The 56,577-nt window shown below is 71.0% G+C and carries 53 protein-coding genes and 1 tRNA gene (2 of these 54 only partly in view); 20 read left to right on the top strand and 34 right to left on the bottom strand.

Translation table 11 applies throughout. From position 1 onward, the window contains the following. Positions 1–1,519: the 5' portion of an ATP-dependent Clp protease ATP-binding subunit gene (locus ACIP4Z_RS32045; protein ID WP_355342267.1), read on the bottom strand. Its footprint begins 1,001 nt before the window's first position; only the first 1,519 of its 2,520 coding nucleotides appear in the window; the start codon lies at positions 1,517–1,519; its stop codon lies beyond the left edge, outside the window. Between the two features lie 434 nt (positions 1,520–1,953). Between ACIP4Z_RS32045 and ACIP4Z_RS32040 the strand changes: the two genes are divergently transcribed. Further along, entirely contained in the window at positions 1,954–2,538 is a 585-nt protein-coding gene (locus ACIP4Z_RS32040; protein ID WP_355342264.1) for an SCO3374 family protein, read from the top strand. Here ACIP4Z_RS32040 and ACIP4Z_RS32035 read toward each other — a convergent pair. From ACIP4Z_RS32035 to ACIP4Z_RS31990, 10 genes are all read right to left on the bottom strand, one after another. Then, a complete protein-coding gene (locus tag ACIP4Z_RS32035; RefSeq protein ID WP_355342261.1) occupies positions 2,469–2,807 on the bottom strand; it encodes an Lsr2 family protein in 339 nt (112 codons plus the stop codon). The two genes, ACIP4Z_RS32040 and ACIP4Z_RS32035, sit on opposite strands and share 70 nt — an antisense overlap. A gap of 121 nt (positions 2,808–2,928) precedes the next feature. Continuing rightward, entirely contained in the window at positions 2,929–3,447 is a 519-nt protein-coding gene (locus ACIP4Z_RS32030; protein ID WP_355342258.1) for an amino-acid N-acetyltransferase, read from the bottom strand. 9 nt (positions 3,448–3,456) lie between these two features. Continuing rightward, positions 3,457–3,852 carry a BlaI/MecI/CopY family transcriptional regulator gene (locus tag ACIP4Z_RS32025; protein ID WP_355342255.1) on the bottom strand — a complete coding sequence of 132 codons (396 nt, stop codon included), beginning with the start codon at positions 3,850–3,852 and terminating at the stop codon, positions 3,457–3,459. 166 nt (positions 3,853–4,018) lie between these two features. Then, complete coding sequence (locus ACIP4Z_RS32020; protein ID WP_355342252.1) at positions 4,019–4,195, bottom strand: hypothetical protein; 177 nt, start codon at positions 4,193–4,195, stop codon at positions 4,019–4,021. A 60-nt stretch (positions 4,196–4,255) separates the two neighbouring features. Further along, positions 4,256–5,035: a hypothetical protein gene (locus ACIP4Z_RS32015; RefSeq protein ID WP_401313823.1), complete on the bottom strand. Its 780-nt coding sequence runs from the start codon at positions 5,033–5,035 to the stop codon at positions 4,256–4,258. Positions 5,036–5,199: 164 nt separating this feature from the next. Then, the gene (locus ACIP4Z_RS32010) at positions 5,200–5,994 is read right to left on the bottom strand and encodes a type III pantothenate kinase (RefSeq protein ID WP_355342247.1); all 795 of its coding nucleotides are present in this window, start codon (positions 5,992–5,994) and stop codon (positions 5,200–5,202) included. A 6-nt stretch (positions 5,995–6,000) separates the two neighbouring features. Beyond that, on the bottom strand, positions 6,001–7,059 hold the full coding sequence (gene nadC / locus ACIP4Z_RS32005; protein ID WP_355342244.1) for a carboxylating nicotinate-nucleotide diphosphorylase: 1,059 nt from the start codon (positions 7,057–7,059) through the stop codon (positions 6,001–6,003). Next, positions 7,056–8,903 (bottom strand): L-aspartate oxidase, encoded by a 1,848-nt coding sequence (locus ACIP4Z_RS32000; protein WP_355342241.1) that lies wholly within the window; start codon positions 8,901–8,903, stop codon positions 7,056–7,058. Before ACIP4Z_RS32000 ends, nadC begins: the two co-directional genes overlap by 4 nt. After that, positions 8,900–9,679 carry a pantoate--beta-alanine ligase gene (gene panC / locus ACIP4Z_RS31995; RefSeq protein WP_391049788.1) on the bottom strand — a complete coding sequence of 260 codons (780 nt, stop codon included), beginning with the start codon at positions 9,677–9,679 and terminating at the stop codon, positions 8,900–8,902. The genes ACIP4Z_RS32000 and panC overlap by 4 nt, the downstream gene beginning before the upstream one ends. A 50-nt stretch (positions 9,680–9,729) precedes the next feature. Continuing rightward, positions 9,730–10,626 carry a DUF2520 domain-containing protein gene (locus ACIP4Z_RS31990; protein ID WP_355342364.1) on the bottom strand — a complete coding sequence of 299 codons (897 nt, stop codon included), beginning with the start codon at positions 10,624–10,626 and terminating at the stop codon, positions 9,730–9,732. 773 nt (positions 10,627–11,399) lie between these two features. Between ACIP4Z_RS31990 and ACIP4Z_RS31985 the strand changes: the two genes are divergently transcribed. Beyond that, positions 11,400–12,545, top strand: coding sequence for a threonine aldolase family protein (locus ACIP4Z_RS31985; protein WP_401313821.1), 1,146 nt, complete (start codon positions 11,400–11,402; stop codon positions 12,543–12,545). Positions 12,546–12,561: 16 nt separating this feature from the next. Here the strand turns inward: ACIP4Z_RS31985 and ACIP4Z_RS31980 are convergent, their stop codons facing one another. From ACIP4Z_RS31980 to cdgB, 4 genes are all read right to left on the bottom strand, one after another. Continuing rightward, positions 12,562–13,539, bottom strand: coding sequence for a zinc-binding alcohol dehydrogenase family protein (locus ACIP4Z_RS31980; protein ID WP_401313819.1), 978 nt, complete (start codon positions 13,537–13,539; stop codon positions 12,562–12,564). A 113-nt stretch (positions 13,540–13,652) separates the two neighbouring features. After that, positions 13,653–14,342: a response regulator transcription factor gene (locus ACIP4Z_RS31975; RefSeq protein WP_355342358.1), complete on the bottom strand. Its 690-nt coding sequence runs from the start codon at positions 14,340–14,342 to the stop codon at positions 13,653–13,655. A gap of 74 nt (positions 14,343–14,416) precedes the next feature. Continuing rightward, positions 14,417–15,616, bottom strand: coding sequence for a histidine kinase (locus tag ACIP4Z_RS31970; RefSeq protein ID WP_391049646.1), 1,200 nt, complete (start codon positions 15,614–15,616; stop codon positions 14,417–14,419). 337 nt (positions 15,617–15,953) lie between these two features. After that, positions 15,954–17,618, bottom strand: coding sequence for a diguanylate cyclase CdgB (gene cdgB / locus ACIP4Z_RS31965; protein ID WP_355342229.1), 1,665 nt, complete (start codon positions 17,616–17,618; stop codon positions 15,954–15,956). A 288-nt stretch (positions 17,619–17,906) separates the two neighbouring features. Between cdgB and ACIP4Z_RS31960 the strand changes: the two genes are divergently transcribed. Continuing rightward, positions 17,907–18,425 (top strand): flavin reductase family protein, encoded by a 519-nt coding sequence (locus ACIP4Z_RS31960; RefSeq protein WP_355342226.1) that lies wholly within the window; start codon positions 17,907–17,909, stop codon positions 18,423–18,425. Between the two features lie 70 nt (positions 18,426–18,495). Here ACIP4Z_RS31960 and arfB read toward each other — a convergent pair whose 3' ends face one another. Continuing rightward, positions 18,496–18,933, bottom strand: a complete 438-nt coding sequence (gene arfB / locus ACIP4Z_RS31955) for an alternative ribosome rescue aminoacyl-tRNA hydrolase ArfB (protein ID WP_355342223.1) — start codon at positions 18,931–18,933, stop codon at positions 18,496–18,498. A 177-nt stretch (positions 18,934–19,110) separates the two neighbouring features. Between arfB and ACIP4Z_RS31950 the strand changes: the two genes are divergently transcribed. From ACIP4Z_RS31950 to ACIP4Z_RS31925, 6 genes are all read left to right on the top strand, one after another. Continuing rightward, positions 19,111–19,686: a TerD family protein gene (locus ACIP4Z_RS31950; RefSeq protein WP_355342220.1), complete on the top strand. Its 576-nt coding sequence runs from the start codon at positions 19,111–19,113 to the stop codon at positions 19,684–19,686. Between the two features lie 194 nt (positions 19,687–19,880). Then, positions 19,881–20,369: a hypothetical protein gene (locus ACIP4Z_RS31945; protein WP_391049648.1), complete on the top strand. Its 489-nt coding sequence runs from the start codon at positions 19,881–19,883 to the stop codon at positions 20,367–20,369. Between the two features lie 148 nt (positions 20,370–20,517). Continuing rightward, positions 20,518–21,510 (top strand): zinc-binding dehydrogenase, encoded by a 993-nt coding sequence (locus ACIP4Z_RS31940; RefSeq protein ID WP_401313815.1) that lies wholly within the window; start codon positions 20,518–20,520, stop codon positions 21,508–21,510. A 148-nt stretch (positions 21,511–21,658) separates the two neighbouring features. Then, the gene (locus ACIP4Z_RS31935) at positions 21,659–22,114 is read left to right on the top strand and encodes a TerB family tellurite resistance protein (protein ID WP_355342211.1); all 456 of its coding nucleotides are present in this window, start codon (positions 21,659–21,661) and stop codon (positions 22,112–22,114) included. A 279-nt stretch (positions 22,115–22,393) separates the two neighbouring features. Next, positions 22,394–23,170, top strand: a complete 777-nt coding sequence (locus ACIP4Z_RS31930; RefSeq protein WP_401313813.1) for a hypothetical protein — start codon at positions 22,394–22,396, stop codon at positions 23,168–23,170. Positions 23,171–23,370: 200 nt separating this feature from the next. Continuing rightward, positions 23,371–24,129 carry a hypothetical protein gene (locus ACIP4Z_RS31925; RefSeq protein WP_355342205.1) on the top strand — a complete coding sequence of 253 codons (759 nt, stop codon included), beginning with the start codon at positions 23,371–23,373 and terminating at the stop codon, positions 24,127–24,129. 101 nt (positions 24,130–24,230) lie between these two features. Here ACIP4Z_RS31925 and ACIP4Z_RS31920 read toward each other — a convergent pair whose 3' ends face one another. Further along, a complete protein-coding gene (locus ACIP4Z_RS31920) occupies positions 24,231–25,181 on the bottom strand; it encodes an endonuclease/exonuclease/phosphatase family protein (RefSeq protein ID WP_401313811.1) in 951 nt (316 codons plus the stop codon). Between the two features lie 560 nt (positions 25,182–25,741). On the opposite strand from ACIP4Z_RS31920, the gene ACIP4Z_RS31915 reads away from it, so the two are divergent. Next, complete coding sequence (locus ACIP4Z_RS31915; RefSeq protein ID WP_401313809.1) at positions 25,742–27,160, top strand: ricin-type beta-trefoil lectin domain protein; 1,419 nt, start codon at positions 25,742–25,744, stop codon at positions 27,158–27,160. 152 nt (positions 27,161–27,312) lie between these two features. After that, positions 27,313–28,989 carry a beta-1,3-glucanase family protein gene (locus tag ACIP4Z_RS31910; protein WP_355342196.1) on the top strand — a complete coding sequence of 559 codons (1,677 nt, stop codon included), beginning with the start codon at positions 27,313–27,315 and terminating at the stop codon, positions 28,987–28,989. A gap of 74 nt (positions 28,990–29,063) precedes the next feature. Here ACIP4Z_RS31910 and ACIP4Z_RS31905 read toward each other — a convergent pair whose 3' ends face one another. From ACIP4Z_RS31905 to ACIP4Z_RS31890, 4 genes are all read right to left on the bottom strand, one after another. Further along, positions 29,064–29,990, bottom strand: a complete 927-nt coding sequence (locus ACIP4Z_RS31905; protein ID WP_391049661.1) for a teichoic acid biosynthesis protein C — start codon at positions 29,988–29,990, stop codon at positions 29,064–29,066. Between the two features lie 145 nt (positions 29,991–30,135). Further along, a complete protein-coding gene (locus tag ACIP4Z_RS31900) occupies positions 30,136–30,999 on the bottom strand; it encodes a sugar phosphate nucleotidyltransferase (protein WP_391049663.1) in 864 nt (287 codons plus the stop codon). Between the two features lie 120 nt (positions 31,000–31,119). Further along, positions 31,120–31,548 (bottom strand): hypothetical protein, encoded by a 429-nt coding sequence (locus tag ACIP4Z_RS31895; RefSeq protein WP_188280613.1) that lies wholly within the window; start codon positions 31,546–31,548, stop codon positions 31,120–31,122. Between the two features lie 336 nt (positions 31,549–31,884). After that, entirely contained in the window at positions 31,885–33,015 is a 1,131-nt protein-coding gene (locus ACIP4Z_RS31890) for a sn-glycerol-3-phosphate ABC transporter ATP-binding protein UgpC (protein ID WP_355342187.1), read from the bottom strand. A gap of 184 nt (positions 33,016–33,199) precedes the next feature. On the opposite strand from ACIP4Z_RS31890, the gene ACIP4Z_RS31885 reads away from it, so the two are divergent. Then, positions 33,200–33,273, top strand: a tRNA-Thr gene (locus tag ACIP4Z_RS31885). Between the two features lie 113 nt (positions 33,274–33,386). Then, entirely contained in the window at positions 33,387–33,647 is a 261-nt protein-coding gene (locus ACIP4Z_RS31880; RefSeq protein ID WP_401313806.1) for a hypothetical protein, read from the top strand. Here the strand turns inward: ACIP4Z_RS31880 and ACIP4Z_RS31875 are convergent. The 8 genes from ACIP4Z_RS31875 to ACIP4Z_RS31840 form a co-directional block, all read right to left on the bottom strand. After that, entirely contained in the window at positions 33,635–34,858 is a 1,224-nt protein-coding gene (locus ACIP4Z_RS31875) for a hypothetical protein (RefSeq protein WP_401313804.1), read from the bottom strand. The genes ACIP4Z_RS31880 and ACIP4Z_RS31875 overlap by 13 nt on opposite strands. Positions 34,859–35,239: 381 nt before the next feature. Continuing rightward, a complete protein-coding gene (locus ACIP4Z_RS31870) occupies positions 35,240–36,811 on the bottom strand; it encodes a DoxX family membrane protein (RefSeq protein ID WP_391049790.1) in 1,572 nt (523 codons plus the stop codon). A gap of 354 nt (positions 36,812–37,165) precedes the next feature. Further along, positions 37,166–38,125: a 23S rRNA (guanosine(2251)-2'-O)-methyltransferase RlmB gene (gene rlmB / locus ACIP4Z_RS31865; protein WP_355342096.1), complete on the bottom strand. Its 960-nt coding sequence runs from the start codon at positions 38,123–38,125 to the stop codon at positions 37,166–37,168. A 181-nt stretch (positions 38,126–38,306) separates the two neighbouring features. Further along, positions 38,307–39,698: a cysteine--tRNA ligase gene (gene cysS / locus ACIP4Z_RS31860; protein WP_355342093.1), complete on the bottom strand. Its 1,392-nt coding sequence runs from the start codon at positions 39,696–39,698 to the stop codon at positions 38,307–38,309. Between the two features lie 150 nt (positions 39,699–39,848). Next, a complete protein-coding gene (locus ACIP4Z_RS31855; RefSeq protein ID WP_355342090.1) occupies positions 39,849–40,238 on the bottom strand; it encodes a PPOX class F420-dependent oxidoreductase in 390 nt (129 codons plus the stop codon). Positions 40,239–40,335: 97 nt separating this feature from the next. Further along, positions 40,336–40,938, bottom strand: coding sequence for a 2-C-methyl-D-erythritol 2,4-cyclodiphosphate synthase (ispF, locus tag ACIP4Z_RS31850; protein ID WP_401313802.1), 603 nt, complete (start codon positions 40,936–40,938; stop codon positions 40,336–40,338). Beyond that, positions 40,928–41,659 carry a 2-C-methyl-D-erythritol 4-phosphate cytidylyltransferase gene (gene ispD / locus ACIP4Z_RS31845; RefSeq protein WP_391164090.1) on the bottom strand — a complete coding sequence of 244 codons (732 nt, stop codon included), beginning with the start codon at positions 41,657–41,659 and terminating at the stop codon, positions 40,928–40,930. The genes ispF and ispD overlap by 11 nt, the downstream gene beginning before the upstream one ends. Positions 41,660–41,981: 322 nt before the next feature. Then, positions 41,982–42,464: a CarD family transcriptional regulator gene (locus ACIP4Z_RS31840; protein ID WP_033174074.1), complete on the bottom strand. Its 483-nt coding sequence runs from the start codon at positions 42,462–42,464 to the stop codon at positions 41,982–41,984. Positions 42,465–43,008: 544 nt separating this feature from the next. Here ACIP4Z_RS31840 and ACIP4Z_RS31835 point away from each other — a divergent pair. Then, positions 43,009–43,626 (top strand): DUF461 domain-containing protein, encoded by a 618-nt coding sequence (locus tag ACIP4Z_RS31835; RefSeq protein ID WP_355342083.1) that lies wholly within the window; start codon positions 43,009–43,011, stop codon positions 43,624–43,626. A gap of 132 nt (positions 43,627–43,758) precedes the next feature. Here ACIP4Z_RS31835 and ACIP4Z_RS31830 read toward each other — a convergent pair whose 3' ends face one another. Continuing rightward, a complete protein-coding gene (locus ACIP4Z_RS31830; RefSeq protein WP_093716893.1) occupies positions 43,759–44,439 on the bottom strand; it encodes a response regulator transcription factor in 681 nt (226 codons plus the stop codon). Then, positions 44,436–45,770 carry a sensor histidine kinase gene (locus ACIP4Z_RS31825; RefSeq protein WP_401313799.1) on the bottom strand — a complete coding sequence of 445 codons (1,335 nt, stop codon included), beginning with the start codon at positions 45,768–45,770 and terminating at the stop codon, positions 44,436–44,438. The genes ACIP4Z_RS31830 and ACIP4Z_RS31825 overlap by 4 nt, the downstream gene beginning before the upstream one ends. 182 nt (positions 45,771–45,952) lie before the next feature. On the opposite strand from ACIP4Z_RS31825, the gene phoU reads away from it, so the two are divergent. Then, positions 45,953–46,636 (top strand): phosphate signaling complex protein PhoU, encoded by a 684-nt coding sequence (phoU, locus tag ACIP4Z_RS31820; RefSeq protein ID WP_355342077.1) that lies wholly within the window; start codon positions 45,953–45,955, stop codon positions 46,634–46,636. 1,751 nt (positions 46,637–48,387) lie between these two features. On the opposite strand, the gene ACIP4Z_RS31815 is transcribed toward phoU, so the two are convergent. Both ACIP4Z_RS31815 and ACIP4Z_RS31810 read right to left on the bottom strand, forming a co-directional pair. Beyond that, positions 48,388–48,948, bottom strand: a complete 561-nt coding sequence (locus ACIP4Z_RS31815) for an AAA family ATPase (protein ID WP_401313798.1) — start codon at positions 48,946–48,948, stop codon at positions 48,388–48,390. Then, positions 48,945–49,703 (bottom strand): GntR family transcriptional regulator, encoded by a 759-nt coding sequence (locus ACIP4Z_RS31810; RefSeq protein WP_401313796.1) that lies wholly within the window; start codon positions 49,701–49,703, stop codon positions 48,945–48,947. The genes ACIP4Z_RS31815 and ACIP4Z_RS31810 overlap by 4 nt, the downstream gene beginning before the upstream one ends. Before the next feature lie 227 nt (positions 49,704–49,930). Here ACIP4Z_RS31810 and ACIP4Z_RS31805 point away from each other — a divergent pair, with 227 nt between their 5' ends. The 5 genes from ACIP4Z_RS31805 to ACIP4Z_RS31785 all read left to right on the top strand — a co-directional run bounded on the left by ACIP4Z_RS31805 (position 49,931) and on the right by ACIP4Z_RS31785 (position 55,098). Then, positions 49,931–50,395 carry a hypothetical protein gene (locus ACIP4Z_RS31805; protein WP_401313794.1) on the top strand — a complete coding sequence of 155 codons (465 nt, stop codon included), beginning with the start codon at positions 49,931–49,933 and terminating at the stop codon, positions 50,393–50,395. Positions 50,396–50,418: 23 nt separating this feature from the next. Further along, positions 50,419–50,937, top strand: coding sequence for an HNH endonuclease (locus ACIP4Z_RS31800; protein ID WP_401313792.1), 519 nt, complete (start codon positions 50,419–50,421; stop codon positions 50,935–50,937). After that, entirely contained in the window at positions 50,934–52,598 is a 1,665-nt protein-coding gene (locus ACIP4Z_RS31795; protein WP_401313790.1) for an ATP-binding protein, read from the top strand. The genes ACIP4Z_RS31800 and ACIP4Z_RS31795 overlap by 4 nt, the downstream gene beginning before the upstream one ends. A 241-nt stretch (positions 52,599–52,839) precedes the next feature. Further along, the gene (locus ACIP4Z_RS31790; RefSeq protein ID WP_401313788.1) at positions 52,840–53,073 is read left to right on the top strand and encodes a helix-turn-helix domain-containing protein; all 234 of its coding nucleotides are present in this window, start codon (positions 52,840–52,842) and stop codon (positions 53,071–53,073) included. A gap of 759 nt (positions 53,074–53,832) precedes the next feature. Continuing rightward, entirely contained in the window at positions 53,833–55,098 is a 1,266-nt protein-coding gene (locus ACIP4Z_RS31785) for a tyrosine-type recombinase/integrase (protein WP_401313786.1), read from the top strand. Positions 55,099–55,922: 824 nt separating this feature from the next. Here ACIP4Z_RS31785 and ACIP4Z_RS31780 read toward each other — a convergent pair. Next, on the bottom strand, positions 55,923–56,577 hold the 3' portion of the coding sequence (locus tag ACIP4Z_RS31780) for a phosphoglyceromutase (RefSeq protein ID WP_401313784.1). Its footprint extends 104 nt past the window's final position; only the last 655 of its 759 coding nucleotides appear in the window; its start codon lies beyond the right edge, outside the window; the stop codon is at positions 55,923–55,925.

The following is a 56,577-nucleotide window of genomic DNA, read 5'->3' as shown; positions in this document are numbered from 1 at the left end:
TGCGCAGCAGGCGGGAGGACTCCTCCTCGGTCAGCTTGAAGACCGGGATGCCGGTGGCGGTCGCCAGGACCTCGGCGATCAGGTCGTCGTCGACCTCGGCGACGACGTCCATGTCGCCGGCCTTCCACTCCTTCTCGCGCTTGGTCTTCGCGGCGAGGAGCTGCTTCTCGTTGTCCCGGAGCGAGGCCGCCTTCTCGAAGTCCTGCGAGTCGATCGCGGACTCCTTCTCGCGGCGCACGTCGGCGATCTTCTCGTCGAACTCGCGCAGGTCCGGCGGCGCGGTCATCCGGCGGATACGCATCCGGGAACCGGCCTCGTCGATCAGGTCGATCGCCTTGTCCGGCAGGAAGCGGTCCGAGATGTACCGGTCGGCCAGGGTCGCGGCGGCCACCAGGGCGGAGTCCGTGATGGACACCCGGTGGTGCGCCTCGTACCGGTCGCGCAGGCCCTTGAGGATCTCGATGGTGTGCTGGAGCGACGGCTCCGCGACCTGGATGGGCTGGAAGCGGCGCTCGAGGGCCGCGTCCTTCTCCAGGTACTTGCGGTACTCGTCCAGCGTGGTGGCGCCGATGGTCTGGAGCTCACCGCGGGCCAGCATGGGCTTGAGGATGGAGGCGGCATCGATCGCGCCCTCGGCGGCACCGGCGCCGACCAGGGTGTGCAGCTCGTCGATGAACAGGATGATGTCGCCGCGGGTGCGGATCTCCTTGAGGACCTTCTTCAGGCGCTCCTCGAAGTCACCGCGGTAGCGGGAGCCGGCGACCAGGGCGCCGAGGTCAAGCGTGTAGAGCTGCTTGTCCTTCAGCGTCTCGGGCACCTCGCCCTTGACGATCGCCTGGGCCAGGCCCTCGACGACGGCGGTCTTGCCGACGCCGGGCTCGCCGATGAGCACGGGGTTGTTCTTGGTGCGGCGGGACAGCACCTGCATGACCCGCTCGATCTCCTTCTCGCGCCCGATCACCGGGTCGAGCTTGGTCTCACGAGCGGCCTGGGTCAGATTGCGGCCGAACTGGTCGAGGACGAGCGAGGTCGAGGGGGTGCCCTCGGCCGGGCCGCCTGCCGTGGCCGACTCCTTCCCGCCGGAGTAGCCGGACAGGAGCTGGATGACCTGCTGCCTGACCCGGTTGAGATCGGCGCCCAGCTTCACCAGGACCTGGGCTGCGACGCCCTCGCCCTCGCGGATCAGGCCGAGCAGGATGTGCTCGGTGCCGATGTAGTTGTGGCCGAGCTGGAGGGCCTCGCGGAGCGACAGCTCCAGGACCTTCTTCGCCCGGGGGGTGAAGGGGATGTGGCCGGACGGGGCCTGCTGGCCCTGGCCGATGATCTCCTCCACCTGCTGGCGGACCGCCTCGAGCGAAATCCCGAGGCTCTCCAGGGCCTTAGCGGCGACACCCTCACCCTCGTGGATCAGGCCCAGGAGGATGTGCTCGGTGCCGATGTAGTTGTGGTTGAGCATCCGGGCTTCTTCCTGAGCCAGGACGACAACCCGCCGCGCGCGGTCGGTGAACCTCTCGAACATCGTTAATCGCTCCTCAGAGCGGTCGGGCAGTGAGGGGTCGGTCCCCTCCCTGTCCTTCCGCATGCTAGTCCCGCACAGCGGCGCCGCTCACGTATCCACCCCCGCTCGCGCGAGGAAAGCTGCGCTACCGGCTGACGTCACTCACACAACCTCGATGGTGCGAGACGATGTTCCCGCAGGCCAGGCGAATACCCCTTTATCAAGTACGCCCGTGGCGAACGCACGCCCTCGCCTGCTCGAACACCAGCCCTTCCCACTAGGTACTTCTTACCCTCTGCCCAGGACACTCCATGCCGAAAGCGGCTGGGGAGTGCGCTAAGGGCGAACAACCTTGCGCCGTTACGGACACTTCCGGCCGACACCGAACGTGTTCACCCATCGACGGTACGTGGTCGCCGCCGTAACCCCTGCCCCGGCGGGCAGTTGCACACGGCATGGGCTGGTACGAGCACGAACTGGGGTGGCCGACCACCGGGGCGCTGCCGCCGGGTCTGGTCACCGGGGTGCGGTTCGACGCGGTGGACGTGCCCGCGGAGGCGGGTCTGGCGATGCTGAACCGTTTCCCGCGGCCGGGCCAGCTCGGCCCGGTGGCGCTGGACGGCCACCGGATCCGGCTGCTGGTGGCCGCCGGATCCGCCGAGGAGCTGCCGGGGCTGCTGGAGTGGCTGGAGTGGGGCGGTATCCGGCTGGATCTGACGGCACTGGGGTCCGGCGCTCCGATGCGAGCGCCCGCGCACCCCGAGTGGGGCCGCCGGGAGGCCGCGTACGACCGGTCCGCGCCGGTGTGGCTGCGGCCTCCCCGACCGGGGTGCGAAGTCGAGTCCACGGTGCCCGCGCTGCGTGTCACGGATGGAGCCGATGGAACGGGGGTACCCATCGGGCTCACGGCACTGGTGGCCGCCCTTGCGACGGCCTGCCACCGGATCACGCTGCGGACGCGTAGCCAGGATCAGCCGTGGGCCTTCTCGTACGCCTCACGAATGGTGGCCGGAACACGACCGCGGTCGTTGACCTCGTAACCCTTCTCCTTGGCCCACGCACGGATCTTCGCGGTGTCGGGACCGGAAGCGCCGCCTCCGCGGACCGCCTTGGTGCGGCCACGACCGGCCCGTCCGCCGGTACGACGGCCACTGTCCGTGTACGGGTTGAGCAGCCCGCGGAGCTTGTCAGCATTCGCGGTGGTGAGGTCGATCTCGTAGGTCACACCGTCGAGAGCGAACGTGACGGTCTCGTCCGCCTCGCCGCCGTCGAGGTCGTCAACAAGAAGAACCTGGACCTTCTGAGCCACCGGCTTCCCTTTCATCGAAAACGGATTAACGGTAAAAGCAAAGCGCCTTTGCGGGAAAAACACAAACCCCTTGCACGAACGGGCGCCCGCGAGGTAGCGCGATCCGGACAAACCGGAACGGTCAGAGTTGCAGCAGCATGCGGCTGTTGCCCAAGGTGTTCGGTTTCACTCGCTCCAGGTCCAGGAACTCCGCGACACCCTCGTCATTGGAACGGAGGAGCTCGCCGAAGACATCGCCGTCGACCGGCGTCTCCCCGATCTCCACGAAGCCGTGCTTCGCGAAGAAGTCCACTTCGAAGGTGAGGCAGAAAATTCGGCGGACTCCCAGCCAGCGTGCGGTGTGCAGCAACTTTGCCAGCAACTGGTGGCCGACACCCTTGCCGCGCTGCGTCGGGTCCACCGCCAGCGTCCTGACCTCGGCCAGGTCCTCCCACATCACGTGCAGGGCGCCGCACGCGACCACGTTCGCGTCCTCGTCCCGTTCCGCGACCCAGAACTCCTGGATGTCCTCATAAAGGGTCACTGTCGGCTTGTCGAGCAGGATGCCGTCACGCACATAGGAGTCGAGCAGCGTCCGTACCGCGGCGACATCGCCGGTGCGCGCCCGGCGGATGGTGACGTCATTCGACATGAGGGGCATGTGCGGACGCTATCGCCCTTCGGGATCCGCAGGACCGGAGGGGTCGACGGACTGGATGATGCGCAATGCGTCACGGACCGCTTCACGCTGTTCCGGAGACATCATGCCGAAGAAGTGGACGAGCGCGGCGGCCGGGTTGTCGCTCGCGGACCACGCTTCGTTCATCAGTGCGGCAGAGTATGCGGCACGCGTCGAAACGGCCTCATAACGATAAGCGCGGCCTTCCTCCTCGCGGCGGAGCCAGCCCTTCTGGCGCAGGTTGTCCATTACGGTCATGACAGTTGTGTACGCGATGGATCGATCCCGTGAGAGATCCTCCAGGACCTCACGAACCGTGACCGGTCGGTTCCACTCCCACACTCGCGTCATGACGGCGTCTTCGAGGTCTCCCAATGGCCGGGGCACATTCCGGATACTAGCCGCAGACGTTCCGCTTATCGGGACCAAACGGGTCGGACCGGCGCACGGCGCCTTGTCGGGCGCCGCGCACCGGTCCGTGGATCGGGCATGGATCTTCGGCCAAGTATCAGATGATATTGATTTCCTTGGCCGTCAAATGCCGCGGCGGGCGTCAGCGGTCCTCGGCGGAGGGCTGGCGCGCGGCCTCGGCGCGGGCGAAGGCGGCGTCCACCGCCGCGTCCTCCTTGGCCTTGTTGGCCCCGCCCTGGTTCTTGATGATCGTCACGATGACGGCGATGAAGAGGATCGCCATCACCAGCGGCGGCACGATCGCGGATACGTAGTCCATACCGACCAGCGTAGCCACGCCTCCCGCGCCGCCGACGGCGGGTGGGTGCGGCGGGGCCCGTCAGGCCGAGCGGGCCTCGTCGTCCCGCTTGGGCGCGGCGGGCTTGCGGCCGGGCGGCCAGATCTCGGCGGGCGTCGGCGGGCGCTTGGGCGCGCCCTCGCCGGGCCCCGGCGAGGGGGACGGCGCCGGGGACTTCGGGCGGGGCGAAGGAGCCGGGGACGGCTTCTTCTCCGCCGGGTCCGCGGCGGTGGCGGAACGGGCGCCCGGAAGGGCGAGCAGGCGGCGCGACGTGGTCATATGGGCCTCCAGACGGAGTCGTACGTCGTTCTCTGCGAGGGTTTCGCAGCGGCGCAGCAGTGCGGTGCGCCGCCGGTACTCCGGGGTTCCGCTCGGTGCGGCACGCAGGCGGCGCAGTGCGGCGAGGTCGTCCGCGCCGGGTACGTAGCCGCTGGCGAGCGCGGCGGTGAGCCGTTCCAGATACCCGCCCGCGCTTCCGGGCAGCGCCTGCCGGTACCGGCTCAGCTCGTCCAGCAGGAACGACCGCAGCCGTCCCGCCTCGGCCACCGCGTCGTCCACGGCGTGCACGAGCCGGAGGTATTCCTGTACGTGCTCGGCGGGCCGCGCCGGTACGCGCGCCTGTGCGGCGGGGCGTACGGGTCCGCGGAGCTGTTCCGCCGGGCGTACGTGCTCGGCCGGGCGCGGCGCGAGCACGGCGTCGGCGGCGGCGGTGTCGGTCCGGCCCGCGTAAGGGGACAGGACTTCCGCCAGGGCTCGGCGCAGCACGCGCAGTTCGTCCGCGCTGAACGCCATCCCGCCTCGGTTTCCGTGTGGCGTGGGCATAGCGAAAGATTAGTCTTTAACCGGACAAATCACACGCATCCTCGCGCACTCGGGTGCGTCGCCCGCCCCGTACCGCCGCAAGCCCCCCGTACGGCCCGGAGCCGCCCCGTACCGCCGGGCGACACGGCGAGACACGCCGGGCGACACGGCGTACACCCCGGGCGCTACGACGTCTGGACGTTCCGCTCGTACACCAGCCGCAGTCCGATCAGCGTCAGCCAGGGCTCGTGCTCGTCGATGATCGACGCCTCGCCCAGGACCAGCGGCGCCAGGCCGCCCGTCGCGATCACGGTCACGTCGTCCGGGTCGTCGGCCAGCTCGCGCGCCATCCGCTCGGCGATGCCGTCGGCCTGCCCGGCGAAACCGTAGAGGATGCCGGACTGCATGGCCTCGATCGTGTTCTTGCCGATGACGCTGCGCGGCCTGGCCAGCTCGATCTTGCGCAGCTGCGCGCCGCGCATGCCGAGCGCGTCCACCGAGATCTCGATGCCGGGCGCGATGGCGCCGCCCACGTACTCCCCGCGCGCCGACACCGCGTCGAAGGTGGTCGCCGTGCCGAAGTCCACGACGATGCACGGGCCGCCGTAGAGGTGCACGGCGGCCAGCGAGTTGATGATCCGGTCGGAGCCGACCTCCTTGGGGTGGTCGACCAGGATCGGCACACCGGTCTTGACGCCCGGCTCGACCAGGATCGACGGGACGTCGCCGTAGTAGCGGCGGGTCACCTCGCGCAGCTCGTGCAGCACCGACGGCACCGTCGAGCAGATCGCGATGCCGTCGATGCCGTCGCCGAGGTCGCCGAGCAGCGGGTGCATCCCCATCAGGCCCTGGAGCAGTACGGCCAGTTCGTCGGCGGTACGGCGCGGGTCGGTGGAGATCCGCCAGTGCTCGACGATCTCCTCCCCGTCGAACAGCCCGAGGACGGTGTGGGTGTTGCCGACGTCGATGGTGAGCAGCATGCGCCCCTACGCTTCCGCTCGTCGGCCCGCGGCGTCCGCGCGCAGGTCGAGGCCGATGTCCAGGATCGGGGAGGAGTGGGTGAGGCCGCCGACCGCCAGGTAGTCCACGCCGGTCTCGGCGTAGGCGCGGGCGGTGTCCAGGGTGAGGCGGCCCGAGGACTCCAGCACCGCGCGGCCCGCGACCAGCGCGACGGCCTCCGCGGTCTCGGCCGGGGTGAAGTTGTCCAGCAGGATCAGGTCGGCGCCCGCGTCCAGCACCTCGCGCACCTGGTGCATCGTGTCGACCTCGACCTCGACCGCCAGATCGGGGAACTCCTCGCGGACCAGCTTGAACGCCTGCGCCACGCCGCCCGCCGCGACCACGTGGTTGTCCTTGACCAGCGCCGCGTCCGACAGCGACATCCGGTGGTTGACGCCGCCGCCGCAGCGGACCGCGTACTTCTCCAGCGCCCGCAGGCCCGGTGTCGTCTTGCGGGTGTCGCGGACCTTCGCGGAGGTGCCCTCCAGCACGTCGGCCCACTCGCGGGTGGCGGTGGCGATCCCGGAGAGCCTGCACAGCAGATTGAGCGCGCTGCGCTCGGCGGTCAGCAGGTCGCGGGTGCGGGTGCGCACGGTGAGCAGCTTCTGCCCGGCCGCGACCCGGTCGCCGTCCTCCACGTGCCGCTCGACCTCGAACTCGTCGGTGCACACCACCGACAGCACCGCCTCGGTGACCCGCAGGCCCGCCACGGTGCCCGCCTCGCGGGCGGTGAAGTCGCCGGTGGAGAAGGCGTCCTCGGGGACGGTCGCCACGGTCGTGACGTCCACGCCCTGGTCCAGGTCCTCCTCGATCGCCATGTGCGCGATGTCCTCGACCTGCACCGGGTCAAGGCCCGCGTCCATCAGGAGCTGCGCCAGGTCGGGGTCGAGGCCGCACTCCAGCGGGTCGAGGCCGTACGCGTCGTCGTACGCCTCGCCCGCGCCGCAGCCGCAGCCGTCACCGCAGCCGCCGCCGGTCACCTCGCTCGGCGGGCCGATCTGCGGCAGCGGGAGGGCGACGGGCCGGGGACGGTCGGGGGTGGTCACGAGGGCTCCTTCGGATTCCGAGCGGCGTGCGGCGGACGGTTCGCGGTACTGGGCGCGGCGTCCGGCGCGGTGCCGTTGGGGGCGGCCCCATCATCCACGATCGGAGCGGTCCCGGGGGCGCCGCCCCGGGTGTCCCCCGTGCCGCCGCCGGTCGGCGGGAAGTCCGTGCCTTCGGTGGTGTGCACCGCGAGCGTGCGGTGCGGGGTGAGGCGTACGACGAGATGCCGGCGCCACGCCTGGTCGTCGCGGTCGGGGCGGTCCTCGCGCCAGTGGCAGCCGCGGGTCTCCTCGCGGCGGCGGGCGGCGGCGACCAGCACCCGGGCGACCAGGCCCAGATTGGTCGCCTCCCAGGTCTCGACGCACGGCTCGGCGGTCTTGCCGTCCCTGTCGTACTCCTCGACGGCCGCGGTGTGCAGCCGTTCCAGCGCGCCCGCCGCGGTGGCCAGGCTGTCGGCGCTGCGCAGGACGCCCGCGCCCGCCGACATGATCCGCTGCACCTCGTAGCGCGCCTCGGAGGCCAGCAGCGGGGTGTGCGCGGGCTCCGGGATGACGGGCTCGCCCGGCACGGTCGGGTCGGCGACGATGTCGGCGGCGATCCGCTCGGCGAAGACCAGCCCTTCGAGGAGCGAGTTCGACGCGAGCCGGTTCGCGCCGTGCACGCCCGTACAGGCGACCTCGCCGCACGCGTACAGGCCGGGGACGGTCGTACGGCCGAGGAGGTCGGTACGGACGCCGCCGGACGCGTGGTGCGCGGCGGGCGCGACCGGGATCGGCTCGGTGACGGGGTCGATGCCGTGGGCGCGGCAGGCGGCCAGGATGGTGGGGAAACGCTCCTCCCACATGGTGGCGCCGAAGTGCCGGGCGTCGAGGTACATGTGCTCGGCGCCGGTCTCCTGCATCCGCCGCGTGATGCCCTTGGCGACGATGTCGCGCGGGGCCAGTTCGGCCAGTTCGTGCTGGCCGACCATGAAGCGGACCCCGTCGGCGTCCACCAGGTGCGCGCCCTCGCCGCGTACCGCCTCCGAGACCAGCGGCTGCTGGCCCTCGGCGTCCGGGCCCAGCCACAGCACGGTCGGGTGGAACTGGACGAATTCCAGGTCGCTGACCTCGGCGCCCGCGCGCAGCGCCAGCGCCACGCCGTCGCCCGTCGACACCGCCGGGTTGGTGGTCGCCGAGAACACCTGGCCCATGCCGCCGGTGGCCAGGACGACGGCGCGGGCGCGTACGGCTCCGACGCCGTCGCGCTGCCCGGCGCCCATCACGTGCAAGGTGACGCCCGCGGTGCGGCCCTCGGCGTCGGTGAGCAGGTCGAGGACCAGCGCGTTCTCGACGAAGTCGATATTGGCTTCGCGGACCGCCTCGATCAGCGCGCGGGAGACCTCGGCGCCGGTCGCGTCGCCGCCCGCGTGGACGATCCGGCGGCGGTGGTGGCCGCCCTCGCGGGTCAGCAGGATCTCGCCGCTGGTCTTGTCGGTGTCGAAGTGCGCGCCGGTCGCGATGAGGCGGCGCACCGCGGCGGGGCCCTCGGTGACCAGGGTGGCGACGGCCGTCTCGTCGCAGACACCCGCGCCCGCGACGAGGGTGTCGGCCAGGTGCTGCTCGGGGGTGTCGCCCTCGCCGAGGGCCGCGGCTATGCCGCCCTGCGCCCAGCGGGTCGAGCCGTCGTCCAGGTGCGCCTTGGTCACGACGGTGACCTTCGCTCCCGCGGCGGCGCAGCGCAGGGCGACGGTGAGGCCCGCGACGCCCGAGCCGACCACGACCACGTCGGAGGTCAGCGTCCAGCCGGGCTCGGCGGCGTACAGGCGGATGCCGGTACTCGCGCTTGTGGCTCTGGTTCCGTTCATTCGGCGGCTCCGAACTCCAGCGGGAGGTTGTCGATCAGGCGGGTGGTGCCGGCCTTGGCGGCGACGGCGAGGACGGCGGGGCCCGCGTGGTCCGGCGCGGCTTCGGTGAAGTCGGCGGGGTCGATGAGGGCCAGGTAGTCGACGGCGAGGCCGTCGGCCGTGGCCAGGACGTGTCCTGCCGCCCGTCGTACGGCGTCCGGGCCGCCCCCGGCCGCGTCCCGGCCCGCGAACAGGGCGCGGGACAGGGCCAGGGCGTGCTCGCGGTCCCGCTCCGACAGGTAGCGGTTGCGGCTGGACAGCGCCAGGCCGTCCGGCTCGCGCACGGTCGGTACGGCGACGATCTCGACGGGGAAGTTCAGGTCGGTGACCATGCGGCGGATCAGGGCGAGCTGCTGGGCGTCCTTCTGCCCGAAGAAGGCCGCGGCGGGCCGCGTGAGGTGCAGCAGCTTGGCGACGACGGTCAGCATGCCGTCGAAGTGGCCGGGCCGGGACGCGCCCTCGTACCGCTCGCCCATGGGTCCCGCGGTGATACGGACCTGCGGTCGGCCGCCGGGGTAGACCTCGTCGGTGGCGGGCGCGAAGACGTGGTCGGCGCCGGCCTTCTGCGCCAGCACGACGTCGGCTTCGAGGGTGCGGGGGTAGCGGTCGAGGTCCTCGTTCGGCCCGAACTGGAGGGGGTTGACGAAGACGGTGACGGTGACGAGGCCGTCGCCCGCGTAGGCGCGGGCCGCGCGGATCAGGGCGGCGTGGCCCTCGTGCAGCGCGCCCATCGTCATGACGACGGCGGCGGCCGGGGGCAGTTCCGCCGCGGTGTGCACCAGCTCGGTCACGGGGTCCCTCCATTGGCGAGGGCGCCGAGCAGCGCCTCCGCGAACTCCGGTTTCAGCATTCCGTTGGCCAGAGCGCGGTCCGCGGTGGCGCGGGCCATTCCCACGTACGAGGCCACCGTCTCGGGGGCGTGCGCGCGCAGTTCGTCCAGGTGCGCGGTGACGGTGCCGGCGTCGCCGCGGGCGACCGGCCCGGTCAGGGCGGCGTCACCGGAGCGCAGGGCGTTGTCGAGCGCGGCGCCCAGCAGCGGGCCGAGCATGCGGCCGGGCTCGGCGACGCCCGACGCCTTGAGCAGGTCCATCGACTGGGCCACCAGGGTGACGAGGTGGTTCGCGCCGATGGCCAGTGCCGCGTGGTAGAGCGGGCGGGCGGCCTCCTCGATCCACTCGGGCTCGCCGCCCATCTCGATGACGAGCGCCTCGGCGGCCAGCCGCAGCTCGCCGGGGGCGGTCACGCCGAAGGAGCAGCCCGCCAGGCGCTGCACGTCCACCGGGGTGCCGGAGAAGGTCATCACCGGGTGCAGCGCGAGCGGCAGCGCGCCCGCGCGCAGCGCCGGGTCGAGCACGGACGTGCCGTACCGGCCCGAGGTGTGCACCAGCAGCTGGCCCGGCCGCACCGCGCCGGTCTCCGCGAGACCCTTGACCAGGTCGGGCAGGGCGTCGTCGGGGACGGTCAGCAGTACGAGGTCGGCGCGTTCGAACACCGCGGCCGGTTCCACCAGGGGGACGCCGGGGAGCAGCGCCGCGGCGCGGCGCTTGGACGCCTCGGACACGCCGGACGCCGCCACGGGGCGGTGCCCCGCCATGCGCAGCGCCGCCGCCAGTGCGGGGCCCACTCGGCCGGCTCCCACGACCCCGACGGCCAGTCGCGCCGGCCGCCCCTCCGCCTTGCCCATCTCGTCCACGCGCGCTCCGAGCCTTCCGTTCCAGTCCTCACCGGGGTACCGGACGCCTTCTCGTCAATCCTACGCGAATCCCCTCCGGGGCGGTCAGCCCGTGCGGGGTGCCCGCTGCGAGAGCTTCAGCACACCGCTGCGTCTCTTTGTCTTGTTTCTTTCCCGCCCGCCCACCCGTGCGGGTGCTTTGTCGTCTGCGGGTGCCGCCTGTGCCTGGTCGGTGCCGGTCCGGGGCACCTCCTCGAAATGCGGCTACCTGGCCCCGCGTATCCGGCACCCTTCTTGTCACCGCATTTCTGCGGGGGCACCCCGCCCCGTCCCCTCCTCGCTCGTCGGCGTCCGCCTGCCGGTGGGGGTTGCCGGGGGGGGGGAGGGGGGTCTTTCGGCGAACCGTCCCCCGAGTCACCCGACGTCCAGCCGGGGGGGGCGAAAGGTCTGGCGGAAGGGCGCACCGGCGCAGCGCGGTTCGCCGGGAGGACCCCCCTCCGCCACCCCCACCGGACAGGCGGACGCCGACGTACCGGGAGGGGACGGGCCGGGGTGCCCCCGCAGGGGGACGAACGGACAAGGGGCTGGACGTTTTCGAAGTGGGTGCACGTTCGTCGCCCGAGGAGGTGCCCCGGACCGGCACCGACCCAGGCACAAGCGGCACCCGCAGACGAAAAAGCACCCGCACGGGTGGGCGGGTGGGCGGGGAAAGGAGGGAGGGCGGGCACCCGCGCGGGGGGCGATAAGGCGTGGCGGGGGACCGCCCTGGAAGGGAGTATCGGGGGATGGGCGATGACGGCGAGATGCGGGAGAAGGTCGCGGCGGCAGTCGCGAAGTGCGACGGAAGGGTCCTGATGTCCGGCCCCAAGGCAACCCTTGGGGAACGGCTGGCGCGGCTCGCCGAAGAGGCGGCGACGGCGTACGACGTGACGGAACCGGTGGACATCTACGGCGACGGCGTCGTGGCCGCCCTGGAGCGCCGCGTGGCGGAAACCCTCGGCACGCAGGACGCGGCCTTCTTCCCGACGGGCACGATGGCCCAGCAAGTGGCCCTGCGGGCATGGGCGGCCCGCACGGGCAACGCGACGGTGGCGCTGCACCCGATGGCACACCCGGAGGTGCACGAACGCGGCGCGCTGCACGCGGTGAGCGGCCTGCGCACCGTCCACCCGACGACGGAACCCCGCCTGCCGACCGCGGAAGAGATCCGCGACTTCGAGGAGCCGTTCGGCACCCTGATGCTCGAACTGCCGCTGCGGGACGCCGGTTTCGTGCTGCCGTCGTGGGACGAGCTGACGGCGACGGTGGCCGCCGCCCGCGACCGGGACGCGGTCGTGCACTTCGACGGCGCCCGCCTGTGGGAGTGCACACCCCACTTCGGCCGCCCGCTGCCGGAGATCGCGGCCCTCGCGGACAGCGTGTACGTGAGCTTCTACAAGTCGCTGGACGGCATCTCGGGCGCGGCCCTGGCCGCCTCCGCGGACGTCGTCGCGGAGGCGAAGGCGTGGCGGCACCGGTACGGCGGCATGCTGTTCCAGCAGTTCCCCGCCGCGCTGGCGGCGCTGGCCGGTCTCGACACCGTGCTGCCGCGGCTCCCGTCGTTCGTGGCGCACGCCAAGCCGGTCGCGCGGGCCCTGCGCGAGGGCCTGACGGAGGGCGGTGTGCCGTGGCTGCGGGTGCACCCGGAAGAGCCGCAGACCCATCAGTTCCAGCTCTGGCTGCCGTATCCGGCCGACGTCCTGGGCGAGGCGTCACTGCGTCAGGCCGAGGAGACCAGGATCTCCCTCTTCGGCCGCGCCGTCTTCGCGGAGCCGGGCGTGCCCGGCCTGTCCATGACGGAGGTGACGGTCGCGGCCCCGGCGCTCGAATGGACCGAGCAGGACGTCAGGGAGGCGGCGGCGGCCTTCGCGCGCCGCCTCCCCCGGCCGTAGGGCCGAGGCCGCCCGCTCAGCCGCCCACCCGCAGCAGCAGCTTCCCCGTGCTCCTGCGCGACTCCAGCAGCCGGTGCGCCTCCGCCGCCCGCTCCAGCGGGAATTCGGCGCTCACCGGCAGCTCCACATCGCCGTCGGTGACGGTACGGAAGGCGGCGTCGGCGATCCGCCGCAGCCGCTGCGGCTCCTGCGCGGCCATGCCGAGGACGGAGAAGCCCGAGACGGACAGCCCCAGCGGATACGTGTCGGCGGGCCCGATCCGCCAGGGCTCCTCCGAACCGGCGTTGCCGAAGGAGACGAGGCGGCCGAAGCGGCCGAGCGTGCCGAGGGTGCGGCGGAAGGTCTCGCCGCCGACCGGGTCGAGGGCGATGTCGACGCCCCGCCCGCCGGTCGCCGCCCGGACGTCGGTGTCGAAGGTCGCGGCCGTGAAGACCACGTCGTAACCGGACTTGAGCGCGTGGTCGGCCTTGTCGAGGCTGGAGACGACGCCGTAGACGGCCGCCGCGCCGCCCAGCCGGGCGAGCTGTCCCGCGACCGTGCCGACGCCGCCCGCCGCGCCTTGGACGAGCACGGTGTCGCCCTCGCGCAGCCGCCCGACCTCGTGCAGCAGCGCGTACGCGGTGGGCAGCACGCTGGGGAGGGTGGCGCCGGTGCGCAGGTCGAGTCCCGCGGGCAGGGCGAAGACGGTGGCGGCGGGCGCGAGCGCGGTCTCGGCGTAGCCGCCGCCGTCGAGGAAGGCGGCGACCTCCTGGCCGGGCGTGAAGTCGGTGACGTCCGGGCCGACCTCGCGGATCAGCCCCGAGACCTCGAGGCCCGGCCGGAAGGGCAGCGCCTCCACCCGGTAGCCCTCGGCCCTGGCCTTGACGTCGGCGAAGTTGACGCCCGCCCAGGCGACGTCGACGGTGACCTCGCCGGGGCCCGGCGAGGGTCGCGGCACGTCCGCGAGGCGCAGAACCTCGGGACCTCCGTACTGCTCGAAAACGATGGCGCGCATGTCGTACTCCCCCGTGCTGTGATCCCTACCGGTCGGTACGGACCTTCCCTGATCGGCCCGGCGTGAACCCGTATCCGCGAACCGCCGGTAACCGCTTCAGGGGTCCGGCCGCCTCAGCCGCCGGCCCGCACCAGGCCCGTCTCGTAGGCCAGGACGACGGCCTGGACGCGGTCGCGCAGGCCCAGTTTGGTGAGGATGCGGCCGACGTGCGTCTTGACCGTGGCCTCCGACAGGACCAGCTTGCGGGCGATCTCGCCGTTGGACAGGCCCTGGGCGACCAGCAGCAGCACCTCGCGCTCGCGCTCGGTCAGCTTGTCGACCTCCTTGTGCTCCTCGGCCGCCGCGGACGGCAGCATCGGGGTGAAGCGGTCGAGCAGCCGCCGGGTGGTGCTGGGCGCCACCACGGCGTCGCCGCTGTGCACGGCCCGGATCGCGCCGAGCAGTTCGTCCGGCGGCACGTCCTTGAGCATGAAGCCGCTGGCGCCCGCCTTGAGCGCGGCGAAGGCGTACTCGTCCAGGTCGAAGGTGGTCAGGATGAGGACCCGCGGGCCCTCGCCCTCCCGGCGGACCGCCTCGCCGCGGTCGCCCCCGCAGATGTGCCGGGTCGCCTCGACCCCGTCCATCCGCGGCATGCGGACGTCCATCAGCACGACGTCGACCCGCGTGTGCCGCAGCACCTCCAGCGCTTCGGCGCCGTCGCCCGCCTCGGCCACGACCTCCATGTCCGGCTGGGCGGCGAGCACCATCCGGAACCCGGTGCGCAGCAGCACCTGGTCGTCGACGAGCATGACGCGGATCGCCATTGTCCTGCCTCTCGGTTGTTCTCCGTGGTCACGGCCGCCGGTCCTCGCCGGTCCCGGCCGTGGTGGTCGTCCGGCTAACCGGTTCTCAGCGGCAGCACCGCGCTGATCCGGAAGCCCCCGCCGGGGCGCGGACCCGCGTCGAGCGTGCCGCCGACCATGCCTATCCGCTCCCGCATGCCGATCAGGCCCTGGCCCAGGCCGTCCCGGCCGCCCTGCTGGTACAGCTCGTGCCGGGCGCCGCGCCCGTCGTCCTCGATCAGCAGGTCGAGCGCCGCGTCGCCGAAGCCCAGCATGACGCTGGCGCTGGCGCCGTCCCCGCCGTGCTTGCGGACGTTCGTCAGCGCCTCCTGCACGATGCGGTACGCGGTCAGCTCGACGCCGCTGGACAGCGGTCTGGCGTCGCCCGCGACCTCGAATCTGACCGGCAGGCCCGCGCCGCGCACCTGGTCGATCAGATCGGCGAGCTGGTCGACGCCGGGCTGCGGCACGTACTCGCCGCCCGCGTCGTCGCCCGCGCGCAGCAGCCCGAGCAGCCGCCGCATCTCGGCGAGGGCCTGTCTGCCGGTGGTGGAGATGGTCGACAGCGCCTGCTTGGCCTGGTCGGGCGCGGCGTCCAGCACATACGCGGCGCCGTCCGCCTGGACGACCATCACCGAGACGTTGTGCGCCACGACGTCGTGCAGCTCGCGGGCGATACGGGCCCGCTCGGCCGCCACCGCCGCCTTGGACTGCGCCTCGCGCTCCCGGTGCAGCCGGGCCGCCCGCTCCTCCAGCTCCGCGTAGTACGCGCGGCGGGTACGGAGGCGGTCGCCGACCACCCACGACAGGGCGAAGATCACCGTCAGGAAGAAGGTCTGGAGCAGCGTCGTCCAGACCGTCGAGTACTCGTCGTGCGGCGGCCAGCGCAGCATCGACAGCGGCGCCGCCGCGAGGCCCGCCAGCAGGGCCAGCCGGGACGACCAGCGCTCGCCGTTGGACGCGCACGTGTAGATGATCGCCAGCATCGCCGCGTCGCCGGGATTGGTCTGCACGCCCAGCGCCAACTGGGTCAGGCCGACCCCGATGGCCAGCAGCAGCATCTTCTCCGGCGCACGGCGGCGCAGCGCCACCACGACCGCCAGCGCGCCGGACAGCGGCACCGCCAGCAGCCGCTCGGGGAACCTCAGGTCGGGGACTTCCAGCACCCACACAGCGCAGACCACGAGCAGGACGAGGGCCCAGAAGCCGTCGACCCACGTCGGGTGTCTGCGGAGAAAGTCGTAGATGCGCTGCACATAACCCAGCGTAGGCAACGGAACCCGTGCCGGGGTCAGCCGCTGGAGCGATCTCCCCTACTCCCCAAGGTGGACCCTCCGGGCCGGGTCCCCCCACTCACCTCTACGTCCCGCCGCCCGTGCCCCGCCTCTCCGCGGGAGGGCCCGCCCCGTCCGGGGCGCGGGGAGAGCGCGCCGCCGGCCCCCGCCGGCCGGTGGTCCGCAGACCACCGGACTGCCCCGCCGGGGCCGGTGGTGACCTGCGGGAGCACCGTGGCTGAGCGCGCGGTTCCTCCCCCGGCGCAACGGAAGCGCCCGGGGCCGGGCCGCGAAGAGCCACGACCCGCGCGGGGAGGGGTCAGCCGGCGCGGCGGTGGCCCGTGCGGGAGCGCGAGCGCTTCTCGACGTACATGCGCTGGTCGGCCGAGTGGAGGACTTCCTCGGCGGTCATCCCGCACCCGGCCCAGCCGATGCCGAAGCTGGCGCCGACGCGGACGGCGCGCCCGTCGACGCGGATGGGCGGGATGATGGCGTTGCGGAGGCGGACGGAGAGGTCGGCGGCGTCGGCGGGCGCCAGCCCGTCGGCGAGGACGACGAACTCGTCGCCGCCGAGGCGGGCGACGGTGTCGCCGTCGCGGACGGCGCCGGTGAGGCGGCGGGCGACCTCGATGAGGACGGCGTCACCGGTGTGGTGCCCGAAGCGGTCGTTGATGGACTTGAAGCCGTCGAGGTCGCAGAAGAGGACGGCGAGGCCCTTGCCCGCGTTCTCGGGGTCGCTCTCGTCGGGCGCGGTGACGTGGGTGTGCGAGTCGTAGCCGAGGGCGCCGAGGGGCGCGGCGAGCTCCTCGGGCCCGTAGCCGTAGCTGAAGGCGAACTCGTCGGGCCCTTCGCCGGGGACGCCGAGGGCGTCGGAGAGGTCGTGGGCGTCGCGGTCCTGGGGCCGCGAACAGAGCCGGGCGGAGAGCCGGGCGCGCAGTTCGGCGCTATTGGGCAGGCCGGTGAGCGAGTCGTGGCTGGCGCGGTGGGCGAGTTGCAGCTCGCGGCCCTTGCGCTCCTCGATGTCCTCGACGTGGGTGAGCAGGAAGCGCGGCCCGTCGGCGGTGTCGGCGACGACCGAATTGCGCAGCGAGGCCCAGACGTAGCTGCCGTCGCGCCGCGCGAGCCGCAGTTCGGCCCGGCCGCCCTCGGCGGAGGTGCGCAGCAGCAGGCCGACGTCCTCGGGGTGGACGAGGTCGGAGAAGGAGTAGCGGCGCATGGTGGAGGCGGAGCGGCCCAGGAGGCGGCACAGGGCGTCGTTGGCGCGCAGCAGCTTGCCGTGCTGGTCGCCGCCCATCTCGGCGATGGCCATGCCGCTGGGGGCGTACTCGAAAGCCTGCCGGAAGCTCTCCTCGCTGGCGCGCAGTGCCTGCTGGTCGCGTTCGAGCCGGACGAGGGCGCGCTGCATGTTGGCGCGCAGCCGGGCGTTGCTGATGGCTATGCCGGCCTGGAACGCGTACATCTGGAGGGCTTCGCAGCCCCAGGGGCCGGGGTGCCTGCCGCTGGTGGGCTTGTCGACGGATATGACGCCGATCAGCTCGCTGCCGACGGTCTGCGAGGAGTACATGGGGGCGTAGAGGCGGTCGCCGGGGTGCCACTCGTCGGCGAAGCGGGGCAGCGGGCCCTCGGTGTGCCACTGGGGCACGTCGTCGTCGATGAGGACCCAGCCCTCGGTGTGCGGGATGAAGCGCAGGGTGCCCCAGCGCTCGCCCATGGTGAGGCGGCGCTCCCAGGAGGTGCGCGAGCCGATGCGTCCGGCCATGAGGGCCTCGGCCGCGGCGCTGCCCGCGAAGGCGGCCACGATGAGATCGCCGTCGGGGCGTACCAGATTGACGGCGGCCAGCTCGTAGTTCAGCCCTTTGACCACGCCTTCCGCGACGGCCTGAAGGGTGTCCGCGAGACTCCGCGCCGTGTTGAGGTCCGCGACGACCTGGTGCAGCTGACGCAGGGTCGCGAGACGGACATACGGCTCCGACTCGGTGTCCATGCCTCTCTCCGCGCCCTCGACAGCAACTCCTGATAATTTCAAATCAACGGATTACACGGGCCACTGAATCACAGCGAGCTGTGCCCCAGGTACACAGGGTCAACAATTCCTCGCCCTTGTGACTCAAGTCACATCATCATGTAAGCGGTTGAACACACAACGTAGAGCCCTGGTCCTAGGACCGGCCACGGCCCGCCTCCGACCGGAGCCCGATGCGCGCGATTCCTACCGCCCCGTAACGTGATGGATGTGCTTGAACCTTCACCCGGACGGCATCCTGGGACCACCATGGGCCTATCCGAGACCGTCGACCTCGACGACTTCCGCGCCGCGATGTCCCGCCTGGCGGCGGGCGTCGTCCTCATCACCGCACACGACTCGGAGGACGAGCCGCGCGGCGAGGACGTCGGCATGACCGCCACCGCCTTCCTCTCCGTCTCGCTCGAACCGCCGCTGGTGATGGTGAGTGTCCGCGAGGGCTCGCGGATGGACGACCTGCTGGAGCGGCAGCCGCGCTGGGCCGCCTCGGTCCTCAGCGAGAGCCAGCGGCACATCGCGGGCCGCTTCGCGATGCGCGGCCGGATCAGCGACCGGCTGCTCTTCGAGGACATCTCGTACTACCGGGGCGAACACTCCGGCGCTCCCGTGCTCGGCGGCGCGCTCGCGATACTCGAGTGCGAGACGCAGCAGCGGGTGCCCGCCGGTGACCACACCCTGGTGGTGGGGCGGGTGCTGACGGCCAGGACGCCGAGCGCCGACGGCGGGCCGCTGACGTACTTCCGCGGCCGGTACCGCTACCTGCGCTGAGCCGTGGGCTCCCGCCTGCGCCGAGCTGTGCGCCGTATACCCGGGTATACGGGTCCCCGAGGCGGTCCGCTCAGTCCCAGCCGCCGCCGCTGCGGCCCCGCTTGGTCTGACTGCGCTGCTTCTTCACGCGCAGCCGCCGCTCGTTGATCCCGCGCGGGATCTTCGTGGCGCGGCGCGCCTTGGGCGGCGGCGCCGTGGCCTGCGCCAGCAGCGCGGCGAGGCGGGTGAGCGCCGTCTCCCTGTTGCGCCACTGCGAGCGATGCTCGGACGCCTTGACCGTCAGTACGCCGCCGGTCAGCCGTCCCGCGAGCCGTTCCAGCGCGCGTTCCTTCCACACCGGCGGCAGCGACTCCGTACGCGCGAGGTCGAAGCGCAACTCGACTTGCGAGTCGGAGGTGTTCACATGCTGACCGCCCGGCCCCGAGGAACGCGAGAAACGCCACAGAAGCTCGGCCTCCGGCACGGAGACCGAACCGCGAATGAGAAGTGGCCCGGACATGTGTCCCATGATCCCGCGTCCGGGGCCCGCGCGTCACGGGGTTTTCGACAGCGGCGCAACAGTTTCGGCGGCGGCGCAACAGCACAGTTGCAGGATTACTGAACCGTACGATCCTGTGACCGCGTTCTGGGGAATGACGGTAGTTTCGTCGGAGTACCTATGACAGACCACAAAAGGGGACTCCTCATGGCTGTAAGCCTGTCCAAGGGCGGCAACGTCTCACTGACCAAAGAGGCGCCCGGCCTGACGGCCGTGACTGTCGGCCTCGGCTGGGACGTGCGGACGACCACCGGCACCGACTTCGACCTCGACGCCAGCGCCATCGCCGTGAAGGTGGACGGCAAGGTCTACTCCGACGGCCACTTCGTCTTCTTCAACAACAAGCAGACCCCGGACCAGACCATCGTCCACACCGGCGACAACCGGACCGGTGAGGGCGACGGCGACGACGAGGCGATCAACGTCAACCTCGCGGGCCTGCCCGCCGACATCGACAAGATCGTCTTCCCCGTCTCGATCTACGACGCCGAGGCCCGCAGCCAGAACTTCGGCCAGGTCCGCAACGCGTACATCCGCATCGTCAACCAGGCCGGCGGCGCCGAGATCGCCCGCTACGACCTGAGCGAGGACGCGGCCACCGAGACCGCCATGGTCTTCGGCGAGCTGTACCGCAACGGCGCCGAGTGGAAGTTCCGCGCCGTCGGCCAGGGTTACGCCTCCGGCCTCGTCGGCATCGCGACCGACTTCGGTGTGACCCTCTAACACACGGGTCACCGTCAGAGCCGCCCACCGCACGGCCCCCGCCCCGGACGCTTCCGGGGACCGGGGGCCGTTCGCGTGTCCGGGCGGCGCAGGTTCTCCCGTGTGCGCCTGTGCGGGTGTCCGGGTGTACGGGTGTCCGGGTGTCCGCCTGTCCGGGTGTACGGGCCCGCACGCGCGGGTGACACCATCGGTGGGTGATCGACCTCGGATACGCCCTTTCGCGCCGCTTTCCCGACCCGCCGCAGATGGATTACCGGACGGCGGATGTGCGGACCCTGCGGCACGATCTGTTCTGCGGGGATGTGTATGTGGCCGAGGGCGAGCGGGAGTTGTCCACAGGCTGGGGATGGGTGCCGGTGCTGGACTTCGCCTGGGCGTTGTGCGACATCGTGGAGGAACTGGACCGGGACCCGGCGGGGAGCAGAGCGGCGCGGCCGCAATATGCGGAGTTCGACTTCACGGAGTCGGCGGACCGGCTGAGGTTCGTACGGCGTTTCGGCTATGTGGACGTGACGGCCGACTGGGTCGAGGACGAGCCGCCGTTGTCCTTGCACCACGCGGAACTACGGCGGGAGGCGCGGGATTTCCTGCACGATGTGGTGGCCGACCTCACGGATATGCACGAGGGCCTGGACGGAAATCCGGTGATCTGGGATCTGCTGAGCCGTTTCCCGCGGGTGTGAGGCGGGTGTGAGGCGGATGCGGGACGGGCGTGAAGCGGATGGTGTGAGGCGGTCACGGAAGTGAGGGCGCCGCTTGACCTCAAGTCCGCTTGAGGTTGTTGGCTGGGGTCCGCACGCGCCGCGCCCGTACCCCGACAGGAGACCCGCCATGCACGCCGTACGACTGCACGCCTTCGGCCCTCCGGAGAATCTGCGGTACGAGGGGGTGCCGGACCCCGTGCCGGGCGCGGGACAGGTGCGGATCGCGGTCGAGGCGGCCGGAGTGCACCTGGTGGACACCACACTGCGGGCCGGGAAGTACGAGGGCGGCCCGATGCCCGCGCCCGAACTGCCGACGATTCCGGGCCGGGAGGTGGCGGGCACCGTGGACGCGCTCGGGGACGGCACCGATCGGGCGTGGCTCGGCCGCCGCGTCGTCGCGCACCTGGGCATGGTGCCCGGCGGGTACGCGGGGGCCGCGGTCACCGACGCCGCCCGGCTGCACGCGCTCCCCGACGGCCTGGACGCCGCCGCGGCCGTCGCGATGATCGGCACGGGCCGTACGACGGTGGGCATCCTGCGGCTGGCGGAACTGCGGGCGGCCGACACCGTGGTGGTGCTGGCCGCCGCGGGCGGCATCGGGACGCTGGTGGTGCAGTACGCGCGGCAGCTCGGCGCGACCGTCGTCGGCGCGGCGGGCGGCGCGGAGAAGACCGAACGGGTCCGCTCGCTGGGCGCGGGCCTCGCCGTCGACTACGGGCGGCCGGAATGGACGCGGGAGGTGCGGGCCTTCCTCGGGGGCGCGGGCGCGACCGTCGTCCTCGACTCCGTGGGCGGCGGCCTCGCGCGCGCCGCGGTCGGCCTGCTGGCGCCCGGCGGCCGGCACCTCGTCTACGGCTGGTCCTCGGGCGAACCGTTGCGTTTCGCCGACAGCGAACTCGCCGAGCGCGGCATCACCTCGCGGGTCGTCGTGGGCCCGGCCCTCCAGAAGTTCACCGGCACCCCGGAAGGGATGCGCGCGCTGGAGACCGAGGCGTTGGAGGCCGCCGCCGACGGCCGGCTGCGGCCCGCCGTACAGCGTTTCCCGCTCGCGGACGCCGCCGGGGCGCACCGGGCGCTGGAGTCGCGGGCGACGATGGGCAAGGTCGTCCTGATCCCGTAGCCGGGACTTCGGGCGGGGACGGCGTACGGCCCGCACACGCGCTCGCCGGGTGCCGTCTTTCCGGCTTGGGAACTCCTTTACGCTCCCCGAGAGTTCTCAGATCGCGTACGGACCACGTACCGAACCCCGCCCGAGGAGAGACCCGCTCATGGCCCTGTGGGACCGCTTGAAAGACTCCACCAAGACGATGCAGACCCAGCTCAACGCGAAGAAGAACGACCTGAAGAGCGGGGCCTTCCGCGATGCCAGCATGGCGATGTGCGCGCTCGTGGCCGCCGCCGACGGCTCCGTCGACCCGTCCGAGCGGCAGCGCGTCGCGTCGCTGATCGCGAGCAACGACGTGTTGCAGAATTTCCCGGCGCCCGACCTCCAGCGCCGTTTCGAGGACTACCTGACCAAGCTCACCGCCGACTTCGCCCTCGGCAAGGTGGCGATCCTCCAGGAGATCGCCAAGGTGCAGAAGAAGCCGACGGAGGCGCGTGCCGTCATCCAGATCGGCATCGTCATCGGCGGCGCCGACGGCGACTTCGACAAGACCGAGCAGGCCGTCGTGCGCGAGGCGTGCTTCGCGGTGGGCCTCAACCCGGCGGAGTTCGACCTCTGACCGGCCCCGCGTGACCGGGGGTCTCCGTCACCGGGGGCTTCCGCGACCGGGGTTCGTGGTCCGGTCGAGTTCGTGATCCGGCGCCCCTGCCTCCGGCGGTGCGCGGCCTGGTGACGGCCGCGCCGCCGGGCGGCACATGCCGCGTGCCCATTTTTGGCCATATTGGGCTGTTCGAATGACATGACCCTCCGCGTCCCCATATCTTCATGCTGATACCAGCGGAAACCGGTACAGCACTGCGCGCCACCGGGCGACTCCTGGGGAAGCGAGGTGCTGACCGTGCCGGTGGGGGGCTCCGCGTGCCGCGCGGCGGCCGTGGCGGTACGAGCCGTCACACCGGTCGCCGTCGCCGTCTTCGCCGTCGCTGTCTTGGCAGGCGTCGTGGCCGGGGCGGGCCGGGCGTCGGCCGCGACGGAAACCGGCAGCGGCGGGGAAGCCGGGAGCGGCGGGCACCAGCCGGTGACCGTGGCGGTGTGCGTCGACGGCAGGATCATCAGCCGACTGCTGCATCTGGATGTCTCCTTACGGCTCCCGGTGGGCCGCCTCACCGTGAAGGTCGGTGAACCCTGCGGCCCCAGGCCGCCGTCCGGCGGGGGCACGCCGACACCCACGCCGACGTCGTCCCCGACCCCCACCTCTTCCCCCTCCCCCACGTGCACCCCCACCGCGGCCCCGACGGCCTCGGGCCCCGTAGCCGTACCGCCGCCCGTGACGCCGCCCACGAATGGCGCGGGCCGCCCGACACCGTCCCCCGCGGGCTCCGCGCCCGTTCCTCCCCCGTCCGCAGCGCCCGCCGACGCCGCGTCCGCCCGGCACCGTACGGCCGCCGCGTCCGGCGTACGCCCGGCCGCGCCCTTGTCACCGACGCCGTCGTCGGCCGGGGACGACGACGCGAAGCCGCGCGGCACGGGCGCCGAACCGCCCTTCGACGCGCAGCCGCCGCCGTCGCCCGGCCCCGACGAGAGCGTGTCGCGCTGGTGGCTGCTGTCGATGCTGGCCGTCCTGTTGCCCGCCGCCCTCGCGGCCCTGCCGCGCTTCGTCGCACGTCGCCGCTGACCTCGGGCCGTCCGGAGCGGTCGCGTCGTCAGAAGTCACGTCGCCCAGAAGTCACCTCGCCCAGAAGTCACCTCGTCCAGAAGTCACGTCGCCCAGAGGTCGCCTCGCCCAGAGGTCACCTCGTCCAGAGCAGGCGCGCACCCGCGCGCACCGAACCACCTGAGACCTGAGCACCGCCGTACCGAAGCCCCAGGAGTCGTATGTCCATGTACGTCGTCTCGCTGCTGTCCGTCCTCGGCGGTGTCGCCTTCGCCGTCCTGCTGGGCCACTTCCTCGGCCAGGAACAGCGGCTGGCGAGCGTCGAGTTCAACGGTCAGGCGCTGTCGCTCATCGGCGGTGTCCTGCTCAGTTCCTTCATCCTGCTGACCGGTTTCCAGGTCGCCGGCAGCTGGTCCGCGCTGAGCACCGCGCGGTCCCGTACGTACGACGAGGCCAGGGCGCTGGGTGACACGTACTGGGCGGCGGGCGGTCTCGCGAGCCCCGACCGCGTCAAGGTGCGGGCGCTGCTGCGGCAGTACACCTCCGACGTCAGGACCGTGGAGTTCCCCGAACTCGCCCACGGGCACACCAGCCCCGAGGCGTGGCATGCCCTCGACCAGGTGCGCGCGGCCGTCGGCGCCGCCGCGCCCGGCCACCAGACGGCGAAGTCCGCCGCCACGACGGCGCTGGCCACGGTCTACGAAACGCGCACCGACCGCGCCGCCGAGGTCAAAGCGGGCATGCCCCGGATCACCTGGCTCGCCATGCTGGTCGCCGGCGGCTTCCTCATCGCCTTCCCCCCGGTCCTCGGCCTCACCGCCACCGCCCGCCATCTCGTGGCCCTCTGTTTCGTGGGCGCCGCCATCGCCTTCGCCATCTGCCTCACCGCCCAGCTCAACCACGCCTTCCAACACCCCTTCGGCGTCCGCGACACCGCCTTCACCTTCGCCGAGTCCCGCTTCCACCAAATGGACGGCTGACGTCCTGCGGACGGCTCGCCGCCGCGAACGCACCTCGGCCGTAACGAACGGCAGCCCGTTGCCGCGCGGGTGGACGGCGGGGGCGCTTCAGGGGGCGGGGGTCACCACTGCACGTCCGCCACCAGGGGGCGGTGGTCGGAGAGGGGGGTCAGGGGGGCGGTCGCCGAGGTCAGGGCGGGGCGGACCGAGGAGGGCGGGACGCCGTGGGCCAGGATGTGGTCGAACTGGACGAGGGGGCGGTGGGCGGGGTAGGTGGGGGTGCGGGCGAGGTCGTGCCAGCGCTCGCGGCCGGTGGCGGCGAGGACGGTCCTCGGTACGGCGCCGGTCAGGTTGAAGTCGCCCAGGAGCAGGTAGGGGCGGGGCAGGTCGGCGATCCAGCGGCGTACGGCGGCGAGTTGGCGGGCGTTCCAGCCGGGCACGAAGGACAGGTGCAGGGCGACGGCCGTGAACGGTCCGGCGTTGCCCTCCAGTACGGCGGCCAGCACGGCCCGCGGCTGGTCCCGTACCCATACGAGCCCCGGCCGTCCGGCCACCCGCAGCGGCAGCGCGAAGGGCGCGGGTGCGAGCCGCCGGGCCCGCCAGTGCCGTACCGGCAGCCGGGTGAGCAGGGCGACCCCGTGCGCGGGCGCATCGCCGTACGCCTCCACCCCGCCAGCCGCGCCCGCGTCCGTATCCGTGCCCGTATCCGTGCCCGCACCCGCACCCGCACCCGCACCCGCACCCGCACCCGCACCCGCACCCGCACCCGGTGGACCGTAGACCCGGAGGTCCGGCGCTTTCGGGTCCAGGACCCATCCCTCGCCCGGGACGGACCGGCCGTGGACGGCGGAGGCGAAGCGCCAGTGCGCGGCGCCCATCGCGTCGGCCGCGACCCGCGCCTGGTCGATCCGCCCGGACCGTTCCTGGGCGCGGTCGACCTCCTGGAGTGCCACGACGTCGGCGTCCAGCGCCGCCACGGCCGCGCCCAACGGCTCCCCCGCCGCCTCCCCCACCCCGAACGCCACCGGCCGCCCCCCGGTCATCGCCTGCCCATGCAGCACGTTAAACGTCACAAAGCGCACACTCCGACGATAGCCACACCCCCGGTGACCAGCAGCGCCCGACCGGGGCGGGCCGTATCCGCGAGTCGGGTGCCGCGAACCGCCCGGCGCGGACCGAGCCGTCGGTGAACCCCCTGCGGTCGGTCGCCCCCCGGTGCGCGGACTCCCGCGAGATCACTGACCCGCCGGAAGCCAACAGCCCGACCGTCCGCGACCGTTGGGGCCCGGTCCGGCGCCGGGCCGCCCCGCGGGCAGCGTTCCGGCCACCGCGGCCGGCCTCGGTCCCCCGCCCCCGGGCGGCAGCCCAGAGAGCGCTCTCACCACATCTTGACGGCAGCGCATGTACACGGGTTCAATCAACTTCGCTCAGTTGTCTACACCACCGGACGCCCCGCCTCCGCGCCGCGACCGGTCCACCGCCGCGCCCGTTGCACCCCCGCTGCATCCGCCGCACTCGTCACACCCCGCCGTACCACCGCATCCGCCGCCGTATCCGCGGCACCGCTCCCCCCTCCGCGTGTTCCCTGGCAACTCTTCCCGTCCGCCGATTGACGGACCGTCAGGAGCTCTCCGTGACCCACCGCTCATCCCCCCACAGCAGATCCCCGCGGTCGGCCTCGCGCACCCGCGCCTTCTCCGGACCCGCCGCATTCCGCGCCTTCCGCGCCTTCCGCGCATGGCGCGCATGGCGCGCATGGCGCGCGTGGCGTCAACTCGCCCTCGCCACAGCGCTCGGCGCGCTCGCCGTGTTCGCCGTCGGCACCCCGTCCGCGGACGCGGTCACCGTGCCGGGCGCGCCGTCCGGCTGGACCACCGTCTTCAGCGACGACTTCGCCGGCGCGGCGGGCAGCGCGCCGAACGGGTCGAAGTGGACGTACGACACCGGCCCCGGTGCGAACTTCGGGACCGGCGAGATCGAGACGATGACCAACTCGACCAGCAACGTCCACCTGGACGGCAACGGTCACCTCAACATCACCGCGCTCGGCAGCGGCACCAACTGGACGTCGGGCCGCATCCACACGCCCACCGCGGTCGCGGGCGCCCCGGCGGGCGGCAAGTTGCAGGTCACGGCGTCGATCCAGCAGCCCAGCCCGGCCAACGGCCTCGGCTACTGGCCCGCGTTCTGGATGCTCGGCCCCGGCCAGTGGCCCGAGAACGGCGAGATCGACATCATGGAGGACGTCAACGCCCTGTCCCAGGTGGCGGGCACGATCCACTGCGGCACGTACCCCGGCGGTGTCTGCAACGAGGGCAACGGCATCGGCAGCGGCCTGCGCGCGTGTTCCGGCTGCCAGAGCGGCTTCCACACGTACTCGATGATCCTCGACCGGACGAACACGTCCAACGAGTCGATCACCTTCTACCTCGACGGCGCCTCGTACTTCAGCGTCAGCGAGGGCCAGGTCGGCGCGGCCACCTGGCAGGCGGCGTACGACCACAACCTGAACATCATCTTCGACCTCGCGATGGGCGGCGGCTTCCCCAACGGCGTCTGCGGCTGCACCTCGCCGAGTTCGGCGACGACGTCCGGCGGGACGATGAGCGTCGGATACGTGGCCGCGTACACGACGACCGGCGGCGGTACGACCCCGCCGCCGTCCGGCGGCAAGGCCATCACCGGCTACGGCGGCCTGTGCCTGGACGACCGCGCGTCGAGTACCGCCAACTACAACCCCGTTCAGGTCTACACGTGCAACGGCACGGCCGCGCAGCAGTGGACCGTCGTGGAGGCGGGCAGCACCCTGCACGTCCTGGGCAAGTGCCTCGACGTCAACGGCGGCGGCACGGCCAACGGGACGCTGGTCGATCTCTACGACTGCAACAACACCGGTTCGCAGGTGTGGATACCGCAGTCCAACGGGTCGTTGTACAACCCGCAGTCCAACAGGTGCCTGGACGACACCGGTTGGTCGACCACCGCGGGCACCCAGGTGGAGATCTGGGACTGCACGGGCGGGGCCAACCAGGTCTGGCACCTGCCGTCCTGACGGTATTTCAGCTCTTGACGACCTGAGGCCCCGACGGCCTACGGCACTCCCGGCCCCAGGTCCTGACGTTCTTCCAGGCAGTCCCCCCACGCGAGCCGCCGCCCCGACGCACCGACGGCGGCGGCCCGCCTGCCACCTCCAAGGAGGAGTACGTGGTCTCCAGACGATCCTTCGTCACCGCGGTCGGCGCGGGCGCCGCCGCCGCGAGTTCCCCGCTGTGGGCGCGCGGCCTGACGTCGCGGGCCGCGGCGGCCGGTCCGTCACTGCCCGTCTCGCTGAAGAACAACTCGGGCAACGGCACGGTCTACGCCTACATCAGCGGCTCCGACAGCTCCGGCTGGCCCGGCTTCGTCACCTCGTCCGGGCGCTTCCAGCGGCTCCCCAGCCCCTCGTCCGTCCTGACCCCGATCGCCGACTTCTCCCTCCAGTTGGGCGCCTCGGGCTCGGCCGCCACCACCTTCACGCTCCAGGACTACGTGATCGGCGGCCGGGTCTGGTTCTCGGTCGGCAAGAAGATCCAGTTCTACGTCAACCCGCCCGGCGGCAACGGCGGCGTACCCGGTCTCGTACAGCCCGGTTTCACCAGCAGCGACCCCAACTGGCTGACCAACTGGACCTTCTGCGAATTCACGTACAACAGCGCCAACCTGTACGCGAACATCAGCTACGTCGACATGGTGGCGCTGCCCGTCTCCATGGCGACGACCGGCAGCGGCGGTTCGCAGTCGGTCAGCCCGCTGCCCTCGGGCGCGCTGGCCTCCATCGCCTCCGGGCTCCAGGCGCAGCACGCCGCCGACGGGGCGCCGTGGGACAAGCTGGTCGCCACCGACTCCTCGGGCGCCGCGCTGCGCATCCTGGCGCCCTCGCACTCGCCGACCGACTTCGGCGGGTACTGGAACAACTACCTGAACAGCGTGTGGAGTTACTACCAGTCGCACACGCTGACCATCAACGGGCAGGGCGGCATCGGCTCGTACTCGGGCACCGTCTCCGGCAACACCCTGGTCTTCTCGGGTCTGAACACCAACGGCGTGCCGTTCACCAAGCCCAGCGCCGTCGACATCTTCGGCTGCGCCAGCGGCCCGCTCTACAACTCCGGCGGCGACGCCCGCGGCGCGGTCGCCGCCCGGCTGGCCGCCGCCCTCAACCGCAGCTCGCTGCTGGTCGGCGGCGGCAACAACCAGCCCGACGGCGTCGCGCCCTCCGCGTACTACACGGACGCGACGACCAACCACTACGCGCGGCTCGTCCACAAGTACGCCAACGTCGGATACGCCTTCCCGTACGACGACGTCGGTCCCACCGGCGCCGCTCCCGTCGACGGTCACATCCAGGACGGCGCGCCGACCTCCTGGACGGTCTCGCTCGGTCCCGGCGCGGGCTCCGGCACCACCCCGCCGCCCGGCGGTGGCGGCACGGGCGCCTATTCGACCGTCCAGGCGGAGTCCTACAGCGCCCAGAGCGGCACCCAGACCGAGGCGTGCACCGACTCCGGCGGCGGCCAGGACGTCGGCTACATCTCCAACGGCGACTGGCTCAAGTACGCGGCCCTCGACTTCGGTTCGTCCTCGCCCCTGCAGTTCACCGCCCGCCTCGCCTCCGGCGCCGACCCCGGCGTCAGCGGCGCCCTCCAGGTCCGCCTCGGCAGCACCACCGGGACCAAGATCGCCGAGATCGACTTCGGCAACAACGGCGGCTGGCAGAACTGGCAGACCGTCCCCGCCAACGTCACCGCCTCCGTCACCGGCACCCACGACGTCTATCTCGTCTTCTCGTCCGGCTCCTCCGCCGACTTCCTCAACATCAACTGGTTCACGTTCACCCACTGATCCGGGTCCGTCGCTCAGCCTCCGCCGGGTCCGGGCCGCGCGATGTGCGGCCCGGCCCCAGCGGGTGGGGAACGTCAGATCAGGACGTCCTTGTAGTAGACGCTCGCGTAGCGGGTGGAGCTGGTCATGGAGGGGCGGGAGGCGAAGCCGAAGCACAGGCGCGGGTTGTCGTTGACGGTCCGGTAGACCATCATCCCCTCGGGCTCGCGGTAGAAGAGGGTCTTGCCTGCCGCGGTGAAGGAGCGCTGGACGACCTTGCCGGTGTTCATGTCGGTGGCCGTCACGTAGGAGTTGATGTCGGCGGGGTCCTCGTGCCCTGTGCCGTCCAGCGTGTAGAGGTAGTTGTCGAGGAACGTGTAGCCCTGGAAGGTCACGGAGCCGTTGCCGAGGGTGGGTTGGGCGAAGTGCGCCAGCGGGCTGGAGAACTTGCCCGCGGCGGCGTCGGCGAGCGAGAACAGGCTGTAGTGCATGCCGCCGCTCTCACTGCGGCGGACCAACAGCCGTTTGTTGACCGGGTCGGTGGCGCAGGAGATCGTCTTGCTGCCGGTGAGGAACTTCTTCACCGACGACGGGGTGCCGCCGTTGACGAATTTGAAGCGGGCGAGCGCCGTGCCGCGACCGGCGTCACTGTGCTGGTCGGAGTCGCACTCCATCCAGATGTAGGACGCGGTGCCGACCGGCTCCACCCCGATCGACACACCGTGCCCCGCGTTGCTGACGTGCATGTGGCCGGTCAGCTCGCCGCTGATGCTCAACTGGTTGACGCACAGGTCGTCGCCGTCGCTGCCGTTCTGGATCTGCGCGATGTACAGGCGCCGGTTGACGTTGTCGTAGGCCATGCCCTGCATCGCGTGGTGCGTCTCGTGCAGCGACACCCCGCGGAACCGCTCGTACGACGGTTGCGACAGGTCGAACCGTTGGGAGGCCGGGACGTCGGCCGAAGCCAGGGACTCGCTCAGCGCGACGCCCGCGCCGACTCCGAGCAGGCCGGTACCGGCCACTTTTAACGCCGTGCGGCGCGAGAGGGATCGCGACAGTGATTTCGACATTGCGCCACCCTGGCACCACCCTTCACACCCCGCAATGCCCAGGGCGGAGGCGGGGCGGGGGCTCAGACGGCGGCGGGCGGCTGCACGGGGCGGTCGGTCAGACGGCGGCGGGCGGCTGCACGGGGCGGGCGCTGAGTTCCTTGGCCGCCTCCGTGAGGTCCTTGGCGGTGTCGATGGCCCGCCAGTAGGCCCCCTGGGGGATCGGGAAACCGGCCAGCCTCCGCTCGCGGGCCAGCCGCGGGAAGGTCGTGCGCTCGTGGTCGCCCCGGTCCGGGAGCTGGGCGGTGAAGCCGGGCGCGAAGACGTACACGCCCGCGTTGATGAGGAAGGGCGAGGGCGGGGCCTCGATGAAGTCCAGCACCTGGCCGAACTCGTTGGTCTCGACGGCGCCCCACGGGATACGGGGGCGGGCCAGCGCGAGGGTGGCGATCGCGTCGCGCTCACGGTGGAAGGCGGCCATCTCGCGGAGCGAGAAGCGGGTCCAGATGTCGCCGTTGGTGGCGTACCAGGCTTCGTCGGGCCGGGGCAGCGAGGCCGCCGCGTACTTCAACCCGCCGCCGCGGCCCAGCGGTTCGCGCTCGACGACCGTGGTCACGTTCAGCGGCTGCGGGGTGCCGTCCAGCCACTCCTGGAGCACCTCGGCGAGGTGGCCGCAGGACACGACGGCGTCGGTGACGCCCTCGGCGGCGAGCCACGCGAGCTGGTGCCCGATGATCGGCGTCCCGGTGCCGGGGATCTCCACCATCGGCTTGGGGCGGTCGTCGGTGTACGGCCGCAGCCGCGAGCCCTGGCCGCCGGCCAGGAGCACGGCCTGGGTGACCGGCGCGGCGTCGTGGCGCGAGGCGTCATCCGGCGCGGCGGCGTGGCGCGAGGCGTCATCCGGCGCGGCGGCGTGGTGCGTGGCCTCGGCGCGCGAGGCGTCGTGGGCGGTCGAGGGGGAACGGTCGTCGGCGCGCGTCATGCAGCGCACCCTATGCGAAGGCGGCGTACGTCCCGCACCGGGCGGGCCGTACGCCGCAAGGGGTTCCTCGCGCGTGCCGGTGGTGGGAGGCGGCCGGAGAGGCCGCCGTCAACAGCGATGTCAGCCGACCGAGGCGACGCCCGTCGCGAAGGCGGTGTCGCACACCGGGCGCGACCACGCCTGGGCGCGCTGCGTGGCGCCGTCGTACTTGGCGACGGCGGCGCGCCCCAGCGACCGGGCGATCGACGCGCAGTACCGTGCGAGCGACGGCTGACGCGCCATCTCGACCTGCAACTGGGTCAGAGCGGCGCCGGGGTCCTTCTCCTGGAGTTCGTCCAACAGACGGCGGCGCAGCACCTCCTGCGGTGCCTTGGAGGCATCCTGCGCGGCAACCTGCTCCTTCGTCTTCGCGGATGCGGTGAGCACCTGCGAGTCGGAGGAGGAGTCCGCCCACGGGACGCGGGTGACGGCGAGCGTTCCCGACAGCACGAGAACGACCGGAAGAACGAGCGCGAATGTCTTGCCGAGACGGCGAGCTACCTGGTTCACGCATCGGATCGTAGCGACTGGTGATGATTTGGCGACATTTAGTCACCCTGACGAGGGAGTGAAAATCTCGGAGAGGGTGTTCGGGTGTTGACGAACACACCCGAAAGGCCGGATATGCGTATGTATTTGTCGACAACGTGTACGGATGGCGGGGGTGGGGGCGAGGCGAGGGGCGAGGCGGCGACGCGGCTCAGGTAGCGGCGGGGCACGTACTGGCGGGACACGTACCGGTGGGGCACGTACTGGCGGGACACGTACCGGTGGCACACGGCGACGGCCCGCCGGTACGTGAGGAGTCACGTACCGGCGGGCCGTCAGCGCGGAGGAACCGGTGGATCAGCGGTTGTCGGTCAGGCGCTCGCCGGAGGAGGTGGCGAAGACGTGCGTCTCACCGGCGCGCGGCACGACGTGCAGCACGGAGCCCTTCTCGGGGATCGCGCGGCCGCCGACGCGGATGACGACGTCCTTGTCCTCGTCGCCGACCTTGGCCGAGCCGTACACGTAACCGTCGGCGCCCAGCTCCTCGACGACGTTGACGGTGACGGCGAGACCCGCCGGGCCCTCCTTCGTCAGCGCCTTGGAGCTGTCGTTCTCGGAGACGATGTCGAAGTGCTCGGGGCGGACGCCGACGGTGACCGTACGGTCGCCCTTGTCCGACGCGGCCTGCACCGCTTCGCGCTCGACGTTCACGACCGCGTTGCCGAACTTCACGCCGCCGTCGGTGATCGGCACCTCGATGAGGTTCATCGCCGGGGAGCCGATGAAGCCGGCCACGAAGAGGTTCGCGGGGCGGTCGTACATGTTCCGCGGGCTGTCGACCTGCTGGAGGATGCCGTCCTTGAGGACCGCCACGCGGTCGCCCATGGTCATGGCCTCGACCTGGTCGTGCGTCACGTACACGGTCGTGACGCCCAGGCGGCGCTGGAGGCTCGCGATCTGCGTACGGGTCTGGACGCGGAGCTTGGCGTCGAGGTTCGACAGCGGCTCGTCCATGAGGAACACCTGCGGCTCACGGACGATCGCGCGGCCCATCGCGACACGCTGGCGCTGACCGCCGGAGAGCGCCTTCGGCTTGCGCGCCAGGTACTCGGTGAGGTCCAGGATCTTCGCGGCTTCCTCGACCCGCTTGCGGATCTCGGCCTTGTTGACGCCCGCGATCTTCAGGGCGAAGCCCATGTTGTCCGCGACGGTCATGTGCGGGTACAGCGCGTAGTTCTGGAACACCATCGCGATGTCCCGGTCCTTCGGCGGCAGGTGCGTGACGTCCCGCTCACCGATCCGGATCGCACCCGCGTTGACGTCCTCGAGACCCGCGAGCATGCGCAGGGAGGTCGACTTGCCGCAACCCGAGGGCCCGACGAGAACCAGGAACTCGCCGTCCCCGACCTCGATCTCCAGGCCGTCCACCGCGGGCTTGTCGCCACCGGGGTAGATGCGGGTCGCCTTGTCGAACGTGACAGTTGCCATGACTGATTACAGTCCCTTCACCGGCAGGAACGTGCCGGACGATCCGAGTAAAGGAAGGATTGGTCCAGTCCACACTGTGTGAACCTTCCCGTGACGCTACCTTGCCCCCCGCCCCTTGTCACCAGCCCCCCGCCCCCCACTTTCCCTCCCACCCCCCGATCCGTGCCCGCTACACTTCTCCTGCGCCTCCTTAGCTCAGCTGGCCAGAGCACCGCTCTTGTAAAGCGAAGGTCGTCGGTTCGAATCCGACAGGGGGCTCTCTGTTTGTGCTGGTCAGCGGCCCTACCGTCCCTGTGGGCGGTGGGGCGCTTCCTGTCCGGCACACATTCAGCACACATCGTGTCCCGGACGGGGTGGGGAGGAGGCAGCCGGTGCCTCCCAAGGACGAGCTGGCGAAGCGGCGGTACGACAAGCTCGTGGACCGGGTCGAGACGCTGGTGCGCGCGTCACTGAATCCGGAGTACCGGGGGTACGGCGGCCAGCTCATCCTGAACGCCAAAAACATCGAGGAGCTGGGCGGCTCTCCCGACGAGATCCGCCGAGCGGCGCGCGACCGACGCTCTGGACGCCTTCCTGGGCCGAGACGACTGACTCAAGGCTGTCCCGCAACTCCCCACGGTCACACCGCTTGAGCGACGGGGTTGCCTTGGAGGTTGTGGTCGGCGCAGGGCCATGTGCTTGCGGCGAGCGGGGCGAGCGGTGTCGGTACGAGGTGCAGTTCCTTGCCGAGGGTGAGGGCGACCATGCCGTTGTCCAGAATGAGGACGCGGCTGGTAACGCCGGTGCCAGGAAGTTCTGCAAGTGTGTGGGCCTTCAGGCCGGCGTCGATGGCGGTCAGTTGGTCGTTGCGCCAGTAGACGGTGGTTCCTTCCTGGTCCACTGCGGCGGGTGCGGTGTAGTAGCCGGGCAGGCCCGGGCCGCTGGTCAAGGTGTCGTCCGGCGCAAGTCGCTGATATCTGGAGTGAGAAGGCAGCCGGTTCTCCATTTCGACAATGGAGACGACGCCGTCAGCACCGATCGCGAGCGTTCCGTGGCTAGGCCAGGTGGCGACGCGGGCGCCTTCGGAGGTCCAACGCGTTGTCTCCAGGGCTCCGTAACCCTGGGCGCCGATGAGGAAGCCCCGGGCCCCGTCGATCGCTTTGTGCCCGCCGGGCGCGGGTGCCGTCGCGGCCGATGTCTTGCCCGTGCGTAGATCGAGAAAGAACGTGCGGCCGAGTCCGCTGCGTAGGTCTTCGAATGACGCGGCCACGCTGTCCCCGGCGATCATCAGCGGCTCGTGGTAAGCCACGCTGACCTCACCTGGCGCCCACGCGGGTTTCTGCCGCGCCTGCCAGCCGGAGTCCTCGCTGATCTCGACTATTCCGGGATACGAGATGTCGCCGAAGCGGATCGGGGTCGACCATACGCGGGTGCCGTCTTCGCGGTGGCGGGAGATCCGCGGTTCGCTCATGGGCCCCTCGCGGCGAAGGGGTCCGCGCGCCGCAGTCCACAGGATGCAGAAGCCGTCGGGCAACAGGGCGAAGGTGCCGATGTCCTCGCCGGGCCGGCTGGGCGGGACCACGGAGTTGACGGTCCGGCCGTCCGCGTCGATCTCATCCAGAACCCGCCAGGTCGATTCAGGGCGGGACACCCAGACGGTTCCACGGCCGGTGGCCCGCACCCACGGGTGACCGGTTCCCGGGAACGAGCGCTGCCACTCCACATGTCCCGTCTGGTCGAAGGCGCTGAGGACGGTCTCCATGGGATTCGCGCCGTAGCCGATGACGAAGAGCGGACCGGCCGGATCATCGGCCACGACATTCCACGCCTGGCCAGGCAGGACGACGCGCAGAGGAGCATTCATGGACGTGCATCCTGCCCGGCCGTCCAGAGCGACGCCACCACGAGTGCCGGCCATGAGAACGCTCACCCGTGACCGGGCGTGCAGCCGTTGACGCCGCCCCGCTCGGAAGCGGGGGGACGACATCCAACGGGAGTCCGGCCGTCGTCAGGCCGGTAGCGCGTCCTCTGGCGAGGATCATGGCCCGGCGTTTGTGCATCTTCTTGGAGACCTCGTCCAGGCGGTCGGGGAAGAGGTGGCCGTAGACGTCGAGGGTGAGGGTCGCGGACTTGTGGCCGAGCATGGTCTGGACGACGTCTCGTGAGGTCCTTTCCCGGGGGGATCGGCGTGGCGTGAGGACCGCGCCCTCTGGGGCGGGGGCGCGGTCCTGGGGGTGGGGAAGGGTCAGGAGGTGCGGGTGGGGGACGGGGCGGAGGGGTCTCCGAGGACGTGGAGGCCGAGGAGGCCGCCGATGGCGCCCTGGGTGGGCTTGGGGGCCGGGGCGGACGGGGCGGGAGCCTCCGGCTGGGAGGGCGGGGCGGGCGGCGGGGCCTGCGAAGTCCCGCCGGAGGAACCGCCGCTGGAGGAGGACGTCGAGCCGCTGGTCGGGCGGGAGCCCGCGGAGTGGCCGCCGCCGGTCGACGAGGAGGACGTGGACGACGAGGACGTCGGCGCCTTGGACGTCGGCTGCCCCTTGGCCTTCTTCTTGTCCTCGCCCTTCTTCTTGGACTTCGGCGACGCCGACGGCTTCGGCGACGCGCCCTGCGGCCCGCTGCCGCCCGAGACCTCGGGCAGCGGGGAGCCGGGCAGATTGTTGGTCGGAATGACCGTCGGCCGCTGCGGCCTGTCGTCGTGCGTGCTGGACGCGCGGACGGCGGCGCCGAGCACCGAGCCGATCAGCAGCGTCAGACCGGCGATCACGGTGGCGAGCACCGTGCCGCGCCGCAGCACCCGGCGGCGCAGGTCCCACACCGTGACGCGCGGGCCGAGCCGCCGCCAGGCGTCCCCTGCGAGGTGACCGTCGATGGAGTACACCGGCGCGCCCGCGATGATCAGCGGGCTCCACGCGGCGAGGTAGATGAAGTCCGGGGCGTCGTACACCGGGACCGTCCGCCAGCTCACCGTCACCAGCAGCGCGATCGACAGGCCCGCGCCGAAGAAGGCCGCGACACGCTGCCACAGACCGCAGACGGTCAGAACGCCGACGACCACCTGGAGGAAGGCGATGCTCAGGCCAGCGCCCACCGGGTGGTTGAGCGCGGCGTCGCGCAGCGGCTCCGCGAGGGCCCACGGGTGCAGGGAGTTGAGCCAGGTGACCATCGAGCCGCGCTTGCCGCCGTCGAAGTAGACGGGGTCGCAGAGCTTGCCCATGCCCGCGTAGATCGACACGAAGCCGAGGAAGATCCGCAGCGGGAGCAGCACGATGCCGAGGTTCATCCGGCGGTCGGGGTACCAGGCGTGCTTGGCCGGTTCGCCGTTGCGGGTACGCGGCCTGCGCTCGGCGCCGTCGACGGACGAGGAGTCGCCGACGTAGCCCACCCGCTGCTCGTCGGAACCGCCGTCCGCGCCCTCGTCGTACGCGCCGGTCGCCGGGCGTACGCCGCTGAGCAGGCCGGTCGGCGACTGCGCGCCGCGCTGGCCCACGACGGTCGGCACGGGGGGCGCCGCCGTGGTGTCGTCGATCCGCGGCAGCACCTGGGTGGCCGCGCCGGAGGAGTTCGCGCCGCCGGCCACGCCCGCGCGGCGGACCGCCTGGAGCAGTTCCCCGGCCGCCGGGTCGCCCGGCGTGGAGCGGCCCGACCACACCACCGGCGACAGCTTCCGCCGCCCGGCCGCGCCGGGCCGCGCTTGCGTCACGACGGGGATCTGCGCGGTGTCGTCGAGGCTGAGGGCACGGCCCGGGGTCGCGCCGAGCTGCACCCGGAAGCTCGCGTGATTGACGATGACCTGGGCGGGATCGCTCGGCACCCTGGCCATGCTCAACGGAGCGGGCTCGTCGAAGCCGGGCAACCCTCCCCCCGTAGGAGTGCGGGGTGTTCTGGTGTCCACACTCATCTAACCGAGTGACGGACGTTTAGGACACTGCCTCCGCGCCCCCACGATGTCCGAGACCCGTCAACGCCCGGTCAGCGCCCCGGCGATGACGATTCGAAGACGCGTCCGAGAACGCCTCAGGAAGGGTCACGGGGCTGCTCAGAGCCTGCGCCGCGCAGGCTTTTCAGACCCGGCGCCACGACCCGCCACAGACGCGGCGCCACAGTCCCGGCGCCACGACCACGGCTCAGGCCCTGCACCACGACCACCGCTCAGCCCCGGCACCACAACCACCGCTCAGGCCCTGCGCCGCGACGCCTCGTACAGCACAACACCCGCCGCCACACCGGCGTTCAGCGACTCCGCCGCGCCGCCCGGCATCGGAATCCGCACCAGCAGGTCGCACGTCTCGCTGACGAGCCGCGACAGCCCCTTGCCCTCGCTGCCCGCGACGATGACGACGGGCCCCGACAGGGCGTCCAGCTCGTGCAGTTCGAGGTCGCCGTCCGCGGCCAGGCCGACGACGGTGAGCCCGGCCTTCTGGTACGACTCCAGGGTGCGGGTGAGGTTGGTGGCGCGCGCCACCGACACCCGCGCCGCCGTACCCGCGGACGTCTTCCACGCACCGGCCGTCATCCCGGCCGCGCGCCGCTCGGGCACGACGACGCCGTGCCCGCCGAAGGCCGCCACCGAACGGACGACGGCGCCGAGGTTACGGGGGTCGGTGACACCGTCGAGCGCGACGATCAGCGGGTCCTCGCCCGCGTCGTGCGCGGCGGCGGCCAGATCGTCCGGGTGCGCGTACTCGTACGGCGGGATCTGGAGCACCAGGCCCTGGTGGTTCAGGCCCGCGGTGAGCCGGTCGAGCTCGGGGCGCGGGGCTTCGAGCAGCGGTACGCCGCGGTCGGTGGCCAGCCGCAGCGCCTCCCGTACCCGGTCGTCGTTCTCGATGAACTGCTGGACGTACACAGCTGTGGCCGGGATGTCGGCGCGCAGCGCCTCCACCACCGGATTGCGGCCGACGACCAGCTCGGAGGTCGACTTGGAGCCGCGGCCCGACGGGCGCCGGGACTGCGAGGAGACGGCCCGCTTGGCCGCGGCGTTGGCGACGCGGTTCTTCTTGTGGCCCTTGCGCGCCTCCGCGGGCGGCGTCGGGCCTTTGCCCTCAAGGCCCCTGCGCCGCTGCCCGCCGCTGCCGACCGTGGCGCCCTTTTTGTTGGATGTACGGCGGTTCCTGCGCTGGCTGTTCCCGGCCATGGGGCACTCTCACTTCGCTTCGGTCATGCTCGCCGGACATGGGTCCGGCGTACGGATATACGGGTCGGGTCGGGTCGGGGCGACGGGTCGGGCCCGTCGACCGGAGCCGCGGAGGCGATCCGCCAGGAGGCGTTCCGCCACGGAGGCAGTCGGCCGCTGAGGCGGTCGGCCGCGGGATCGGTCAGCCGCGCAGCGTCCAGCGCGAACCCGTCGGTGTGTCCTCGATCTCCAGACCCGCCTGTACGAGCTGGTCGCGGATCGCGTCGGCGGTCGCGTAGTCCTTGCGGGCGCGGGCCGACTGCCGCTGTTCGAGGACCAGCCGGACCAGGGAGTCCACGACGCCGTGCAGGTCGTCGCCGCGGTCGGCGCCCGTCCAGTGCGCGTCGAGCGGGTCGAGGCCCAGCACTCCGAGCATCGCACGGACCTCGGCCAGACGCGCGACCGCGGTCTCCTTGTCGTCCGCCGTCAGCGCGCTGTTGCCCTGCCGGACGGTGGTGTGGATCACGGCGAGCGCCTGCGGCACTCCCAGGTCGTCGTCCATCGCCTCGGCGAAGGCGGGCGGCACCTCGGCGGCGGGCTCGACCGGCCCGGCTTTCTCGATGACCCGCTGCACGAAGCCCTCGATCCGCGCGAAGGCGGACTCCGCCTCGCGCAGCGCCTCCTCGCTGTACTCGATCATCGACCGGTAGTGCGGGGTGCCCAGGTAGTAGCGCAGCACGATCGGCCGCCAGCGCTGCACCATCTCGGAGACCAGCACCGAGTTGCCGAGCGACTTGCTCATCTTCTCGCCGCTCATGGTGACCCAGGCGTTGTGCACCCAGTAGCGGGCGAACTCGTCGCCGTACGCCTTGGCCTGCGCGATCTCGTTGTCGTGGTGCGGGAAGATCAGGTCGATCCCGCCGCCGTGGATGTCGAAGACGCTGCCCAGGTACTTGTGGGCCATCGCCGAGCACTCCAGGTGCCAGCCGGGACGGCCGCGGCCCCACGGCGTCTCCCACGACGGCTCGCCGGGCTTGGTCGACTTCCACATCGCGAAGTCCCGCTGGTCCCGCTTGCCGGTCTCGCCCTCGCCCTCGGGCTGGCGCAGATTGTCCAGCTCCTGGTTGGACAGCTCCAGGTACTCGGGGAACGAGCGCACGTCGAAGTACACGTTCCCGTCGGCCTCGTACGCGTGCCCGCGCTCGATGAGGCCGCGCATCATCTCGATCATCTCCGGTACGTGGCCGGTGGCGCGCGGCTCGTACGTGGGCGGCTGGCAGCCCAGCGCGTCGTAGCCCGCGGTGAAGGCGCGCTCGTTCTCGTACCCGATCGCCCACCACGGGCGGCCCTGGTCGGCCTCCTTGGCGAGGATCTTGTCGTCGATGTCCGTCACATTGCGGATGAACGTGACGTCGTAGCCGCGGTAGCGGAACCAGCGCTGGATGATGTCGAAGTTGAGCCCGGACCTGATGTGCCCGATGTGCGGGGCCGCCTGCACGGTGGCGCCACACAGGTAGATCGAGACGCAGCCCGGCGTGAGCGGGACGAAGTCACGGACCTGGCGCGCGTTGGTGTCGTACAGGCGAATAGTCACTCCACAAGGGTAGTGGCCCGGAGCGGGTGCCTTGTGCGGTCTGACACAGGGCACACACAACGGTGACAATCGGCTGTACGGCGACCCCCGCGCCCCGGCCCCGCCCGGCTGGACGGCGGCCCGGCCGTACGGACGGCGGCCCCGCGCGGCTCAGCCGTGCTCGACGATGCGGTCCGCGCTCACCCGTACGACGACACGCACGTCCCCGGGCTCGTCGTTGCCGTACTCCTCACCGGTGTACTTCCGGCTCAGCGCGTTGATCAGGTCGTCGCCGCCCTCACGGGTGAGGGTCGCCGTGCCCCGGATCTCCAGGTACTTGTACGGGTTGTCGACCGGGGTCACCAGCACAGTGGTGCGGGGGTCCTTGAGCAGATTGAGGTGCTTGCGACGGCCCTCCTTGGTGGAGACGAGCACGTCGTCACCGTCACGCGTCACCCACACGACGGACAACTGGGCCTGGCCGTCGGGCTGGAGGGTGGCGATGGTCGCGAAATTCTTGCCGTCGATCAGGGCGCGGGCGGAGTCCGGGAGGGCGGCCATGAGCGGGTCCTTTCACATGCCGGGGCGGTGATCTTCCGGCTACGCAACGTGCCGGACGGGCGGAGAATTCCCTCACCCGCCCGTGGGTTTTCCTCGCTCACTCGTGCGGGTGAGCGCGGACCACCAGTGCCGTCGCGACGGCGGCGAGGCCGTCGCCGCGGCCGGGGAAGCCCAGGCCGTCGCTGGTGGCGGCGCTCACCGAGACGGGGGCGCCGACCGCCGAGGTCAGGACCTTCTGGGCCTCGTCGCGGCGGCGGCCGATCTTGGGGCGTTTGCCGACGACCTGGACCGCCACGTTGCCGATGACGAAGCCCGCGTCGCGCACGATCCGGGCGGCCTCGGTGAGCAGGGCGGTCCCGGAGGCGCCCGCCCACTCGGGCCGGTCGGTGCCGAAGTGGGCGCCGAGGTCACCGAGCCCGGCGGCGGAGAACAGGGCGTTGCAGGCCGCGTGGGCGACGACGTCGGCGTCGGAGTGCCCGGCGAGCCCGGGCCCCTCCCCCTCCCAGAGGAGTCCGGCGCACCACAGCTCGCGCCCTTCCTCGAAGGCGTGGATGTCGGTGCCGATGCCGACCTGGGGAAGCACGTAGCCGGGCGGCAGGCCGGAGCCGGGCAGACCGGACCCGGACGGATCGCCGCCGGGCAGATCGGACGCGGGCAGGTCGGACGACACCCCGTGCCCGAGCGGGCCGTCAGTAGCCATCGGTGGCCCTCCTGCGGGCGAGTACGGCCTCGGCGAGTACGAGGTCCAGCGGGCGGGTGACCTTGAACGCCTCTTCGTGGCCCGGCACGACCAGCACCGGTACGCCGAGCTGTTCGACCATGCTCGCGTCGTCGGTGACATCGCGGGTGACGGTGGCGTGCGCCTTGGCGAGCGTGCCGCGGTCGAAGCCCTGCGGGGTCTGGACGGCGCGCAGCAGGGCGCGCTCCGGGGTGCCGGTGACCAGATGGGTGACCGCGTCGACGCTCTTGACGGTGTCGGCCAGCGGCAGCGCGGGGACGACGGCGGGGGCGCCGCCGCGTACCGCCTCGACCACGCCGTCCACGGTCTCCACCGGCACCAGCGGGCGGGCCGCGTCGTGCACGAGGACGACGTCCACGTCGTCGGGGAGCGCGGCGAGGCCGAGCCGTACCGACTCCTGCCGTACGTCACCGCCGGGGACGACCCGTATGTCGGTGGACTCGGGCAGGCCGTGGGCGTCGAGCAGCGCCCTGACCTCGGGGACGCCCTCGGGCGGGGCGACGACCACGATCACGTCGACGGCGCGGGCGCGGGCCATCGCGCGGACGGCGTGCACCAGGATGGGCACCCCGCCGAGGGTGCGCAGGGCCTTGGGCGCGCCGGGGCCGAGCCGAAGTCCACGGCCGGCGGCGGGAATGACTGCTGCGGTACGCAGGTTTGTGTCCTTGTATGAGGTGGGTATCGCCTGGGAGTACCCCCAGCCGAGGTTGGGGACAGTGCCGGGCAAGCGCTCACCGCGGACCCCTTCCGTGAAGTCCGCGGGGATGTGCCACGCCCGGTACCGCCTGGTGAGCGGTGCCGTATGTCTCCGGCCGTATGTCTCCGTACGCGGGCACAAGCATGCCGCGGCACCCGGTCGTCATGCCCGACCGGGTGCCGCGGTAATTCCCTCGGGTGGTGTTTCCGGGGGCAGTGCGTCGCCGTACGTCACGGTCGGCGTGGCCACGCCGATTGAGACGAGAAACGAGAACCTCGATGGCACGTGGTGGGCGCGCGCGAGGATCTTAGGACGCGAGAACCTCGTCGAGCAGCGCCTCGGCCTTGTCCTCGTTGGTGTTCTCCGCCAGAGCGAGTTCGCTGACCAGGATCTGCCGGGCCTTGGCGAGCATGCGCTTCTCGCCGGCCGACAGGCCGCGCTCGCGCTCACGACGCCACAGGTCGCGGACCACTTCTGCGACCTTGATGACATCGCCGGAAGCGAGCTTCTCCAGATTTGCCTTGTATCGCCGGGACCAGTTGGTGGGCTCCTCGGTGTACGGCGCGCGCAGCACCTCGAAGACCCGGTCCAGACCCTCCTGACCGACCACGTCGCGTACGCCGACGAACTCCGCATTGTCCGCGGGCACACGTACCGTCAAGTCGCCCTGGGCGACCTTGAGCACCAAGTAGGTCTTGTCCACGCCTTTGATCTGGCGAATTTCGATTGCCTCGATCAGCGCGGCCCCGTGATGGGGATAGACCACGGTGTCGCCAACCTTGAACGTCATGTGACAGGTACCCCTTCCGTGGCTATCCAGGGTAACACGGGAACGCCCTCATCTGAATGGCGTTTTCGCAGGTCAGAGCATATCTCAGGGCTTGACAACGGCCCCCGGGACGTGCTGGAGCATGCCTCCCGCGCGAGGTATCCGCAGGTGGGAGCAGGTATACGGGGAGGCTGAAACGTCGCCGTTACAGGCTCTACCGCCGCCGAACAAGGGGCAGTACGTCCCTATTTGTCGCTCCCGGACGAGTGGATCATCGCTACTCCGTTCGGGAACCTGCCCGCAGATGATCCAATTTTGCACAGTCGTGGAACAACGGCGGAACACTCGCGGAAAACCGGCCGCGCCGATCATGAACGACGTCGGGTAATCACGTCGGGGGAATGCGGAATGCAATGGGTACGCGCACCCGGCCCGCCACCGGGCGGGTGAACCGCGCGGGTGAGCCGGGCTCCCAGGGGCCACCCGGTGCGCGGGCGTGTCAACGGCTCGGTAATCTAAGGCCGCTGGAAGATCTTCCGAACCTGATCTAGGAGATGCCGCCGCCGTGGTCCGCAGCTTCCGTCGCGGCGCCCTCGCCGCCGTTTTCGCGCTCTCGCTCGCCCCGCTCGCCGCCTGCGCGGCCGGGAACGACGCGCAGACCCTGAAGGTCCAACCGGACAGCGACTCCGTGACCCACGGCGTGATCAAGGTACAGAACGCCGTGGTGCTCACCCAGAGCGCCGGCAACGGACCCGCGACGGTCTCCGCGCGCCTGTTCAACAACGGCGACGACGCCCAGACCCTCCAGTCCGTCCAGCTCGGCTCGACCAGGGTCACGCTCGCGGACAAGGACGGCGGCCAGACCGTCAGCGTCCCCGGCCACGGCACCGTGCTCCTCGGCGGCAAGGGCAACCCGTCCGCCGTCGTGGACAGCGGCACCGAGGCGCTGCGGGACGGCGACGTGCAGAACGCCGTGTTCGAGTTCAGCTCCTCCGGGCCCGTCGCGATCCAGCTCAACGTGATCCCGGCCACCGGCGACTACCAGCAGTTCGGTCCCAGCTCGCTGCCGACCACCCAGGCGCCGACGCCGAGCACCACGCCGACCGGTTCTGCCACGCCCACCGGCTCGGCCACGCCGACGGACACCGCGACCCCGACGGGCACCGCCACCCCGACCTCCTGAGGTCGGTTTTCGGACAACCTGAAACGGCCCGGTGGCACGCTCGCCACCGGGCCTTTCCCGTATACGAATCCGGGACGCACTCTGCCGTCCGCGCGCTGTGTCAGGGCCCGGGTCCAAGGCCCGGACCCGGGTTTACGGCTCGAACTTGTAGCCCAGGCCGCGGACCGTCACCAGATAGCGCGGCGCTCCCGGGTCGGGCTCGATCTTGGCGCGCAGCCGCTTGACGTGCACGTCGAGGGTCTTGGTGTCACCGACGTAGTCGGCGCCCCAGACCCGGTCGATGAGCTGCATACGGGTCAGGACGCGGCCCGCGTTGCGCAGCAGCATCTCCAGCAGGTCGAACTCCTTGAGCGGGAGGTCGACCTTGCCGCCGGAGACGGTGACCACGTGCCGGTCGACGTCCATCCGGACCGGACCGGCCTCCAGGGCGGCCGGGGAGATCTCCTCGGGCTCGCCGCGGCGGCGGAGCACCGCGCGGATGCGGGCGACCAGCTCCCGCGAGGAGAACGGCTTGGTCACATAGTCGTCCGCGCCTATCTCCAGGCCGACGACCTTGTCGATCTCACTGTCCTTGGCGGTCACCATGATGACCGGGACATTGGACTTCAGCCGGAGCTGGCGGCAGACCTCGGTGCCGGGCAGGCCCGGCAGCATGAGGTCGAGCAGCACCAGGTCGGCGCCATTGCGCTCGAACTCGTCCAGCGCGTCGGGCCCGGTCGCGGATATGGCGACCTCGAAGCCCTCCTTGCGGAGCATGTACGACAGCGCGTCGCTGAAGGACTCTTCGTCCTCGACGACGAGTACGCGTGTCACGGAAGGACCTCCGGGGCGGGGATGTGTTCGGGGAGAGAGCGGAAGAGCTGTTCGTCCGACGGCTCGTCCAGCGACTCCTGGTCGGAATCGAGATCGGAGTCGCGGTCGGAGTCGGGGTCCGCGTCCGCCTCGGCCACGGGATCGGTGCCGGGCGGCAGTGCGCGGTCGCGGGCGATCCCGGCTTCGGGAAGCCGCAGTGTGAAGGTGGAGCCCTGACCCTCGGCGCTCCACACGGTGACCTCCCCGCCGTGCGAGGCGGCCACGTGTTTGACGATGGACAGCCCGAGCCCGGTGCCGCCGGTGGCCCGCGAGCGCGCCGGGTCGACCCGGTAGAAACGCTCGAAGACCCGGTCGCGGTCCTTCTCGGAGAGGCCGATGCCCTGGTCGGTGACGGAGATCTCAATGAGATCCCCGCCGGGTGCGTTGATCCTGCGCCCCGCGATGCCGACCCGCGTACGGGCCGGACTGTAGTTGACAGCGTTCTCGACGAGATTGCCGAGGGCGGCGGCGAGCTGGCCCCGGTTTCCCCATATGTGCAGGTCAGGGGTGGTTCCGGTAGCCATGGTGATCTGTTTGGTGTTGGCCTGGTGACGGCAGCGGTCGACGGCCTCGGCGACGAGGTCGTCCACGGCCACCGGCTCGGCGTCGTCGAGCAGGTCGTCGTCCTGGACCCGGGAGAGGTCGATGATCTCCTGGACCAGGCTGGTCAGCCGGGTGGCCTCGATCTGCATCCGGCCCGCGAAGCGGATGACCGCCTCGGGGTCGTCGGAGGCGTCCATGACGGCCTCCGACAGCAGGGAGAGCGCCCCCACGGGGGTCTTCAGTTCGTGGCTGACATTCGCCACGAAGTCACGGCGGACCGCCTCGATCCGCCGGGCCTCGGTGAGGTCCTCGACCAGCAGCAGCACCAGCCGGGAGCCCAGCGGGGCGACCCGCGCCGAGACCGCGAGACCTTCGCCGCGGCTCACACCGCGGCGCGGCAGGTCCAGTTCCACCTGCCGTATCTCGCCGTCCCGCCGGGTCTCGCGGGCCATCTGCAGCATCTGGTCGACGGCCAGCCGGCCGCCGCGTACCAGCCCGAGGGCGTACGCCGCCGAGCTGGCCTTGACCACCGTGTCGCCCTCGTCCAGGACGACGGCGGAGGACCGCAGGACCGAAAGGACGGTGTCCACGCCCGGCGGCAGCGCGCCGGTCATGTTGTCGGGCCGCATGGCCGTACGGGTGGGGCGGGCCTGTTCCCGCTCGCTCCAGCGGAACGCGAGCACGGCGATCACACCGGTCAGCAGACCGGCTATCGCACTGGCTGCGGCGACTGCCGCGTTCACGTCCATAGCCCCAGGTTAGGTGGGTCGCGCAAGCGATCCACAACCCCGGAAGCTACCTCTCGGATGCTCGTTGCCAAGAGTTCACCTTCACGTGGGGAGTGGTTCACTCAGGGTGTGCGGTCGGTACGCGTACGCCCATCAGCGTGGCAGCGTGGAGGAGAAACCTCTGTTCGGACGGAAGGAAAGCGATGCGGGACGCATATCACGAGGAGCTGGACTCGATCGGTGACGGTCTGGTCGAGATGGCCCGGCTCGTCGGCTCCGCGATCGGCCGCGCCACCACCGCGCTGCTCGACGCGGACCTGAAGGTCGCGGAGAGCGTCATCGCCGCCGACGAGAAGGTCGACGAGATCCAGCGGGAGCTGGAGAACCGGGCGATCACCCTGCTGGCCCGGCAGCAGCCGGTCGCCACCGACCTGCGGATCGTGGTCACGTCGCTGCGGATGAGCGCGGACCTGGAGCGGTCCGGCGACCTCGCCCGCCACGTGGCCAAGCTGGCCCGCCTGCGCTTCCCCGAGTCGGCCGTGCCGCGCGACCTGCACAGCACCATCCTGGAGATGGGCCAGCTCGCGCAGCGCCTGGTCGCCAAGGCCGGCGAGGTCATCGTCAGCAAGGACGTGGACGACGCGCTCCAGCTCGAAGCGGACGACGACCGCATGGACGAGCTGCACCGCACGCTCTTCCAGCACCTGCTGGACGACCGCTGGAAGCACGGCATCGAGACGGCCGTGGACGTGACGCTGGTCGGCCGGTACTACGAGCGCTTCGCCGACCACGCCGTGTCGGTCGCCAAGCGCGTCGTCTACCTGGTCACCGGTGAGCACGCGGACGAGATGACGCCGCAGACGCCGTCGGCGGTGGAGGGCGCGTAGCGCCGTCCGGCGGGGGCGGGGGGCTTGGGCGGCGCGCGGGCCGGTGGCGGCGCGGAGGTCTTTCGCGGGGCGGGGGTCTTTCGCGGCGCGCGGGCCGGTCGCCGCGCGTAGGGCGCGTAAGGCATTCGGGGGAGGCCGGAGTGCGCTCGTGCGCCGGGGGTGCGCTATTGAAGGGCGCGGCCGGCGCGGAGTTCACTGGTGGGTAGGCAAGCCTGAGGAGGGTGTACTGATGCAGGAATCCCCCGTCACGCCAACTCCCGTACGCGACCAGCCGTCTTCCGACCACGCCCCGCGGCCGCTCCGGACCCCGCTGCCGCTGGTCGCCGCGTGCGGCTGCGGCTCGGGGTGCGGCTGTGGCTGTCAGTCCGGCGGCGCCTGCCAGTGCGGAGGCTGCACCGGCTGACGCCCCGTCCGTCCCGACTCGTCTGATCCGTACCGTCCCGTCGCACCAACCGTTCACACGGACGACGGCCCGCGCTTCCTGACGGACGCGGGCCGTCGTCATGCCCGGCCAACGACGACGGCCGCGCCCTCGGACCGCCCTTGTGACGACCCGGAGGGCTCCGTCGAGGTCCTGCCGACCGACGGGCTGCTCGGCCGCCGACCCGCTGTCGACCCGTGAACGACAACGCCCCCCGTCTGCGGGAAAACCCGCGGACAGAGGGCGTGGCGGTGCGAGAGGACTACTTCTTGCCCTGGGTCTCGACAACGCCCTTAGGGGCCTGCTCCGTTGACCCACCGCCCGCCTCTGACCTGCGGAGTAGCAGTCATCATTGGTCAGCGTTGGTCATCGCTGGCCAGCATCGCACGGCCCACAGACGGCCCAGGACGGGCAGTGAGGCTGTGGTGAGGCAGGCAGTGAGGCGCGAGTTAGTGGGTGAGTTTTCACCACGGGGGTCACCGCCGTGCCTCACCTGGCTGATCTGCGGAAAGTGAGCTTGGTGACCCGGGTGACCCTGCTGAGGCAATGCGCTCAGAACGCTGGAAACAGCGCTTCGAGAGCGGCCGACGCACCTCACCCACTGCGGCTGCCGCCCCTACTGAAGAGCCAAGCAGGAAGGACCGCCCTGCGGGCGGACGCCTCTCAGCCGCCACCGCTGCGGACTGGTAGCGGCTGCCTCGCGACCGCACGCCGTGGCGTGCATCCCGAGGCTTTTCAGTGGGGGGCAGGAGTTGCCACCGGGGGTCGCGTCCCCGCTGCGCCAGCCCGGGGCGTTCATCCGCTCTTTCTCTCTTACTAGAGAGTTGGTAGGAGATAGCGTCCGTAGCGTCCATCCCACCGGCAAAAGCTGCTCTGAGCTGGGCCGATCCTGCGGACGCTAAACCATTCGTTTAGCGTCCGCCAGTGTCCACAGCGTCCGCAAGTTGCCCCGCCGCTAAGAGCATCACCGCAGTTCAGAGCGCTGCTGTCAGCCAAGGGCTCACGGACGCTGCGGACCGTTCTGCCCTCAAGACATCGGATGTCGAGCACGGAAGGGGCCACCCCGCCGACGCGTAGGGTGGCCCCTTCAGACGGCGGCTGGAACATGGAGTCCCTGGTGTTGCAGCCCGTTCCACAGTTCGGCGGCACAGGCAGCCTCGACGGCTACGCCAAACAGCAAGAGGAGCACCCACGCGCCTGGTGCTCCTCTTGCCTGTGGCCCATGGTCCCGCCATAGGTACGGCGCGTGGCGCAGCCCGAGCGCAGCGAGCTGCCCAGAATCGTACGACCGAAGGTCGCCCATTCTTCCCCGCACTCTGGAGGGGACAGGTCATAGAGGGCGTGCGCCGCTCTCTTCCAACGCTTGCAGGACCGAAGCAGGGTCACCGTTGTAGGCAAGGTGCGGCTCACCCGGCTCGGGCGGGATGAAACGAGTCCGGTAGCGGAGTAGATCGCTTTCCGAGAAGTAGATCGAGTTTGGGTCATCCCCATGCCGAGCGTTCCGCTTGCTCACCCGCGACCAGAGCTCTTCGTGACTCGCTTCGAGGTAGACCAGCACCGACGTGGCTCCAGCGTCGGTCGCGATCGACCGCCACCGGGCACGGTCCTGTGGCGTCCAGAACCCGTGGTCAACGACTACGTCATGCCCGGTCCGCAGTTGCTCGGCCAGTTCCAACGAGATCTCTTCGAGAACGGGGCGCTCAAGGGTCGGAAAAGTGCCCCGGGGGAAGTCAACCCCGTACACACCGTGGCGCCGCCACATCTCTTCATCGGGGCATAGCCTGACGAAGCCTCGGGCCGTGAGCGCTCGGGCCAGCGTCGATTTACCCGAGCCGGGAAGTCCTGCCATCAGGACGCAGAACGGTTGGCGGGGAGCCTCACCGCCGTTCACTGGGCGACTTCCGATTCAGTTCGCCACGTACGGCCAGGGCCCCCGAGGTCAACGCCGTATTCCACGACGTTGCTCTCGCTGTCAACGAACTTCGCGGTCATCACGACCACGGGTTCAGTCGGCGGTTTCGCAGGGTCCAACTCCAGAAGCTCCGCGTCTTGCGCGGTCAGCAAGCGCGCCGACGCGGTGTCGATGCGGTGGGTGATCGGCAGGCCGGTTGCTTGGGCGATGAGCTGTAGGGATGTGCCCCCCGACAGGCGCTCACTCTTGGCCAGTTGCGGAATCAGCTTCCCGTACCTCGCGGGAATCCACGACGTCGAGTGCGCGACGATCCCATGCCGATCGCGGTAGATACGACGGCGCCTGATGACCTCCGAGCCGGGTTTAACGTCCAGTGCCGCAGCTACGTCTACGGGCGCGGGCACCACTGAGGACTGGTGGGAGTCGGATCGTTCACCGGCCCCCCAACTTGACCCGCTGCGCCGTCCTCGGTCCTGCCTTTGAGCTCCCGAGGACATCGGGGTAGGTGGGTCCAAGACCTCCGTACCGATCCCGTGGATCCCCCTGACGAGTCCTGCACTCCTCAGCGTTCGCAATGCCTTCTCAGCGGTTCCGGTACTGACCTGCCACTCCTGCGAAATGCTCTTAATGCTCGGCAGCAGCGCGCCCGGCTGCAACTCGCCCGATGTGATCAGGTCTGTGTAGTGAGCGGCAATCTGCGCGTACGGCGCTCGGTTGTCGGCTTGATCCGACATCTCGTCAGCTCCCTTGGCTAGTGGCGACGTTCCATAGCGTACCGCTTGACACCCTAGGTTCCCTAGGGAACCCTATGGGTGTGACGCCGACCTCACTGAGGTTGGTGTCTACGTCGCCTCGCCTTGGGGCGCTGATCAACAAAAGTCCTGGTCAGCCGGGAAAACCAGGGAGCGGCCACCTACCGCCAAGCAGTCAGCCGCTCCCCTGACCCCAAAGGGGTAGGTCCATGATGCAGGTTTCCGCGTTACGTCGTGCGGTTCTGTCGGTCGGTCGCGTGCTCGGTCACGTGAGCACCTGGGGTGAGCAGGACGCCGGTGAGGCGACCCGCGTTGAGGTGCAGGTGACGATGTGCGTGTCGTTCGCTGAGGCGCTGGGGGCGTTGACGTTCACCTCGGGTGTAGTGCTGACTCCGGAGGAGCTGGCCGACGATGACGACGTGCGCGACAGCTTCCACTTCGCGGTGATCGCCGACGGGATCGGGAGCGGGACCAGTGACAAGGCCCGGTGGGCGCTGGAGGCGCTGCACGGCCGGGACTTCGGCCCGCACGGCGCGTCAGTGGAGTACATGCGGCTGGCCGCCAACGCCGTGACGCGGGTGTTCGGCCTGGCCGAAGACACCACGCCCGTCCCGCACCTGACGCGCAGCACCCCGTCCGTGTCGTTCACCGGCCCGTTCGGTGATGAGGCATGAGCGCCGGTCACTCGCGAACCCCGATGAATTCCGCCCGTGTGCGGGCCCGCAAGCGCAGCCTGGCCGCGCGGGACGGGGCGTGGTGCGCGTACTGCGGGCGGCTGTTCGCCGACCTGCGGCATGCCAGCATCGACCACGTCGTGCCGATCTCACTGTTCCGGACGTGGGCGGCCGAACACACCGTGCTGGCCTGTCGACCGTGCAACGACCGCAAGGCCGACCGGCTGCCCCTGCTGCTGGCCTTGCTGCTCACGCGGCCCGGGTCGGCCGACCGTACGCACTACCCGTCGGGTGCGCGTCATCGGGTCGACTGGCTGCTGCTGGCCCGGCTGGCCGCCGCCTGTGAGTCGGCCGGATGGCTGCCCGAGTCGGCCGACTGTGCACCCGACCGACCCCGGCAACGGTCGCAGCCTGACCAGCCCGAACGCCCCACCCGGCTTGCCATCGTCGGCGCCGACGTACGCACCCGACCCCACCCGACCGTACGCACGGCCGGGCCCGGCCCGACCACCCGACTCGGCACCTTGCGGGAGGCAGCGTGAGCACCCGACCGGCACCCGTCAACGGCACCCCCGCACGCGTGAACGGCCATACGGTCGACCCCGACCGGCTGCGCACGGGAGCTCCCGAAACGGTCCCCGACGTGGGGCGTCACACCGGTCACGGTAAGGACGATGGTGGCGGGGAGGGGAAGAAGCCGCCGGCGGCCGTGCGGCTGGTGGAACTGGCCCGCGACCGCTACGACCTGATCACCTCCGACGACGGACGCCCCTACGCGATCGAGCGGCGCGGCCCGAACATCGCCCTGCCGCTGCGCGGCAAAGCGGGCTTGCGTCAACGGCTGGCACGGCTGTTCACCGATACCTACCACGGCGAGGTGCCCTCCCAGTCAGCGCTGGCCGATGCGATGACCGTGCTCGAAGGGATCGCGGCCGACGACGACCCGGTACCGGTGCACCTTCGGGTGGGCACCGATCCGGCCGGGACCATCGTCATCGACCTGGGCAGCACCGACGGGCGCGCCCTGGTGGTGGCTCCTGAGCGGTGGCGGACCGTGCCCCGCTCCCCGGCGGTGTTCCGGCGCTCGGGTGCCATGGCGCCGATGCCGGTACCGGTCGTGGACGGGGACGGCCTGGCCAAGCTGCACGCGCTGCTGAACATGGACGAGCCGACGTTCCGGCAGTTGGTCGGCTGGCTGGTGGCCGCCTGGATCCCGCACATCCCGCACCCGATCCTCACGTTCAAGGGAGAGCAGGGCACGGGGAAGTCCAAGACCGCGCAGATGGTCGTGAACCTCATCGACCCCTCACCGGCCACCAAGCGCAGCCAGCCGCGTGACGTGAAGACCTGGGCGACACAGGCGTTCAGCTCGTGGGCGCTGTGCCTGGACAACATCAGCGTCATCCCGCCGTGGCTGTCCGACACCCTGTGCAAGGCCGTGACCGGTGACGGCATCGTGGACCGGGCCCTGTACACCGATGACGACGTGGTCGTCCTCACCTTCCGCCGCGTCCTGGCCATGACCACCATCGACGCCGGAGCCCTGGCCGGGGACCTGGCCGAACGCCTGCTCATGCTCGACTTGCAGCTCATCGACCCCGACCGGCGCCGCACCGAGGAAGAACTGGACGCCGCTTTTGAGGCGGTGCGGCCCGCGGTGCTCGGAGCTCTCCTGGACCTGCTCTCCTACGTCCTGGCCGTCCTGCCCCATATCCGGCTGGAGACCATGCCGCGCATGGCCGACTACGCCCGCGTCCTGGCCGCCGTGGACCAGGTCCAGGGCTGGAACACCCTCGGCTCCTACCTCGCCACGTCCGAGACCGTGGCCAGCGACGCACTGGAGGGCGACCCGTTCGGCCGGGCCGTCGCCACCTTCGCCGAAGGCGCGGGCACCTGGACCGGCACGGCCGCTCAACTGCTGGAACTGCTCACCTTCGGCGACGGACCCCGCCCGCCCGGCTGGCCCAAGGACGCCACCCGCGCATCCGGCCGCATCAAACGCCTCGCTCCGCTGCTGCGCTCCATCGGCATCACCGTGGACGACACCCAACGTAGCCAGGACCGGCACCGACAACGCCTGCTGGTCCTGTCCCGGGCACCGGCCGACCAGGCATCAGCGTCCGCAGTCTCCGACGACACCGACCGCCCGCCATGGCCGCCCTTGGCACCCGTCCCCCGCCCTGAAACGCTCCCTGACCTGTAGCGGAACCGCCGGAACCTTCCGGACCGGGCAGCCCACCAGCCGCCCGGGAGGTGCGGACACCGCGCGGACACTGGCCTCTCCAGCGTCCGCACAGCGTCCGCACCCCACACCCGCTACCACCAGCGCCGATACCCGGTGCGGACGCTGCGGGCGCTATGGACGCTGCGATACCCCAACTCTCCAGGACCGGCGCACACCACCACCCCAGCACACCCCGACGTGAGCACAAGGAGTCACCGCCATGGCAGCCGCCCGCAGCGACCCGCGCGCCTCGCTCCGCGCCGGACTCCCCGACCGGTACCTCACCCCCGACGACATCGCCGAACTCTTCGGCGTCCCCCTGGAAACCGTCTACGGCTGGCGGAAGAAGCGGACCGGCCCGCCCGGCTTCCGCGTCGGCCGCCACGTCCGATACGACCCCGCCACCGTCCACGCCTGGACCACCCGGCAAGAGGCCAACGACACCGCAGCCTGACCCGGAAACCGTCGCTAGACCTAGCGGCCCACCCCGCTAGGTCTAGCGCCACCTCTAGCGACCAGACCACGCCCCCACCAGCCACCTAGCCCCTAGCGACCGCCCCGGCCGCCCCCCTCAAAAGCTCACCGCACCCCATCCGGCACCCCGCCGGCCGAACGCTAGAACCCCACCCACGATCACACAGAGCACCGGGGAGGCAGTCGGGGAAGCACACCGATCCTGGGGAGTTCTCCCCAACCGCCTCCCCAAGCAGCCTCCCCCGGCACCACCTGCACAGACACCCGCATGGGGAGGCTGGGGAGGCACACCACAGCAGCCGCCAACACCCCCAGAACCGACGCTTTCCCCGCCCCCGACACCTCCCGACCCCCACAGCGGAATGTCACGCAAAGTACAGGGAGGAGCCAAGAGAGGCAGGGAGAACTCCCTCACCGCCTCCCTGACCTCCGCTCCCCGATATGACCAGCAACAACACCCACGCAGGGAGGCAGGGAGGCAAACCCTCGACCACCCCGAACACCCCCGAAAACAGGGGTCCAGCCACCTCACTCGCCTCCCTCCCGCACCGGAAACGCCTACTACCGGTAGCAGGCACACCTGCTACCGGTAGCACCCCCACCAGCACCCCAAACCACCAGTGAGCAGCGACGTAGCGAGTAGCACCCCGGCCAGCAGACAGCCAGGACGCGACGGAACACCCCCGGCACGTGCCCCGGCAGCCCGCTACCGGAACCCACTCGCGAGGAGCTGCCCACCATGGCAGGCCACATCCAAGACCGCTGGTACAAGACCGACACCGACACCAACGGCAAGACGATCCGGACCAAGACCGACCGCTACGGCACCGGCCTCCGCTACCGGGCCCGCTACATCGGCCCGGACGGCACCGAGAAGTCCAAGAGCTTTCCCGACCGGCAACGGCGCCTCGCCGAAGCCTGGCTTGCCCAGACCAAAGCCGACATGGAGCGAGGCCACTACATCGACCCCAAGGCCAGCCGCACCACATTCCAGCAGTACGCGGAGAAGTGGCTCAGCAACCACGGGGCAGACCCCAACACCGGCTTCTCCATGGAGAGTCAGCTCCGGCTGCACGCCTTCCCATACCTCGGCTCCCGGCCGCTCGGATCGTTCCAGGCAGCCCACATCCGAGACTGGTTGAGCCAGCTCGCTTCGGCCGGCGTGCAGGGGTCGTACGCCCGCGTCATCTACTCGAACGTGCGGAGCGTGCTCAGCGCCGCTGTGGACGACGCTCTCTTGCCCAAGAACCCCTGTGCCGCCCGCTCCGTCAAAGCTCCGGTAGTCGACGTGCGACGGGTGGTGCCCTGGACCGCTGAGAGGGTGTTCGCTGTGCGGGCGGCGCTTCCGGATCGGTACCAAGCGACCGTGGATCTGGGTGCTGGCTGCGGGTTGCGACAGGGGGAAATCCTTGGCATCGACGTGGACGCGATCGACTTCACGACCGACACCGTGCACGTGGTCCAGCAGCTCAAGCTCAGCCGCAGCAAGGCGGTGTTCGCCCCACCCAAAGGCGGCAAGCTCCGGGACGTGCCGTTGCCGCGACCGGTAGCCGACGCGCTGCGTGCCCACATGAAGCGGTTTCCCCCTGCGACCATCACCCTGCCGTGGAAGACAGCCACCGGTCCGCTAGTGACCAGGCAACTCGTGTTCACAGCTCCGCAGGGCAGCCATGTCTGGCGTAGCTCGTTCAACCCCGACGCGTGGAAGCCAGCCCTCTCAGCCGCAGGAGTCATCCCCGCAAGGGAGAAGGGCGAAGAGTACGCAGCCGCTCGTGAGCATGGCATGCACGCACTGAGGCACTTCTACGCGTCAGTGCTGCTGGACGCAGGCGAGAGCGTCAAAGCCCTGGCTGAGTACCTGGGCCACTCCGACCCTGGCCTGACGCTGCGCGTGTACGCCCACCTCATGCCGACCAGCCAGGAGCGGACACGCAAGGCGGTCGGCTCGCTGTACGCGCAGACCTTCAAAGAAGCTTCTGACCAGGCTAATCTGGCAGCCAACTAGCTTGTGCGGTACCCAGCGTAGGCCCGACCAGCCAACAGGGTTGGCCCACCAGTAGGCCTACTGGTGGGCCAACCCTGTTGGCCAAGCGAGTATGCTTACCGCGTGGCCACACAGTTGGACCTCGTGGTGGCCCGCGAGAACGACAGCTTTTAACTAGGTTTAGTTGGATCTACTTTTAGAACTGCTCCAATAAAAGCAGATTTAATGCTTACGGGTACAACTGTAAGAGTTGAACTTTAATAGACGTGACTCATGATGCCCAAGTGTCAAGAGTCTCTAGGTGTGTGGTGGGACTACAACGTGGTCGCCACCACAAGGCAAAGGGCCCAGACCGGGTGCATCCGGTCCAGGCCCTCGCCTCAGTCAGCGAGCCCGGTCGCTCAACACGAGACCGGGCTCGCTGCTTACGCAGCTACCGGTTCCGACCGGGTTCGCGCGCGGCGGCTCCATGGGGGCCGACTGCACCGCGCTCGTACCGATGGTGTAGATCAGACTCACAACCGCCAGCCCGAGACCCCACCACTCGGGGTTTCGCCATGGCTTGCGGGAATCGTCTTGGTCGAGACTCATCCGCACGGCTCCTTCCTCTTCCGTCCGTCACGGATTTCGTGGCGGAGCCATGGAATCCGCTGTCGCCAGCGGATTTTGGGGAAGAGGCTGAAGCTCCCTCAGCATACCGTCTCGCGGGGGCGTCTCCGACGCCGTGATGACCTTGACCAAGGCCTCCGCCGATAGGCGATACGGCCCACAGGCGGCCCCCGATACCGAAATGCCTCCCGCCAACGGGGAAACCCGCAGGCAGGAGGCGTGATCGTAGGTCAGGACTACTTCTTGCCCTGGTTCTTGACCGCCTCGATGGCGGCTGCCGCGGCGTCGGGGTCGAGGTAGGTGCCGCCCGGGTTGAGGGGGCGGAAGGAGGCGTCGAGCTGGTAGGAGAGGGGGATGCCGGTGGGGATGTTGAGGCCGGCGATGTCGGCGTCGGAGACGCCGTCGAGGTGCTTGACCAGGGCGCGCAGGGAGTTGCCGTGCGCGGCGACCAGGACGGTGCGGCCCGCGAGCAGGTCGGGGACGATGCCGTCGTACCAGTACGGGAGCATGCGCAGGACGACGTCCTTGAGGCACTCGGTGCGCGGACGCAGCTCCGGCGGGATGCTCGCGTACCGCGCGTCGTCGCTCTGCGAGAACTCGGCGCCGTCCTCCAGAGGCGGCGGCGGGGTGTCGTACGAGCGGCGCCACAGCATGAACTGCTCCTCGCCGAATTCGGCGAGGGTCTGCGCCTTGTCCTTGCCCTGGAGCGCGCCGTAGTGCCGCTCGTTGAGCCGCCAGGAGCGGTGGACGGGCACCCAGTGGCGGTCGGCGGCCTCCAGGGAGAGCTGCGCGGTGCGGATCGCGCGCTTCTGGAGGGAGGTGTGCACCACGTCGGGGAGGAGACCGGCGTCCTTGAGCAGCTCGCCGCCCCGGACCGCCTCCTTCTCACCC

The organism is Streptomyces sp. NPDC088910 (assembly GCF_044749865.1).
In the GTDB taxonomy this organism is placed as follows: Bacteria; Actinomycetota; Actinomycetes; order Streptomycetales; family Streptomycetaceae; genus Actinacidiphila.
The sequence above is the reverse complement of the archived record's forward strand: the minus strand, read 5'-3'. Positions and strand labels throughout refer to the sequence as shown.

Excerpts from the sequence above, each read along its gene's own strand:
- ACIP4Z_RS32040 (WP_355342264.1), top strand. The coding sequence starts at position 1,954 with ATGGGCTGGTACGAGCACGAACTGGGGTGGCCGACCACCGGGGCGCTG.
- ACIP4Z_RS32030 (WP_355342258.1), bottom strand. The coding sequence starts at position 3,447 with ATGCCCCTCATGTCGAATGACGTCACCATCCGCCGGGCGCGCACCGGC.
- ACIP4Z_RS32020 (WP_355342252.1), bottom strand. The coding sequence starts at position 4,195 with ATGGACTACGTATCCGCGATCGTGCCGCCGCTGGTGATGGCGATCCTC.
- ACIP4Z_RS32015 (WP_401313823.1), bottom strand. The coding sequence starts at position 5,035 with ATGCCCACGCCACACGGAAACCGAGGCGGGATGGCGTTCAGCGCGGAC.
- ACIP4Z_RS32010 (WP_355342247.1), bottom strand. The coding sequence starts at position 5,994 with ATGCTGCTCACCATCGACGTCGGCAACACCCACACCGTCCTCGGGCTG.
- ACIP4Z_RS32000 (WP_355342241.1), bottom strand. The coding sequence starts at position 8,903 with ATGAACGGAACCAGAGCCACAAGCGCGAGTACCGGCATCCGCCTGTAC.
- panC (WP_391049788.1), bottom strand. The coding sequence starts at position 9,679 with ATGACGATGGGCGCGCTGCACGAGGGCCACGCCGCCCTGATCCGCGCG.
- ACIP4Z_RS31990 (WP_355342364.1), bottom strand. The coding sequence starts at position 10,626 with ATGGGCAAGGCGGAGGGGCGGCCGGCGCGACTGGCCGTCGGGGTCGTG.
- ACIP4Z_RS31985 (WP_401313821.1), top strand. The coding sequence starts at position 11,400 with ATGGGCGATGACGGCGAGATGCGGGAGAAGGTCGCGGCGGCAGTCGCG.
- ACIP4Z_RS31980 (WP_401313819.1), bottom strand. The coding sequence starts at position 13,539 with ATGCGCGCCATCGTTTTCGAGCAGTACGGAGGTCCCGAGGTTCTGCGC.
- ACIP4Z_RS31975 (WP_355342358.1), bottom strand. The coding sequence starts at position 14,342 with ATGGCGATCCGCGTCATGCTCGTCGACGACCAGGTGCTGCTGCGCACC.
- cdgB (WP_355342229.1), bottom strand. The coding sequence starts at position 17,618 with ATGGACACCGAGTCGGAGCCGTATGTCCGTCTCGCGACCCTGCGTCAG.
- ACIP4Z_RS31960 (WP_355342226.1), top strand. The coding sequence starts at position 17,907 with ATGGGCCTATCCGAGACCGTCGACCTCGACGACTTCCGCGCCGCGATG.
- arfB (WP_355342223.1), bottom strand. The coding sequence starts at position 18,933 with ATGGGACACATGTCCGGGCCACTTCTCATTCGCGGTTCGGTCTCCGTG.
- ACIP4Z_RS31950 (WP_355342220.1), top strand. The coding sequence starts at position 19,111 with ATGGCTGTAAGCCTGTCCAAGGGCGGCAACGTCTCACTGACCAAAGAG.
- ACIP4Z_RS31940 (WP_401313815.1), top strand. The coding sequence starts at position 20,518 with ATGCACGCCGTACGACTGCACGCCTTCGGCCCTCCGGAGAATCTGCGG.
- ACIP4Z_RS31935 (WP_355342211.1), top strand. The coding sequence starts at position 21,659 with ATGGCCCTGTGGGACCGCTTGAAAGACTCCACCAAGACGATGCAGACC.
- ACIP4Z_RS31925 (WP_355342205.1), top strand. The coding sequence starts at position 23,371 with ATGTCCATGTACGTCGTCTCGCTGCTGTCCGTCCTCGGCGGTGTCGCC.
- ACIP4Z_RS31900 (WP_391049663.1), bottom strand. The coding sequence starts at position 30,999 with ATGACGCGCGCCGACGACCGTTCCCCCTCGACCGCCCACGACGCCTCG.
- ACIP4Z_RS31890 (WP_355342187.1), bottom strand. The coding sequence starts at position 33,015 with ATGGCAACTGTCACGTTCGACAAGGCGACCCGCATCTACCCCGGTGGC.
- ACIP4Z_RS31875 (WP_401313804.1), bottom strand. The coding sequence starts at position 34,858 with ATGAATGCTCCTCTGCGCGTCGTCCTGCCTGGCCAGGCGTGGAATGTC.
- ACIP4Z_RS31870 (WP_391049790.1), bottom strand. The coding sequence starts at position 36,811 with ATGGCCAGGGTGCCGAGCGATCCCGCCCAGGTCATCGTCAATCACGCG.
- rlmB (WP_355342096.1), bottom strand. The coding sequence starts at position 38,125 with ATGGCCGGGAACAGCCAGCGCAGGAACCGCCGTACATCCAACAAAAAG.
- ACIP4Z_RS31855 (WP_355342090.1), bottom strand. The coding sequence starts at position 40,238 with ATGGCCGCCCTCCCGGACTCCGCCCGCGCCCTGATCGACGGCAAGAAT.
- ispF (WP_401313802.1), bottom strand. The coding sequence starts at position 40,938 with ATGGCTACTGACGGCCCGCTCGGGCACGGGGTGTCGTCCGACCTGCCC.
- ACIP4Z_RS31840 (WP_033174074.1), bottom strand. The coding sequence starts at position 42,464 with ATGACGTTCAAGGTTGGCGACACCGTGGTCTATCCCCATCACGGGGCC.
- ACIP4Z_RS31825 (WP_401313799.1), bottom strand. The coding sequence starts at position 45,770 with ATGGACGTGAACGCGGCAGTCGCCGCAGCCAGTGCGATAGCCGGTCTG.
- phoU (WP_355342077.1), top strand. The coding sequence starts at position 45,953 with ATGCGGGACGCATATCACGAGGAGCTGGACTCGATCGGTGACGGTCTG.
- ACIP4Z_RS31810 (WP_401313796.1), bottom strand. The coding sequence starts at position 49,703 with ATGTCGGATCAAGCCGACAACCGAGCGCCGTACGCGCAGATTGCCGCT.
- ACIP4Z_RS31805 (WP_401313794.1), top strand. The coding sequence starts at position 49,931 with ATGATGCAGGTTTCCGCGTTACGTCGTGCGGTTCTGTCGGTCGGTCGC.
- ACIP4Z_RS31800 (WP_401313792.1), top strand. The coding sequence starts at position 50,419 with ATGAATTCCGCCCGTGTGCGGGCCCGCAAGCGCAGCCTGGCCGCGCGG.
- ACIP4Z_RS31790 (WP_401313788.1), top strand. The coding sequence starts at position 52,840 with ATGGCAGCCGCCCGCAGCGACCCGCGCGCCTCGCTCCGCGCCGGACTC.
- ACIP4Z_RS31785 (WP_401313786.1), top strand. The coding sequence starts at position 53,833 with ATGGCAGGCCACATCCAAGACCGCTGGTACAAGACCGACACCGACACC.